We start from the raw sequence: 57,671 nt of genomic DNA, 5'->3' as shown, positions 1-57,671 counted from the left end.
CACCTGCTCCACGGTCACCCCGTCCGGTAGGCCGACCCGGACCGTGCCGTGGTCGGTCGCGTCCGCGTAGACGATCTGGGCGCGCAGCTCCGCCAGGCCGCCGGGAACGACCTCCTCGTCGACGATGACCAGTCCAGACCGTGCGTCGAGGAGTCTGCTGCCCGACGACAGGCGCAGCTCGCCAAGGTCGGTGATCCGGCCGGCGACCGCCTGCACCTGTCGCTGGAGCCGGCGTTCGCCCCCGACGTTCACCGTCAGCGTGTACGTGCCGGCGGCCGGGGCGCTCACCGACAGGTCGGAACCCGCGGCCTGGGTCGCGAAGGCTACCGGGCCGGCCAGCGAAACCTGGTACCGGCCGGTGAACGGGGTGCCGTTCGGCTCGAGAATCCGGGCGGTGAACCGGGCCTGCTCCTCCAGGGTGACGTTCAGCGGGATCTCGTCCGTGCCTGAGGTAAGGGCCTCCGCGCACCCGGTCGGCAGGCCGGATCGGATGCCGTCGGCGCAGAACCGGACCGGGGTGTTGGGCGGCGCCGACACGGTCATGTGCTCGACCGCGGGGAGGCTTCTCGTGCCCCACGTCAGCTTGGCCCGGAACAGGTCCGCGGTGTTCCAGTCGAGTTCCTGTCGGACCGGCTCCGCGTCGAGCAGCTTCACGGTCAGCGACGGAGCGAAGGCGAAGCCGTCCGGTGTCGGCACCACGATGTGTACCGGTGCCGGCGGCTCGGAACCGACCATCACCTCGGCCTCCTGGACGCTGACCCCCGCCGTCCGCACCTGGGTGGCCGTCCCGATGCCGCCGAGCACCTCCACGCTCCAGGTGCCATCGGCCCCGGACTTCGTGGCGTACGAGAGCCCGGTTCCGTGCAGCGCCTGGCTGACCTGGAGCTGCACGTACGGCACTGGCCTGCCGTCGGGCGTCTTCGTCGTGCCGGTAAGGCGCGCCTTGGGCAGTGCGGTCGCGACAAGCTGGAACTCGTTGTCCCCTGCCGTCAGGGTGAGCTCCCGCGACGGCCGCTCGCCAAGCCCTTGGGCCGCGAGGACGTCGGCCGGCAGGTCGGCGGTGGCCGTCACCCGGCTGGCCGCGTCGAGGCCGGTGAAGATCGCCCGGCCCCGACTGTCGGTGGTCCCGGCGCGCGGGCCGGACGGAGTGTCCAGCGTGATCCGGGTACCGGTCATCGGGAATCCATCGGCACGCTTCGCGAACACCGTCGCCGTCGCCGGCACGCTCGGCCCGAGCGGCAGGTCGATCACCTGCCCCGAGCCGACCTCCACGTCGCGCCGGGGCGTGCCGGCCAGACCGTCGGTGCGGGTGGTGGTGATCTGGTGGTCGGCGGCGGGCGCGACGGGGATCTCGGTGAGCCCGTTCCTGTCCAGCACCCGCAGTGTCCCGCTGTGCGTGGCGTCGCTCCACACCTGCAGCCGGACGCCCGCCGGCTCGCCGCCGGTCGCCTTGACGTCCGCTCGCAGAAGGCCGCCGACCTGGGCCGGTAGCCCGCTCGCCGGCCGGTCGAGGGTGTTGCCGACGCCGTCGCCGAGGTGCAGCACGGCGGAGGTCACCGCCAGCACGCCGGTGGCCACCGGCCAGGAACCGGTGTACGTGCCGGGCTCCTGCTCCTGCAGCTCGATGCGGATCCGTTCGGCGGGGTTGTCCGCCGTCCGGACGGTCAGGTCGGCGGAGGCGGCGAAGCCCGCCGCGCCGACGAGGGCGAAGGCCGCCGCGCGCCCCGGGGCGAGGTACGCCGTCCCGGTGACCCGCGGCCAGTTCCACGCCGCCTCGCTGACCGACATCGCCGCCGTACGTACGGTGGCGTCCTTGGTGAGGGGGAACTCCTCGGCGCCGCGCAGCAGCGCGACCGCGTAGCGGTAGGAGGTGTCGGCGGCCACGGCGTTGTCCACGTACGTGTTCGCGTCGGCCGCCAGGTCGGCGAGCTTGACGCCGTCACGCAGGACCCGGTAGCCGGTCACACCGGTCGCGTTGGACCGCTCCCACTGCAGACGGACCCGGGCGCCCGGCCCGGCGAGCGCGGAAAGCGGTGCGTCGCCCGGCGGCAGGTCGTCGCGCAGCGTCACGCTGACGGCCAGTGGGGCCGAGGCGCGTCCCGCGGCGTCCTTGGCCACGACTGCGATCTGCACGGTCGCACCCGCAGCGAGATCCGACAGGACCGCCTGGGTGGTGGGCGCGTCCACCGTGGTCGCCGCCGCGCCGTCGGCGCTGACCTCGTACGCCGTCACGGTGCCCGACGCCGCCGGCCACTTGACCGTCACGGTCGTCGTACCGGGCTCGGCAGTGAGCGTGGCCCCTTCGGGCCAGGTCGGCGCCGGCAGGTCGGCGGGCACCGAGCGGTAGAGGTGCGACGGCTGCGGCGCTTCCGTACGTGGTGCCACGAACGCTGTGCTCGCTGAGAGGAAGCCGAGCACGCTGCCGTCGCCGCTGACCGCCGGGGCGTACGCGGCGTCGGGGTAGCGCGCTTCGGCGGACAGCGGTTCGGCGATCCGGCCGTCCAGGCCGGGGCTGGCCAACCGCGCCGCCTGTCCCGCCCGGACTGGCTGGGCCCACAGCGCACCCGCGCGGACGAAGGCGACGGTGCCGCCGTCGGCGCTCAGCCGGGCGTCCGTGGGCGGATCTGCGGGGCCGAACTCGACGTCGCCGGAGACGTACGGCACCGGATTGGCCGGGGTCAGCGTGACGTCGGCCGGTGGACCGGCCGCCAGGTCGGCCACGACGACGCCGGCACCGGCTTTGCCGAACGCGGTACGCCGCCCGGTGTGGTCCAGGTTCGGCACCCAGGCCGCCTGCTGGGCGCCGGTCAGTTCCCGGTCGCCGGTCATCCGGTCCCCGGTGGCCGCCTTGAACCGCAGCATGACCGGCGTGGAGTCCCGGTAGGCGTTGACCGCCAGCACCGCCCCGTCCCCGGAGAGGGCGAACCCGCGCACCTCCGGCTCGGCGTCGGCGGGGTTTCGGCCCGGGGCCACCAGGTCTTCCGGACCGACGATCCGTACGGCCGGTGCGGTATCGGCCGCCAGAGTCGCCACCAGCACCCCCTCGGGGCTGGTGACCCCGGCGTACTTCGGCAGCGGCAACGCGACCTCGGCCGCCAGCCGCCTGCCGTCCTCGCTGAGCGCGATCCCGGTGAGCGCATGCCGGGAGGCCGGTACGCCCAGGTCCGGAACCGGCACCCAGGTCGTCGCCCTGGTCAGCCGGTCGCGGACGAAGATCGCCGAACTGATGTTCGGGTCAACGTCGACAGGGAGGTGCAGTTCGGCCGCGTCGTTGCCGGTGGCGAGGAAGGCCACCGTACGGCCGTTGCCGCTGACCGCGACCGCCGCCACCCGTGGTACCGGCTGGCCCTCCAGGTCGAGGCCGACGGTCTCCTTCGCGCCGGTCTGGAAGTTGGTCGCCACGAGGAGCGGAGAGTCGTCGCCGTGCGGGGACAGGTGCACCGCCGTGGTGCCGTCGGCCGACAGCGCCAGCAGCGCGTCGGTGAACTCGACGTCGGGCACCTCCGTGACGCTGTCGACCCGGTAGACGCGCGGCAGCGGAGCAGCGGCATCGGCGGCGAACGCTACCGGCACGCCGGCGGCCTGGGCGGCAAGGGTGACGGTCAGCGTCGCGCCGGCGACGCGGCGCAACACAGGTGGCGGGCGGAAACGAGTACGCATGGTCGCTCCTTGAGGTGCTTCGGGGTCGCGCTGACCGTGCCGAACTCGATTAGGGAATGGCTTGGCGCCGGCTTGCGGTCCACACCGGGCGGGAGGGGGACCTCGACGCGGTCCGACTGCCTGCCGGCAGCTCCGCGCTCACCCGCTGACCCGCTCACCGCGTCGGCCACGGGTCCTGACGACGAATCCCGGCCCGCTGCGTCGCTGAGCCGACCGCAGGTCCTAGTAGCGTCCAAGTCGCCGATGGCACCGTTCCGTGATGGCACAGTATGAGGTCCCCACCCCGAGCACACTGCTGCTGCGCATGGTAGGACCGGAGCGGGCTGCCGCCGCGCTGCGGATGTTGGATGAGTGCCTGCCTGCGGCAGTAGCGCCCACAGCGGGCGACTTCCGCGTTGCCACCCTCTCCGACGTCTCCAGCGACACCTCGATGGCACCGCTTGCCGCGTGCGTCGTCCATCACCAGCTGATCGAGCCGGCGGCATGGATCGCCCGGTTTGCGGTTTCGCTACCGTTCCGCCGGCGCGGACTGGGTCGGCGGCTGCTCGCCGAGCTCTCAAGGGCCCTGCAGGCAGAGGGGGCACAGCGCCTGTGGATACGGGCCAGCGACAAGCACCCGGCGGTGCACGCGCTCCTCGCTGGCACCGGGTTTGTGGTCTGTACGGCAGACCCGATCGGCGAGTTCCCAGCGGGCCTCCGCGCCAGCGAGGATGACCCCGAGGCCGCGTGGTGGGTGCGCGAGCTCTGAGAGGGGAGGCGGGATGGGCGTGCCTGAGCTTGCCGCACCCCGGGCGGCGGAGCTGGACTTCCGCGTCCTCGGCCCGCTGACGGTCACCGGCCCTGACGGTGCGGAGCTGCACCTCGGCACTCGCAAGCAACGCGCCGTGCTGGCGTTGCTGACGCTGGAGGCGGGACGGGTCGTATCGCTGGATGGCATCATCGCGGGTCTGTGGTCGGATGAGGCGCCGTCGAGCGCCACCGGCACGCTGCAGGCGTACATCTCGCAGCTGCGGCGCGTCCTCGAGCCACACCGTTCACCGCGGACCGCGCCCACCGTGCTGCTCACCCGGGAACCGGGCTATCTGCTCGCGGTGCGGCCGGACCAGGTGGACGCCGTAAGGTTCGAGACGCAGGTCGAGGCCGGCCGAGCCGCGCTTGCTGCGGACCTGCCGGCGGAGGCGGAACGGCTGCTCACCATCGCGTTGGAACAGTGGCGCGGCGAGCCGCTGCTCGAGTTCGCGGACGAGGCTTTTGCGATGCCGGTGATCACCCGGCTGACCGCGCTGCGCCGGGATGCCACCGAGGACCTCATCGAAGCCCAACTCGGCCTGGCCCGCAATGCGCAGGCAGCCGCACAGGCCCGGGTGGTGCTGCGGCAGGACCCGTTCCGAGAGCGGTCGTGGGCCCAGCTCATGTTGGCGCTGTACCGGGACGGCCGGCAGGCCGAGGCACTCGAGGCGTTCCGTGAGGCACGCGCGATCCTGGATGAGCAGCTGGGCCTGCCGCCGGGCCCACAGCTACAGGCGCTCGAGCGGGCGATCCTGCGTCAGGATGCCGAGCTGGCGCCTACCCCTCGCCCGGCCGCGCCCTCAACGGTCCCCGCCCCACCCTCCGTGCTGGACGCCCAGTCGGCTCCGGACCCCAGAGACGCCGGGGCGCAGCCGGCTGACGACCTGGGCGGTATGCGTGCGGTTGGCCCGGCGGCGACGGCGAAGATGGTGGGCCGCGGTCCGCAGCTCGAGTTGATCGGCGACCGCCTCACGGCGGCGACCCGGGGCCGCGGCGGACTGCTCTTCGTCGCCGGCGGAGCCGGAGTCGGCAAGACCTTTCTCACCGAACGCGTGGTCGAGCGAGCAACGGCGGTGGGGATGGTGGTCGCCTGGAGTCGTTGTGTGGAGGGGAGCAACACCCCCGCATTCTGGCCATGGATCCAGCTGTTGCACGCGGTGCCGCCGAGCCCCGATTCGGAGCGCCTTCTCGCCGCGCTGACCGGGGTCGCGGAGTCGCGGCAGCCGGCGGGGGATCCGGACGCGGCACGGTTTCACCTCTATGAGGCCGTGGCTGGGCTGCTGCGCACGGTAGCGCAGCGGCAGCCCGTGCTGCTGGTCGTCGACGACGTGCACAGCGCGGACGCCGCCTCGCTGCGGCTGCTGACCCATCTCGGCGGCACCCTGAGTCGGCTGCCGATTCTGGTCCTCGCCACCATGCGGGCAGAGCCGGGCGACCATGCCCAGCCGTTGCGCGAGACGCTCGGAGCCCTGGCGAACGAGCGGGGCGTGGAGCGGGTGACGCTGCAGCCGTTCTCGGCAACCGACGTGCGCGACTACCTGCGAGTGGGTGGGGCGGAGCCCGACCCCGTCGTCGTCGCCGCGCTGCACGAGCGGACCGGCGGAAACCCGTTCTATCTCAGGGAGCTGCTGCGACTGCTGGCCAGCGAGCACCCCGGTGGCTGGAGTAGCCGGGAGGCGGTCGCGGAGTCCACGGTGCCCGAGAGCGTGCGCGACGTCATCGGGCGGCGGATCGCCCGGATGCCCGAAGAAACCCAGGCCCTCCTGCGCGCTGCCGCCGTCATCGGACGCGACGTCGACACGGTGCTGCTGGAGAGCGCCGCGGCTCTGGACTACGAACGGGTGCTCAGCCTGCTCGAACCGGCCGTCGCGAGCGGCCTGCTGGTCGAGTCGCCCGACGGCTGGAACTACCGGTTCGCCCACTCCCTGGTCCGCGACGCCCTCTACGCGGAACTGAGCCGCTTGCAGCGGGCGCGCGTCCATCGGCGTATCGGCGAGGCGCTCGAGAGCCTGCACCGGGCCGGTGATCCGGTCACGACCGGGCTACTCGCCCACCACTTCGCCGCCGCCGCCCGGATCGGGGCCGCGGCGAAGGCGGTCAGCTACGCGCGGCGCGCCGCCGAGCTGGCCGAGGCTCAGCTCGCCTACGACGAGGCGGTGGAGTTCCTCACCATCGCCCTGTCCGCGCTCGACCCCACGACCGCGGACGCGGCAAAGCGTCGCTGCGAGCTGATGGTGCAGCTGGGTAAGGCCAGACGGCTCGCCGGCGATGTCGTGAGCGCACGCGCCGCGCTGGACGAGGCGGTCGCGCTCGGCGCCCGGCTCGGCGACGACTCGTTGGTGATCGACGCGGCTACCGTCTTCGGCGGCGTGACGCTCTGGAACTGGCGGCCCTACGGGCAGGTGGACGAGCGCATGGTGGCGATCCTGGAGGACCAGGTCGGCCGACTCGACCCGGCCGACCACCTACGTCGTGCCATGCTGCTCGGCACGCTCGGCGTGGAGCTGTTCTACGGCGAACGACGCAACGAGGGGGAACGGTTCGCCGAGGAGGCGGTCGAGCTCGCTAACCGGTACGGTGACGCGGAACTACGGGCGCGTACCCTCAACAACTACCTGGTAGCCGCCGCCTGGATCCCGGACCGCCACGACCAACGGCTGGCCGCGGTGAACGAGATGCTTGCCCTTGGTCCCCTGCCTTGGCGGGTGGAGATCGTGGCCCGGCTGCACCGCATGATCCTGTTGATGTCCCGGGGCGACCTCGGCGCGTACGACATCGACCTGGCGCGGTGCCAGCACCTGTTGACGGAGATCCGCGTGCCCGAGCTGGCTGCCTACGTCAGCTACGCCACCGCGGGGCGGGCCATCCTCGATGGGCGTTGGGCCGGGGCCGAGCGGTTGGTCGAGGACGCCTTCACCGAGCAGCAGCGGACGAACATCTGGGGCGGGCAATGGATGAGACTCGTGCTGCTCTACACCGGCCGCCGCTGGCAGGGCCGGCCCGGCGAGCTGCTCGATGAACTGGTCATCCGGGCCGACGAGCCGGAGCTGGAACTGCTGCGCCCCACCGCGGTCCTGGCGGCCTGCGAATCGGGCGACGAGGCGCTCGCCGGGAAGCTGCTGGACACATGGGGCTGGACGATCCGCCGCGACTGGTCATGGGACATCGTGACGTACCAATGGGCTCTGATCGCCGCTCGGCTCGGCGCACCGGACCCGGCTCGCCTCTACGAGATCCTCTCCCCGTTCGCCGACCGGTTCGTCGGCGTCGGCTCCGGCGGCGCCACGTGGGGCTCGAACCACTACGCGCTCGCCGAGCTCGCGCACCGGCTAAACCGACCCGAGCAGGCAGGTGCGCACGCGCGCGCCGCGCTCGCCGCACATCGGCGGCTGGGCGTGGCACACCTCATCGAGGCGAGCCTCGACCAAGCGGCGCGAATCGCTGCCTGATCGCGGCCGCATCGGCCAGGCCACGTCCGGATCCCGTGGGCCGCCGGGTCGCTTGGACCCCACTTGAACGCCGGTCCATGCGGGGGCCAAATCCGCCCCAAGCACCGGCTGACACCGTCAGGTCATCCGGCGCCCAGCCCATGGGCGCCCTGCCCATGAGGAGCCAACGGTGCGTACGTTAGTCGACACCGTCGCCTTGGCCGGGCGGGTCCGTGGACCCGTGCTGCGGACCGGCGACGACGGTTTCACCGCTGAGATCGCCGGGTTCGACCTGGCCATCGTCCACCGACCGGACGTCGTGGTGGGAGCCACGAACGCCGGCGACGTGGCCGCGGCGGTCAGCTGGGCCGTTGAGCAGGGCCTGGCGGTCGCCGTCCAGTCGACCGGTCACGGCCAGCTGACGGCCATTGACGGCGGTATGTTGATCACCACGCGGCGACTTGACGAGGTTCGGATCGACCCGGTCGCCCGGCGGGCCAGAGTGGGTGCCGGCGTACGGTGGCAGCGCGTGATCGACGCGGCAGCCGAGCACGGCCTGGCCCCGCTCAACGGGTCATCCTCCGGGGTGGGCGTGGTCGGTTACACCCTCGGCGGCGGTGTCCCTGTCCTGGCCCGTGGCTACGGCTTCGCCGCCGACCACGTCCGGTCGATCGAGCTGGTGACCGCGGATGGAGTCGTTCGGACGGCCGACGCGGACAACGAGCCGGACCTGTTCTGGGCACTGCGTGGAGCGGGCCGGATCGGCTTCGGCGTCGTGACCGCGATCGAGTTCGATCTGGTTCCGGTGCGCAGCCTGTACGGCGGCGGCATCTTCTACCCGGCGAGCGCCACGGCGGACGTGCTGCACGCGTTCCGGACCTGGGCCCCGGCGCTGTCCGAGCAGACGACGACGTCCATCGCCCTGCTCCGCCTGCCCGACCTTCCGCAACTGCCCGCGCCGCTACGCGGGCGGTTCGTGGTCCATCTGCGGATAGCGCACCTGGGCAGCGTCGAGGAGGGTGAGCGCATGCTGGCTCCGATGCGAGCGGCGGCACCGGCGCTGATCGACGCCGTGGCAGAGATGCCCTACACCGCCGTCGATGCCATCCACTCCGACCCCACCGATCCGATGCCAATGCACCCGGCCGGCATCGTGTTGCGGCATCTGCCCGCCGAGGCGGTGGACGCGCTGATCGCGGTGGCCGGACCGCACGTGGAGGTGCCGCTCGCGATGGTGGAGCTGCGGCTCCTCGGCGGCGCCCTGGCGCGGCCAGCGGCGGTGCCCAACGCCGTGAGCGGCCGCGGTGGGGCCTTCTCGCTGCTGGGAATCGGACCGCTGCTGCCCGGTCTCGAGCAGGTCGTGCCGGCCGTCGTGCGCAGCGTCCTCGACGCCCTCGAGCCGTTCGCCGCGCCCGATGTCGCCCTGGCCAACTTCCAGGGATCCTTGGAGGCCACCGCCGGGCCTTACGGTCTCTGGTCCGGGGCGGACGCCGAACGGCTCAGCGAGATCAAGGAGAGGTACGACCCGGCCGGGATGTTCGGAGCGGGGCAACGAAGCGGCGTGCATTCGCTGCCGTCGGGTGCGGCTGTGTGAGGCCGGCGGCGGCACCCACTCTGACCTGCGAAGATGGAGGGCCGCAGGTCGGGGTGGGTGCCGTTCGGTTCACATCGGTGGCGCTGGCGCCTCGGGTGGCTTGCCCCGCGCCCGTCGCGCGTCGGCGAGCGCAACCCCGGTCAGCACGAGTCCGGCCGCGGCCAGCGCGCCTAACGGCGGTGCCCAGAGCAGTGCGGGCACGAGCACGAGCAGCAGCCCGATGGCGACCAGGCGGGACGGGGAGACCCGGTTGAACACCTCGCGTTCGAACCGGGAGCGGCCCACCATGTAGAGCGCCGGTCCGCCGAGGATCACCGCGAGCCAGGTAACCGGAGTGTGCCCGGTGGGATGAGCGATCACCAGTTCGAAGCCGATCGCGCTGATGATCACACCGGATGTTATGAACAGGTGTGAATCGGCCGCGGACGAGCCGATGCGGGCCGGCCGACGGCTCTGCCGGACCGCCTCAGCGAGGATCTGGCCGGCCCGGTAGAAGTAGATCCGCCAAATCAGTACCGACACCACGATGGTGACCGCGAAGGCGACTGCCGACGCCCGACTCCGCTCACCGTTTGCATAGGTCAAGCCGGTGACCAGGACCGCCTCGCCCAGGGCCACGAGGAAGAACTGCTGGTAGCGCTCGGCCAGGTGCTCACCCGCGATGGACCACTTGCCGGGGACCGAACGCCCAAGGCCGGGAACCGGCCAGCCGGACCGGTAGGCCACATACTCGATACCCAGGGCCGGCAGCCAGAAGATCAACCGGGTTCCCGCCCACGCGAAGAAAACGCCAAGGATCCACAAGCTCGCCATCGCCAAGTGCGTGATCAGCATTCTCAGCTCGAGCCGCTGCCGCTCGTGGCCCCGAAGCGCGATCGCGAGCAGCAGTGGTCTGCTGAGCTGGGCGATCAGGTAACCGGCCACGAACGAATCCGCATTGGTGCTGAAAGCGCGGGGCGCCGCCACCCCCATCACCATGCTGGCCACCAGCGTCACCAGCACGATGAGCTGCACGACCGGCTGGTAGGGATCGTAGCGGCTGGTGGTCCACGCGGTCGACTGCCAGACCGCCCAGAGGACGAGCAGCAGGAACGCGGTCTTGGCGGCGCCAGCGAAGACCGCCTCGGGCTGGTGTATGGCGGCCCTGCCGGTAAGGTCCTCCACCGCCCGGTCCACCACCCGCGTCAGCGCGAAGACGAACACCAGATCGAAGAACAGTTCCAGGAACGACGCCCGTCGTGTCGCCTCGCCCTTGTGCAGCAGGCTGCTCGGATCTTCCGGCCACATGGTCCACCCGTCCGCGGTGTACGCCGCTCATGCAGTCTTAGCGCACCTGTTGGAAGGGCGCGGCCACAACCGGCAAATGCCCGGCAGCCTGCGCCGTGAACTGGCAGCCGGATCAGTGCCAGTCGCTGATCTGCACATCCCGCGGCGCCGGTGCACCCTCGCCGCTCTCCACCAGGGACTTCAGGCTCATCAGGAACGATCCCCACTTGGTGCTGCAGTGGTGCATGAACTCCACCGGCTCCTTCCAGCCCTGGTGCTTGAACAGCACGATCGTGTAGTCGCCGTCCTGGCGGAGGTCCCAGTCGATCGTGGTGCCGATCCACTCCTCGGGGCCGTCGACCACCCGCCACGCCACCCGCTCGGACCGCCGCAGCTCGACGACCTCCATGTCGAAGCCACCGGGCGGAAACCGGAACTCGAGGATGCCGCCGACCTCGCCACTGCCCTTTGTGTCGTCGGTCCACCAGCCGGCGAGGCCCTCGACGGTCGTCAGCGCGTCGTACACCTTCTCCGGCGTCGGGGTCTTGACCCCGACCCGGTGCAGGATGTCCACCATCTCGGCTCTCCTTGATCTCGTCAGTCTCGTTGTCAACCCTGTTGGGTGCGCTGAATCGCCTCGGCGATCCGCTTGATCCGTTGCAGCCGGGCATCCCACGCCGACCCGACCGAGGCCAGCTGGGCCACCGCGCGGGCCAACTGGGCATCGTCCACCCGGTACCGCTTCTCCCGGCCGGCTGGCGTCGCCCGGACCAGGCCGACCCGGTCAAGGACGCCGAGGTGCTTGGCCACCGCCTGACGGGTGACCGGCATCTGCTGACTCAGCGTGGTCGCGGTGCCGTCGCCCTCGATGAGCAACAGGTCGAGCATCCGGCGCCGGGTCGGATCCCCGATCGCCGACCAGAGGTCGTCGTCGACCTTCTCGGCCACCTCGGTGCTCATGGCCGCACCCGCAGCGTCGTGATGTACGGCGCCAGCCGCGGCAGATAGAAGTCCCAGCCGGTGAGGTGCTCCCGGTACTGCTGTTCCAGGGTGGCGACCTCCCAGCCCATCTCACGGAAGCCGGTCTCGGTCATCTTGAGCAACGTCCCACGGCCCGACGGGGTCAGCTCGAAGGTGACCAGCAGCGAATTGCCCTCCGCCGCGACCTCGCCGGCCAGGTGCGTCCACCGGAACGCGAACGTCCACGGCGGTCGCGCGTCGACGACGGTGAACGGCACCACCGCCCCGCCGGCGTCGGGGTCGCCGAAGACGATCTCCCCCGCCGACCCGGGCGTCGGGTCGTACCGGGCGTCGTCCGGCCACCACTGCTTGAGGTGCTCGGGGCTGCTCACCACCTCGAAGACGATCTCGGGCGACGCCTCGACGTAGATCTCGCGCTCGATGGTGCCGAACTCCATGACGCCTCCTGCCTCCTGCAACGTTTGGTTGCGCATGACAGTATCCGCAAAACCAGCCTCGCGCAACCATAAGTTGCGCTTCGCCGAAGGCCCGGGGGCCCGGTGGCTCGCATGGCCGATGCCGGGTCGGGTATGCCAGCGCCCTGACCACGGGTCGGGACCTGAGGCGGCGGGGGTGACCATGGGACGCTACGACGACGAGGTGACCGGGCTGGCAGCGTCGCTGGCCGACCCGGGTGACCTGGACGTCCTGCTGGATCGGATCGGAGACGCCCGGGTGGTGATGCTCGGCGAGGCGACCCACGGCACGCACGAGTTCTACACCTGGCGCGCGGCGATCAGCCGGCGGCTGATCGAGGAGAAGGGCTTCTCGTTCGTCGCCGTGGAGGGCGACTGGCCCGACTGCGACCGGGTGGACCGCAGCGTCCACTGCCAGGCCGGCGCGCCCGGCGACCCACGGAACGCGCTCGCCACCTTCGAGCGCTGGCCGACCTGGATGTGGGCCAACGAGGAGGTCATCGACTTCACCCGCTGGCTGCGTACCCGCAACGCGGGGGTGGACGAGCCGGACCGCGCCGGGTTCCACGGCCTGGACGTGTACTCGCTGTGGGAGTCGCTGCGCGAGATCATCACCTGGCTGCAGGAGCACGACCCGGAGCAGGTGCCGACGGCGCTGGCCGCGTACCGCTGCTTCCAGCCGTACGACGAGGACCCGCAGCAGTACGCGCTGGCGACCCGGTTCGTGCCGAACAACTGCGAGAACGAGGTGGTGGACCTGCTCGTCGGGCTGCGGGAGCGGGCCGTGGCCGGCGACGCGGGTCGCTTCGGGGCCTGGCAGAACGCCGAGATCGTCGCCGGGCCGAGCGCTACTACCGGACGATGGCGCGCGGTGGTCGGGAGTCGTGGAACGTCCGCGACCGGCACATGGACGACACCCTCGACCGGCTGCTGCGGCACTACGGACCGGGATCGAAGGCGGTCGTCTGGGCGCACAACACCCACGTCGGGGACGCCCGCGCCACCGACATGACCGACGCCGGAGAGGTCAACATCGGCCAGCTCGCCCGGGAGCGGTACGGCCCGGACCAGGTCGTGCTGGTCGGCTTCGGCACCCACCACGGCACGGTGGTCGCCGGTGACGCCTGGGGCGCGCCGATGGAGGTGATGCCGGTGCCACCGGGCCGCCGGCACTCCCTGGAGGAGGCCCTGCACGGCGCCGCGCCGGCGCAGACCCTGTTCGTCTTCCCGCGCGACGGCAAGCCCGACGTGCTCACCGACGAGCTCGACCACCGGGCGATCGGAGTCGTCTACCACCCCGAGCGGGAGAGCTTCGGCAACTACGTACCGACGGTGCTCGGCGACCGCTACGACGCCTTCTGCTGGATCGACGAGACCCAGGCGGTCCGGCCGCTGCGCGTGCGGCCCACCAGCCTGGCCGAAGCCGAGACGTATCCGTCCGGCGTCTGACGGCGGCGCTACGGATCATGTCGCGGTTCGTTTGCCGCCGGACGCCTCGGGCAATCGCGCGACAGACCACCATCACCCGGGGAGGAGCAGGTAATGAAGATCCACGACCCGTCCAGCCAGGCGATGCAGAAGGACTACGACGTCACCGACATCGAACGCCTGATGGGCAAGCGGGACTGGAAGGGCTACGACGACGTGATCGGCTGGCTGAAGAAGTCAGGCGACGAGGACCGACGGTTCACACCCGGCGAGGTGCAGCACATGATCGACGACTTCTCCCGGATCCGCGACAAGGGGATGGAGTTCGTGCGTGATCCCGAGAAGCTCTGCGACCAGCTCAAGAAGAGCCGGTAGGGGCGTCGGGTCCCGACCCGCTGCCGACCGCGTCCGGGTCGCGCCGGAGGACTGCCTCCGGCGCCACCCGTATGCGGCTGGCGCGAGCAGAGGTGATGGAGAGCCGAGGGGCGTGATGCAGCGCGACGTCAGGGTAGAGCCGAAGATCACCGGCGGTGAGTCGGTCGGGCTGGCCGACGTGGTGTGGGACAACGCGCGGCGGGACCCGGACGCGGTGCAGTTCCGGCGCCCGGACCCGGACGCCCGGTCGTGGCCGCACCCGTCCGGTGACCCATCCGTGGTGACCTGCCGACAGTTCCGCGACGACGTGCTGGCCGTGGCGCGCGGGCTGGTCGCGGCGGGCGTGGCGCCGGGGAGCCGGGTGGGACTGATGAGCCGCACCCGATACGAGTGGACCCTGGTCGACTACGCGGTGTGGGCGATCGGCGCGGTGACCGTTCCGGTGTACGACACGTCGAGCGCCGAGCAGCTGGCCTGGATCCTCGCCGACTCGGGCGCGGTTGCCTGTGTGGTGGAGACGGCCGACCACGCCGCGCTGCTGCCCGGCGTACGCGGAGGGCTGCCGGAGCTGCGCCAGGTGTGGCAGATCGACTCCGGCGACCTGATCCAGCTGGCTGAGCAGGGCCGGGCCGTGGACGACGAGGCCGTCGAACGCCGGCGTGCCGCGGTGTCGGGCGCGGACCCGGCCACGATCGTCTACACCAGCGGGACCACGGGTCGACCCAAGGGTTGCTTGCTGACGCACCGGAACATTCACCTCGACGCCGGCAACGCAGTCGCCGCGCTACCGGAGCTGTTCAACCAGACGGCGTCGACGGTCCTCTTCCTGCCGCTGGCGCACGCCTTCGCCAGGCTGATCCAGGTGGCGATGGTGCAGACCCGGGCGACGACCGTACACAGCCCCGGCGGGCGCGGCGCGCTGAAGCAGCTGCGCCGGTACCGGCCGACGTTCCTCCTCGCGGTGCCGCGGGTGTTCGAGAAGGCGTACAACGAGGCGCGGCACAAAGCCGCCGACCAGCACCAGGGGTGGCTGTTCGACATCGCGGACCGGGTGGCGGTGCGCTACAGCCAGGCGCTCGACACGCCGTCCGGCCCCGGGAGGGACCTCCGGCTGCTGCGACGTCTCCTCGACCCGCTGGTCTACCGCAAGCTGCGGGCCGCGTTCGGCGGCCGCTGCCGCCTCGCCGTCATCGGCGGGGCTCCCCTCGGTGAACGACTCGGGCACTTCTTCCGTGGCGCCGGCCTCACGACCCTGGAGGGGTACGGGTTGACGGAAACGTCCCCGGCGCTGGCGGTGAACCGGCCCTCGGCGATGCGGATCGGCACCGTCGGCCGGCCGCTGCCCGGCGTGGAGCTGGCGGTCGCCGACGACGGGGAGATCCTCGTCCGCAGCGACGTCGTGTTCAGGGGCTACTGGAACAACCCGGCCGCGACCAGCGAGACGTTCACCGCCGACGGCTGGTTCCGCACCGGCGACGTCGGCAGCCTCGACGACGACGGCTATCTGCGCATCACCGGACGCACAAAGGAGATCATGGTGACCGCGGAGGGAAAGAACATCGCTCCCGCCCCCATCGAAGACCAGGTCCGCGCACACCCGCTGGTCAGCCAGTCCATGCTGGCCGGCAACGGCAAGCCGTACGTCGCCGCCCTGGTCACCATCGACCGGCAGGCGTGGTCCCGGTGGCGCGACGCGCACGGCCATCCACGCGCCTCAGTATCGGAGTTGCGCGAAGATCCCGCCCTGCGCGGCGAGATCCAGACCGCGATCGACGAGGCGAACCGGCATGTCTCCCACGCGGAGGCGATCAAGACCTTCCGGATCCTGCCCGACGACTTCACCGAGGACAACGGTGAGCTCACGCCCACCTTGAAGATCAGACGCGAGGTGGTGGAGCGGCATCGTGCCGCCGACATCGACGCTCTCTACCGCGGCCATTGACCGCACGGCAACCACCTGCCCCAGCAGCATCGACCGGGCGGGCATCCCCCGCGGCACGCGCGCATCCGCCGGCGGGCAACTGATTGTCCGGGCACTACTGCTCGCAGCGTCGACGCGCGAGATGGACGATGATGTCGGCGGCAAGCTCGACCGTCTCAGGTAGGACCTGCATGATCCGGCTGTATACCTGCTCCTGCTTCGAGGTCGGCAATTCGAGATAAGCCGAGATGGTCGACAGATGGCCGACGTAGTCGCGTGCACTCATCGTCAACCGCCGCTCGATCACGGACTGCTGAACATCGGCGAACCACTCAGATCGTTGGAGCTCCGTACCCGGCCACTGCATGTCATGTCCCGGAGGCGTCCCATCTGGAGACGGAATCTCGTCACTCTCCAAGAACGGCGCCCGGGCCGCGCGCACCGCTGCCTCCACCGTCGGGTCAGCCAGCCGGACTGGTCCGCCGAACGAGGCGAACACGCCACCCGGCTCCAGCAGCGCGGCCACGCGCGACCACCGCCCCTCCGGGTTCGTCCAATGCAGCGCGGCTGCCGCAAAGACCAGCCCGTAGCTCTCGCCCGGTCGCAAGTCCTCGAACGCGGCCTGCACGGTCTTGACGTTGGCTGGCACGTGCTTACGCAGCTCCGCGAGCATGGCCCCGTCAGGCTCGGTCGCGGTGGCCGTGATCCCTTGTTGAGCGAACAGACGGGTTGCTTTGCCTGTCCCAGCGCCAATCTCGAGGGCCGTCCGAACCGGCCGGCCCGCGTACGTCATCACCATGTCGAAGAGCTCCACGGGATACCCGAGTCGGAACCGCTCATAGGCTTCCGCCACCACTCCGAAGCTCAGCGCGCGACCAGACATGCCGGGCATCCTCACACGATCCGCGCCGTCCATGCGCGGGCTTTCGCGCGGCGACGGTGATCAGCTGGCCCACACGGCCCGACGCGTGAGCTCTTCCGGGTCGATCTCGGCGATCTCATGCAGCAGGCTGCGCGCGATCTCCACCCGTTCTGCACCGAACTGTTCAAAGATGCGAGTATTGACCTGGCCGATCCTGTCCCTCAGGCTCGCGTACCTGGCGGCGCCCGCCTGGGTCAGCGATACCGCGCCGGCGCGCACCTCGACGAGCCCGGCGTCCTCCATGGCGGCGACGTGGTCCCGGGCGGCCGAGGCGTCCAACCCGTTGGTGGCGAGCAGGCCCGCGAGAACTTCCATGCGGATCGAGCCACGTAGCCCGAGTCCGTTGAGCGTGAACCACTCCTGCATACCGAGGTTTTCGTTGCTGAGAACCGCCGCAAGAGGAGCTGCCAGCGTGCGCTGGGCGAGCGCGAGTGCAGTGCCGAAGGGCAGCTTGGTTGCTTGCGCCACGACGTCCCTCCCATGCTAGACAGGTACCTGTCCAACATAGGAAAACGACAGGAGCCTGTCAATCGTGTCGGCACGAGATACTTCCGCACCGCTCGTCGGTCTGCTGCTCCGGCTGGCCGCCCAGCAATGGGGCACCGACATGGATGCGGCGTTGCAGGCGAACGGAATCGAGGGCATCACCCCGGCGCACGCCAACGTCATCCCCTTCGTCCCCCCAGAGGGGATCCAGATCGGCGAGTTGGCCCGGTCGGCCAAGGTACGCAAACAGTCGATGGCGCAGTCCGTCGAGCTGTTGGTCGCCTCCGGGTACGTGACGCGACGCCCCGACCCCAACGACGGACGCGCCAGCCTGATCTTCCTCACCGACAAGGGCCGCGCGCTCTGGCCAGCCTCGCGCAGCGCCGGTCACCGGGTCGAGGAGGACTGGGCCGCCGTCGTGGGTCGCGACGACATCGAACACCTGCGCCGGACGCTCATGCGTCTGCTCCAGTTCGAGCGTCATGACCGGTGACGACGAGCGAGCCCGAGACAGGTCAGCGGGTAAGGGGCCCAAGGGCCGGTGATCACTCGGCCCTGCATGGCGCCTTCGTCCGGACGTTACCCTTCTGCTGCCGACACCACGCGGGCACCGGGGAGGGCGCGGATGCTGGGAACGGCGAGGAAAGTCAGGACGACGATGACCATGTGGCGCCGAAGCCTATGGCGGTATCGGCTCACCACTGCTGGCGTCAGCCTGACCCTGTTCGGAGCCGCCACCGCGCTGAGGGATCTGCCGAGACCCATCAGTGTGGCCGCAGCGGTAGCGGGCTGCCTCGTGTCTGCAATGGACGTCCGGGCCAATCGGCGTCGCGCCAGGATGGTGCGGTTTCAGTCACGCGACAGCGATACATACCGCGACGTGACCAGCCAGTCGGCGGACCTCGGCCCCATAGTGGAAAGCGCACACGACATCGGCGTCCTCATGGCACGAGAGAACACTCGGCTGCGAAAAGGCCCGATCCGAGCCGAAGTTGACGGCTCCGACTACCTGCTCCCCCGCGAGCTGAAGAGCTGGTCATTCGACTTCCTCGCCCGCCGAGCCAGGACGGCAGCCATGCACAACGGCCCGGTGCTCGGCCTCGCCACGGACCTTCCGACCGAGGAGGACGAGGCGACCGTGATGCTGCGAAGGGCCCGCTATTTCGACTTCTACGGCAGCAACCTGCTGGCCCCCTTTGATGTCTGGGAGGCGGGACGCCGGATGCCAACTCTTCGCGGTCGAGACCTCATCCTCGACCGGCACGGCCGGCTGAGAACGTTCAAGCGCAGCCGGCTCGCGAACACCGTCGGTGTCTCAACGCTGGCTTTCACCACCGACGGCCAACTTCTACTTGTCGCCCAGACCAAGGACAACGTCGGCAGTCCCGGCCTCATCGCCCCGTCCGGCTCTGGCGCGCTCGAGCCACGGGACGTGCCCCGGGACCACAGCCGGCTGACGGTGGAGGAGATCATCGTCAACGGGGCTGTGCGGGAGCTGCAGGAGGAGTGCAATCTGAAGCCGGGCGAAGTCGGCGAGAGCCGTGTCGTGGGACATGGTCGGTGGATCAGTCGGGGCGCGATGCCGGAGTTCTGCGCGGTCACCCTGCTCAAGTTGACCAGCGATCAAGCGCTCGATCGGGCGATCCGACGGGTCGAACGTCCCTACGTCGACGAGGTCATGGCGGTCAACCTCGCACCCCTGGCCCAGTGGGACCCTGGACGGCCGCTGGACATCCTGCCGGACGATGCCCGGCACGCCGCATCCTGGCCACTTGCCTTCGGGCTGGCCTGTTTGGCCGAGTGCATGAACGACGAGTCGTGGCCGCTGCGGAAGGAAATCGGGGCACTACTCGACCAATAGTTCGTGCCGTAGCCCTTCGCGGCATCCCCGCGCCCGGTAGATAATGATCGACATGGCCGTGCGATACGACGAGGTGCTCGGCCCGCTGCGTGAGGCGTACGACGCGCGGGCGGCCTGGCGTGACGGGCTCATCAAGGAGCCGTGGAAGCTGACGGAACGGCAGGCGTTCCGTGACCGGCTGGCGCCCGGCGCGCGGCTGCTGGAGATCGGCGCCGGCACCGGGCAACACAGCGCCTACTTCCAACAGGAGGGCTTAGAGTTCCTAACAAAATGATCTCGGGGGCTGTCGTCCCTTGTAGAGGTTGATCTACGATGTCGGGCCGTGAGGCGTGGTGAGCAGCCGCCGTGGGTCGTGCCGGATGGGCTGTGGCAGCGCATCGAGCCGTTGCTGCCCAAACCTGAGCGCAACCCGCGGTACCCGGGGCGCAAGCGGATCCCGGACCGGCAGGTGCTGTGCGGGATCTTGTTCGTGCTGCACACGGGCATTCAGTGGGAGTTCCTGCCCCAGGAGCTGGGGTTTGGGTCCGGGATGACCTGCTGGCGGCGCCTGGAGGAATGGAACCGGGCCGGGGTGTGGCAGCGGCTGCACGAGCTGCTGCTGGCCGAACTGCAGGCAGCCGGCAAGCTGGACTGGTCCCGCGCCGTGATCGACTCCTCGCATGTGAGGGCCGCCCGACGTGGCCCAAAAGCGGCCCGAGCCCGGTCGACCGCGCCCGCCCGGGCTCGAAGCATCACGTCCTGACCGAGGGCGCCGGCATCCCACTCGCGGTGTCGCTGACCGGCGGCAACCGCCACGACGTCACCGAACTGCTCCCGCTGATCGACAAGATCCCGCCCGTACGCAATCGGCGCGGCCGGCCCCGCCAGCGCCCCGACCAGCTCTTCGCCGACCGCGCCTACGACCACGACAAGTACCGCAAGGCGGTACGCGGCAAGGGCATCCGAGCGCGTATCGCCCGCCGTGGCCAACCCCACGGCCGCGGTCTCGGTGCGTTCCGGTGGGTCATCGAGCGGACGATCGCCTGGTACCACGGCATGCGACGGCTGCGCATCCGGTGGGAACGCCGTGATGACATGCATGAAGCCTTCCTCGGCCTCGCTACCTGCATCATCACGTACCGGCACGTCGTACGACTTTGTTAGGAACTCTTAGCCATCGTCGCGGCTGACCTCTCGCCGGTGATGGTCGAGCACTGCCGGGCCAAGGGTATCGAGGCCCACGTCGACGCCCGGTCGGTGTTGCGCCGGTTCTCCGATGCGTGGTTCGCGGCGGGGTGGCCGGGGTGGATCTCGGTGTGATCCACCCGTACGCGGTGGCCGGTCGGGACGGGAACGGCCTGTTGGTGTCCGGGTGGGCCTCCGAGGCTCGATCATGCACTGACCGCCCAGCTCGGTGGCGCGTTCCCGCATCGACGTGGTCCCTACGCCGGCCCGATATCCGTCCGCACGCCGACGACGCGAGCAGCAGCATCGTGGCCGGCGCCACGATCAGTCACCGGCTGATATCCACCCGCCCGGTCACCCCTCCCCCACCGGTAGCTGCTTGTCGAGGCCGGGGCAGTGCTTCACGGTGTACTCCGACACCGGCGGCATCGCCGTCTTCACCTTCTCGATGGTCTTTCCCACGCGTGCGTAGGCCGCGGGGTCTCCGGCCATGCTCTTGCCCGAGGTGTTGATGACGGCGGCGTAGAACTCGCTGAGGTCCGCCACCTGGGTTTTGATCTCGGCCGGCGCGGCAGCCTTCAGGTCCTTCAGCCGGGCTTTCGCGCGATCCACATCGGCCTTCGCGTCGGCTGCGTCCTTTTCGAACAAGGGGTCCACGGAGTCAGCGAACGCCTTCACCGCCTCGCACCAGCGACCGCCGCCATCGGGCTTGGCCTGGCTGGTCGCACCCGCGTCGTCTGCCTGGGTCGTCGCACCTCCGGCGCCTGCCGAGCTGGCGCCGCCCGCGGCCGGCGCCGGGGCGCTGGGCCCACCACCGCAGCCGGTCAACAGGAGCCCGAGCGCCAGTGCGGTGGCGCCACCCCGAATCCGTGTCATCGATCTCTCCTCTGACGTGAGCGAGCTGACCGCCTCGCATGCGTCCGGCGTTGCGAACTCCGCAGCACGTACCGGCGGCCCTGTTGCCGGCAGCGGAGCCCTTGTCCGTCCACTTGAGCAGTCTGGTCGGCCGGTTTCGGGAGGCGTTCAGAAATTGTTCAGGCGGGCGGCCGGATCCGCTCCGGGTGCGGGAAGGCGGCGGGATCGACGTCTATCTCGCGCATCCGCGCGACGTACTCCTGGTAGCGGCGGCTGGCCTCCCCGTGCCGCCCAGCGATCGACAACGCGCTGACCAGGCCTAGGTGGGCCGGCTCGTCGTAGCTGTCCTCGACAGTCAGCCGCAGGTACCAGCCGATCGCCGCCTCCGCGCGACCCAGTTGCAGGCACCGCCTCGACAGCTGGTGGATCGCCTCGCGGTGAAGATCAGCCAGGAGGGCACGGGGTCGCTGCACCAAGTCTCCAGCGACTTCACCGTCGTCGCAGAAGTCACCGGTGTACATGGCCACCACCGCCTCCAAGCGGCGCAGAAGCCGTAGCTCACCATCGGCGGGAACGTCGCCACCGCCGGCCGCGGCCCTCCCCGGGTTCGGGCTGCCGCTCTGCTGGGCCTTCGTCGTGCTCGTGCCGTCGGCCGCGATGGCCGCACGGGCCGCCTGGTAGAAGCGCTGCGCGTCCACCGCGACGTGCGCCGGGTTGATCCGTACGGTGGCCGGGTCGGTGGCGAGGTAGCGGTCGGCCGGATGCTGCCGACTCGGATCGAGTACGCCGCGGACGGTCGAGATCAGGACCGACAGGCGGCGCAGCGCCACCTCGGTCCGGGCCTCCGGCCACAGTGCGGTGGCCAGGGCTTCGCGGGCGACCGGCCTCCCGAGCTGCCCGACCACCATCTTGAGCAGGTCGCGCGCCTTGCGGGACTGCCAGGTGCCCACCGGCACGGACACCCCGGCCAGCCGTACGGTGAACTGGCCCAGGGTTTGCACCTCGACCTCGGGGACGGGCGCCGATCCGATCGCCGCCAACGGCCCGGCGACATGCCACGCGCCTTCCTGCACGCCGAGTTGATTCAGCCGTTCGTACGCGATCTCCTCCGTCACTCGATCGCCGGAGAGGCGCGCTTGCAGGAGGGCGTTGGCGGCCAGCGCGAACTCGTTGTCGAGTTCAGCCCAGATGGTCGCTGCCTCGACCAGGCTGGCGAGGGAACGGCGACCTGCCCGCGTGGATGTCGAGTCAGGGCTGGCCCGGTGGGCGGCGAGCGCGGTGAGCTCCATGGCCTCGGCCAGGCTGGCGGCGTCACGACGGCGGCCGGCCTCCGATCGGACCTGGTCGCCGTACCGGAGAGCGGTCTGTGGATCACCGGAACAGAGGGCGACCCAGCCCGCGGCCAGTGCGGCAACGGTGGGCCCGGCGGCGCTGGGCATGGACAGGGCGCGCTCGGCGTACCGGGCTGCCGCCACCGGATTGTCGGCGTAGCTGATCCGCGCGAGACCCGCGCACGCCTCGACCAGCACCTGGGAGTTGCCATCCGGCTCGCCCATCGCCAGCGCCGCCTGGTAGGCGGCCACCGCCTGGCCGACCGCTCCGCGCACCCGGTGCACCCGGGCGGTCAGCGCCAGCCCGAAGGCCGCCAGCGGCGAGCCGGCCCGCTGCCACACGGTCAGGGCCTCGTCCGCGTCGCTACGCGCGCGGCGCAACTCGCCCAGCCCCAGCCAGGCCTCCGCCCGGTTGTGCCGCGCCAACGCGAGCAGCGTCTGGTGCCCGAGCAGCTCGCCGAGCCGGACCGCCTCATCAAGTTCTTCGACGGCCGGTCGGTAGCGTCCTTCCTCCACGAGCCGTGAGCCGACGTTGCACCGGATCCGGAGTTGCTGGCTGAAGTCACCGGCTCGTTCGGCGGCCGCCAGCGCCTGGGCGTACGCGTGCTCGTTGTCGGCCCGGTCGCCGTCGCTGAACGCGGCCAGCGCCTGCGCCACGTACGCCGCCGCCACGGCGGAGTCGTCCCCGCTCTGCTCCGCGGCGCGGACGGCCTTGTCGGCGAGTTGCCGGGTCCGCACCTGGTCGCCTTTCGCCCAGCGGGTCGCGGCCCAGCCGGCGAGCACCTGGGCCTGGTCCGCCAGCGCCGACGCCCGATGCTGGTCCGCAACGTCGAGGTCCGCGCGTTGGAAACAGGATTCGGCCGCGTCGAACCGCCCCCGCTGGTGCAGCAGTACGCCGAGGCGCCAGGACAGCGCCGCCGGCAACGGCACGTCCGCGGGCACGGCCGCGAGTTGGCGTAGCGCATCGTCGTAGCGCCCGTCCCGGACGGCCGCCTCGATCGGGATGAGAACCCCGAGCATGTCAGGACCACCCGCTCGGGCATCCTCGTCCCACTCTGGCAATTCTGGCGTACGCATGTCCGGTCTTCATTGGGCGCCTTTTCGGCTTGCGCTGGGGTTCGTGCAATCACCGTGGATTGTTCATCGTGCCAATCGCACTCCACGCCTGCGGCTGTCGGGCGATCCCCGCCATGAAGACGCCAGATCGCCCCGACCTGATGTTCCTGGTTACGCGCCGGATCGCTGCGCCTCGGGATTCTGGCCGGCGAACGCCCGGAGCAATGTCGTGATCGCGACAGCCAGGTCCGCTCGGTTTGCGGCGGCCGCGCATGCCGAGTTCGGCGAGCACGTCGATCGCGCGTCGGTCAGGATCGCGAGGCCTCCGCCCAACGCTCGTGCGGCACAGCGACGAACTCCTTGCGGAAAGAGGCTGAAGAACTTCTCGCTCCGCGGCTGCATCCGCAGGCCGATGGGAGATCCTCCTGCGCCGACGGCGCCGCCGTACGCGGCGCGCTGCCGCTTCGCGAGGAGAGTGTCCATCAACGGTGGCCGACAAAGAAAAAGGGAGGACCCTCCCTGCCACTCTCAACATATAGCGCACTGGGGGCCTTGCGGCAAGACCCGGGTCGTGCCGCAGAATCGCCGGCCGGAGCCAGAACGTGAAGAAGTGGGAGCCGCGAGTTGCGTGTGTTGTCGACGTACGGGTCGCGCGGGGACGTCGAACCGTTGGCGGGATTCGCGGTGCGCCCCAGATCGGAGCTGATGACGTGAACACCCTGCCTACCAGCGCCTTTGATCTTCCCGACCACCTCTCTCCCAAGGCCGACCCGGCGCTGATCGCCCGCGACGAGCAGCATTTCGCGGCCATCGCGGAGAGCCTCGAGCAGTCGATCGCTGACCTGTCCGACCGCCTCGATGCCGAGCGCAAGGCTCCCGGCGGCAAGGGTCGGCAGGCGTTGGACCGGGACCAGGCTGTCCGCCGGCTCACCGCTCGCCTGCGTGCCCTGCGCCGCTTCAGCCTGGACCTGTGCCTGGGCCGCATGGTCAGCGCGGACGACCCCGAGCCCGTGTACATCGGGCGACTTGGCCTCACCGACGGCGCGGGTCGTCGGCTGCTGGTCGACTGGCGCTCTCCCGCGGCCGAGCCGTTCTTCGGCGCGACCCATGCCAACCCGATGGGTCTGGCGAGCCGCCGCAGGTACCGCTGGACCCGCAGCCGGGTCACCGACTACTGGGACGAGGTGTACACCCCGGACGGGATTGTCGGGCACGCCGCGCTCGACGACCAGTCCGCCTTCATCGCCAGCCTGGGCGGCAACCGGTCGGCCCGGATGCGGGACGTGCTCGGCACCATCCAGGCCGACCAGGACGCCATCATCCGTGCGGGATCCGGTGGCGCTCTCGTCGTCGACGGCGGTCCGGGCACGGGCAAGACCGTCGTCGCTCTGCACCGCACCGCGTACCTCCTCTACTCCGACCCTCGCCTCGGTCACCGCCGAGGCGGCGTGCTGTTCGTCGGTCCGCACCAGCCCTACCTGGCCTACGTCGCCGACGTCCTCCCCAGCCTCGGCGAGGAGGACGTGCAGACCTGCACGCTGCGGGACCTCGTCCCCGAGGGCGCCGCAGCCAAGATCGAGCCCGACCCTGAGGTGGCCGCGCTGAAGTCGTCCGCCGACATGGTCAAGGCGATCGAGGCGGCCGTACGGTTCTACGAGGAGCCGCCCGCGAAGGGGATGACGGTCGCGACCGAGTGGTCCGAGATCCGCCTGAGCGCCGACGACTGGGCGGAGGCGTTCGAGGCGCCAGATCCGGGCACGCCGCACAACGAGGCGCGCGAGCAGATCTGGGACGCGCTGCTCACGATCCTGCTCGAGAAGTACGACGGCGACGAGCCGGAGGCCCAGTTCCGCGCGTCGATGGAGCGGAACCAGGAGCTACGCACGGTCTTCCACCGCGCGTGGCCGCTGCTCGACGCGGCCGACCTCGTCGGAGACCTCTGGTCGGTCCCCGCCTACCTGCGCAGGTGTGCCCCCTGGCTCAGCACCGACGACATCCGCCGGCTCCAGCGCGCGGACGCCCAGGCGTGGACGGTATCTGACCTGCCGCTGCTGGACGCCGCGCGGCAGCGGCTCGGCGATGCGGAGGCCGCTGAGCGCCGGCGCCGGCATCACGCCGCCGCCTCCGCCGGGCGCGCGCAGATGGCCCTGGTGGTCGACGACCTGATCGCCTCCGCCGCGTACGACGACGGCGAGGGCCTGATGACCATGCTGCACCAAGGGGACCTGCAGGACGCCTTGACCGACGGCGTCGCGCCGCCGCCCGCCCACGACCCGGACGTGCTCGCCGGCCCGTTCGCGCACATCGTCGTGGACGAGGCTCAGGAACTGACCGACGCGGAGTGGCAGATGTTGCTGCTCCGCTGCCCGTCCCGGAGCTTCACCATCGTCGGGGACCGCGCCCAGGCCCGGCACGGGTTCACGGAGTCGTGGCAGGAACGGCTCGAGCGGATCGGGCTCGACCGGATCAACCTGGCCTCCCTGAGCATCAACTACCGGGCGCCGAAAGAAGTCATGGCGGAAGCAGAGCCGATCATCCGGGCCGCGCTCCCGGATGCCAACGTGCCGACCTCCATCCGCAGCAGCGATGTCCCCGTCGTACACGGATCTGCTTCGGATCTGGGCTCGATCCTCGACGCCTGGCTCGCCGCGCACGACGACGGGATCGCCTGCGTCATCGGCGATCCGGCATTCCCGGCGACGTCCCGCGTCCGGTCGCTGACCCCGGAGCTGTCGAAGGGGCTCGAGTTCGACCTGGTCGTCCTCATCGACCCCGAGGCATTCGGCGAAGGCATCGAAGGAGCGGTCGACCGCTATGTCGCGATGACCCGAGCGACCCAGCAACTCGTCATCCTCACGAGCTCCTGACCGATGCTCTCCGTCTCCGGCGGTCCACCCGCGGAACCCGGCTCACCCGGCGACCAACTCCTCGACCCGCGGCGTCGGCTCCAGGTCGGCCAGCTGAGGTGTGGCACGCCGGCCGGACCAGAGCACCCGGGCGACGATCCCCGGCGCGAAGAGCCCCGGCGGCGGGGTCATCAGGTTGGCGACGCTCAGGAAGCGCCGTCCGACGACGGGGTGCCGCACGGCGGCGGCGTGCAGCCGGGTGACGTACCCGTTGAGGAAGCGGGTCCGGCGGCTGCGTGGCCCGACGACCACCGGGTAGCGCAGGTCGGCGCCGACGGCCATGTCCCACGGCACGTCCACCACCTTCGCCGCACCGGCGAAGAAGCGGCCGGGCAACTCCCGCCGGCCCTGCCGGAGGCAGTCGCGCAGCACCATCGCCTCCGCCGCGGCCACCGTCATGCCCTGCCCGTACGCCGGGTTGAAGCTGCAAATCGCGTCGGCGACCGCGACAAAGCCCTCCGGCAGGCCGGCGAGATGCTCGTAGCGGCGGCGCACGCTGGTGGGCAGCCGCATCCGCCTCGGCGGGCCGAGCGGCTCCGCCCGGCTCAGCAGCGCGTGCAGCTCCGGGGCGGGCAGCCGCCCGGCAAAAGCGAGATAGCCCTCGGGGTCGATCGGCGGGGCCTGGCCTGGGCCGACGCCGAGCAGCGTCACCATCCACCGGTCGCCCTCCGCTGAGATGGCCACCCCGCCGTACGGGGCGGCCGGCGACGGGCTGCTGACGAAGGCGGCGAAGTTGGCGTCGCCCGGGGTGCGGCGGTAGTCGCGGGAGACGTAGACCGTGTGGGGGTCGACCCGGTCCTCGACCGGCGGCTGGTAGCCGAGCTCAGCGAGCCAGGTGGGGCCCCGGTTGCCGCGCCCCGTCGCGTCCACGACCAGGTCGGCGCCGTGGCGCTCCTCCGGACCGCCCTGGGGCAGGATCCGCGCGCCGGTGACCGTGCCGCCGTCGGCGTCGGCCAACAGCCCCAGCGCCTCGCACCTGTCGCGGACCTCCACGTTGGGCAGGGCGCGGACCCGGTCCCGAACGTACGTCTCCAAGGCGCGCCGGCTGACGCAGAGCCCCTCCAGTCCGGAGGCGACGCGGGGGATCAGGTGGCCGTCGTTGACCCAGAGGCAGTCCCGTTGGATGTCGACGGCGACGGCGCCCTGGGCGGTCAGGTCAGCGGTCAGGCCGGGGAAGAGCACCTCGAGGATCTGGCGGCCCCGGGCAAGCAGCCCGTGCGTGTGCCCGCTCTGCGGCACGCCCTTGCGATCGGCGGGCGCCGCCGGCAGCTCGTCCCGGTCGAAGACGGTGACCTTCGCATAGGACTCGCTCAACACCCGCGCGGCGAGCAGGCCGCCGATGCTGCCGCCGAGGACGATCGCCTGCCCGGTCTCATTGGTGGTGGACACGGTTGACTCCGTTTCATCAAATGGATGTCGTCAAGTCAGCGGCACGGCAAAGCGGCAGGGAAAGGGAATTGGCGGACGGCTAGCCGACAGTGAATTACCCCTCAGCGGATCCGCCCATTTTCGATCTGTCGGTCGGCCTGTTTCCGACGGGCATAACCCCTGTTCAAGGCGCATCTGCAAACCCGTCGATCAACACCGTGACCGATATCTCAGTCGCCTACCAGTCAACTTCCGCCGGCTATCGGCTCACCGAAAGGATGACGGATCGACCTAGCCGATCGGGTACTGCGGAAAGGCGCGAACCACTGCGGCGAGCGACGAGCGGCCACGACCCGTCAGTGCCGTACACCTCGACCGTCGGCTGTCGGGCCGGGGTACTACCGTGAGCCCGGATTCCACAGCGTGTGGAGCTGGTCGAGGACGATCATGGCGCCGGCGCTGGGTGTCCGGTCGGGGTGCGTGGCGAGGTGGACGGCCGGCGTGGGTGGGAGTGGCCCGGCGACGGCGACGAGCGTGCCGGCCTGCAGCTCAGCCGCGGCGGTGACGGTAGGTAGCACAGCCCATCCGAGCCCGGCCGCGACACACCGCTTGATGGCTTCAATGCTGGCGAATCGGACACGGTGGAACTCCGGTTGGCCGACGGCGAACAAGCTGCGAGCAACATGGTCGCTGTAGCAGCAGCCGTCCTCGAGCAGGAGTACGTCGTGCTCGGCCAGCTGCGCCCAGGTGACTGCGCCGGTCGGCAGGTCGAGGTCTGGCCCGGCGACCATGGTGAGTTCCTCGGTGCCGAGGGGCTCCAGACGTACGTCCGCGACGGCCATTTCCGGTTCGAGCAGCAGGGCCGCTTCAGCGGTCCCCGCACGTACGGATTGGAGCGCCTGCGCGGTGCCCCCTGGCGCGAGGGACAGCCGGAGCTGGGGTGCGAGGAGCCGCAGCTCACCGAGCACAGCGGGGAGTCGGTAGGCACACAGCGACTCAGGAGCGATGAGCCGCACCCGCCCAGCGGGTCGGCCGTCTCGGGCGGGCACCTCGGACGCAAGGCGGCCCTCCAGATCGAGCAGCTGGGTGGCGTACGACAGGAGCCGGGCGCCGGCGTCGGTCAGCACGGCCCCGGACGAAAGCCGGTCGAACAGCCGGACGCCCAGGTGCCGCTCGAGGGTTGCAAGCTGCTGCCGCCGCAATGAGCTTTAGTGCTCAAAGGCTCGCTCTATGGTGGTGCGATGAACTTGAAGGAGTGGGCGGCGGCAACCGGCGTGTCGTACGCGACCGCCCGGCGGCGCTACGAGTCCGGGACGCTGCCCGTTCCGACGTACCGGCTCGGCCGGCTCATCATGGTGGGTGAACCGCTGACCGGCGCCGCCCCGGACGCTGGGCAGGTCGTGGTGTATGCCGGCGTCTCGTCGGCCGATCAGAAGGCGGACCTGGACCGGCAGGTGGCCCGGGTCGCTGTGTGGGCGACGGGGCAGCGCCTTGCCGTGGATCGGGTGGTGACTGAGATCGGGTCGGCAGTCAACGGGCATCGTAAGGAGTTGCTCGCCCTGCTGCGGGATCCGGCCGTGACGACGATCGTGGTGGAACACCGGGGTAGGTTCGCCCGCTTCGGCGCCGAGTATGTGCAGGCGGCGCTGGCCGCGCAGGGTCGCCGCCTACTGGTGGTCGACCCGGCCGAGGTGGACGACGACCTCGTACGGGACGTCACGCAGATTCTGACGTCGTTGTGTGCCCGCCTGTACGGCCGCCGCGCGGCGGCAGACCGGGCCCGACGCGCGGTGGAGGCGGCCACCGGGGGCGGTGCGGCGTGAAGACCATCCAGGCGTACCGGTTCGCGCTCGACCTCACCCCGGGCCAGGAGCGGGCCGTGCTCGCGCACGCCGGCGCAGCCCGGGTGGCGCACAACTGGGCGCTGGCGCGGGTCAAGGCGGTCATGGACCAGCGCGCCGCCGAACGCACCTACGGCATCCCGGACAACCAGCTCACCGAGTCGATTTCCTGGACGCTCGCCGGGCTGCGTAAGGCGTGGAACGTCGCCAAGCAGGAGGTTGCCCCTTGGTGGGCCGAGTGCTCGAAGGAGGCGTTCAACACCGGCCTGGACGCGCTGGCCCGAGCATTGAAAAACTGGGCTGACTCCCGGTCGGGTAAGCGGGCCGGGCGGCCGGTGGGTTTCCCCCGCTTCAAGTCCCGCCGCCGCACCACACCATCAGTGCGGTTCACCACCGGCACCATCCGCATCGAGCCCGACCGTCAGCATGTGGTGCTGCTCCGGCTGGGCCGGCTGAAGCTGCACGAGTCGGCCCGGAAGCTGGCCCGCCGTCTCGACAACGGCACCGCGCGGATCATGTCCGCCACCGTTCGTCGTGACGGCGGACGGTGGCAGGTTGCGTTCACGGTCGAGGTTGAACGAGCCGAACGCCACCCGGTCCGTCCCGGCTCGGTGGTCGGTGTGGACGTCGGCATCAAGCACCTCGCCGTACTGTCCACCGGCGAGTTGGTGGACAACCCGCGCCACCTTGTCGCCGCCGGGCAACGGATGCGCCACCTCGGCCGAGCGCTGGCCCGCAAGACCGGCCCGGACCAGCGCACGGGCCGCCGTCCGTCGAACCGGTGGCAGCGTGCACAAGCCCGCCTCGCACGCGCGCACACCCGGGTGGCGAACCTGCGCCGCGATGGTCTGCACAAGCTGACGACCCGACTGGCTCGTGAGCATGGCGCGATCGTGGTGGAAGACCTGAACGTGGCCGGAATGCTCCACAATCGGCGGCTGGCTCGGCAAATCGCCGACGCCGGGTTCGCCGAGATCCGCCGACAGTTGGCGTATAAGACCGAATGGAACGGTGGCCGGCTAATCGTGGCCGACCGCTGGTATCCGTCCTCAAAAAGCTGCTCGGGTTGTGGTGCGGTGAAAGCCAAGCTGGCCCTGTCCGAGCGTGAGTATCACTGCGAGGCGTGCGGCCTGGCCATCGACCGAGACCTCAACGCCTCGCTGAACCTGGCCGCCATCGCGACCGAGACCGAACCCGCCGGGAGTGGCCCGGTGGCAGGGCGTGGAGCCGACCGTAAGACCCCGTTCGCGGGGCTGGTGGCTGCGAAGCGCCAACCCGGCACGGCACCCGGCCGGTCAGACCGGGACCGTCCCACCGCAAGGCAGGACTACCAGCCGTGCGCTCACTAAAGCACACTGGAAGGTAACGGTTTGCACATGCCCGGTCACGGTGGACTGCACGTAACCGAGCTCCCGTGCTGTCGCCGTGAAACTGCCGGTGCGGGCCACGGCGGTGAAGGTCCGCAGCAACGCCGTCTCCACTGGCATTCCCCTCCTCGATTGGCTTCATCATGACTCATCGTTGGACTCGATGAGGTTGCGCGTCGAGACTGTTCCTCGGAGGTGCTCGATGACTGACATCGGTGACACGACAATCGCGCGACCCGAGGCCGCTCACGTCGAGGTGCTGCGCTACGCCGCATTCCCGGACGGGGCCGTCGGCGGAAACGCCGCGGGTGTCGTACTGGATGCGACCGGCCTCGACGACGCCACCCGCCTGGCCGTCGCAGCCTCCGTCGGCTATTCCGAAACGGCGTTCCTCGAGCCCGGCGGGCGGACCGGGGAGTTCCTGGTCCGATACTTCAGCCCACTGGCCGAGGTGGCGTTCTGCGGACACGCGACGATCGCCGCCGCCGTCGCCCTGGCCGAGCGCCGCGGCAGCGGGCCGCTGTTGTTCCAGACTCTCGCCGGCGCGGTCGAGGTGAACACCGATGACAGCGATGCCGGCCGGACCGCCACGCTCACCAGCGTCCCCACCCGTACCCGGCCCGCCTCCGACGAGGAACTCGCCGCCGCTCTCGCAGCCCTGCGCTGGCGCTCCACCGACCTGGACCCCCGGTACCCCGTGCACGTCGCCTACGCTGGCAACGATCACCTCGTCGTCGCCGTGTCGGACCGCACCCGGCTGGCGGACCTGCACTACGACTACGACGCGCTGGCGGCCGTGATGGCCGAGCGCGGCTGGACCACGCTCCAACTCGTGCACGCCCACACGCCGCTGCTGTTCTCCGCCCGTAACCCCTTCCCGCCCGGCGGTGTCGTGGAGGACCCGGCCACCGGCGCCGCCGCGGCCGCCCTCGGCGGCTACCTCCGGGCACTCCACCTCGTGGACCTTCCGGCGCGGATCACGCTCCTGCAGGGCGCGGACATGGGCAGCCCCAGCCGCCTGCTCGTCGACGTGACCGGCGACGACGATCGCGTTCAGGTGACGGGCAGCGCGAGATCCATCCGCTGAGCAGCTCCTGGGACGACGGCCAACCACAGGATCGACCTGCCTGATGCCCGTGCGAGACGGGGCCTGACAGCGACCCGTCCCGGGGGCTCCGGTTCATCCGCCGGCCGCCGCGCGGACTACGTCAATGCGCTCGCGTCCTGGACGAGGTTGACCAGAGCCACGACGAAGATCGCGATCAAGCCAAGCCTCGCGACCCACGGCAGGGACGGGTGAGCCAGCACGGCAGCGCCGGCTGGCAACCGCCGGACCGCCTGACGCGCCAGCCAGAGCAGCCCCAGCGCAGGGAGGACCGGAGCCAGGGGAAGCCAGAGCGCCAGCGGCAGCAGGGCGTGTGCCAACGGGGCCCGCGCAAACCATCCGTCGGGGCCGATCCACCGCTCGGCGAGGACGGTGAGCAGCGCGGCATACAGCCCAGGTATCGCCATGAACAGCGCGATGCCGAGCCACGGCGAGCCGAGCAGGGTGAAGTCGAGACCATCGGGGTGGACGATCCCCGCTCCGACCACGATGGCCGGTCCGCCGCCGATGGTGAGGACCTGGAACCAACGCGGGCCGATCATCAGCGCCCGCAGGAGGGCGTAGAAGGCGACGCCAAGCAGGCCGAACTGCAGCCCGGTGAGGAGCAGTTGCAGTGTGTTGACCACGGTGAACTGCCCCATGGTGAAGCCGTCGTCGCTGGTCAGGCCGGTCAGGTGCGGGTTGAGTCTCGCCAGCAGCATCATCGCGAGTCGGCCACCCACCCCGCCGACAAGCACGCCGAGCAGCGCGCCGGCGGCCGTGATGCCGGCCAGCCGGCGCGCGGCCTCCTCGGCCGACGCTTGCCAGCCGCCTCGGGTCGTCTCTGCGAGAGCTGTCGCCACGGCAATCCTCACCTGGTCGGGGTCGGGCAGCTGACCATAGCTTTGGACAGAACGCGGCTCGAGGTACTGGCAGAAGGCCGACAGGTGGGGCCCGCGACTGCGAGGCGTCACGGCTGTGGCCGCGGTGTCGGCGCACCGCGGCCACTTCGTTCGGGTCAGGGACGCGGGGAGAACAACATCCGGGCGATCATGAGCGCCATGGCCACGAACCCGGCGACCACTGCGAGCCAGGACCAGGCCCAGCCGACCGTCAGCGTCAGCAACACGAACGCGGCGAGGACCAGCAGCCAGGTCGTCACGACATACAGGCCGAAGCGCGCCGCGGCGGCCGGGTCCTTGGTGAACCGGTCCCCCGCTTGGGCGTGGGACGCCTGCATCCGCACCACCCACTCCTTGTGTCGGTTGGTCTGAGTGGCGCCGAGATAGGTGAACAGCGCGACCGACGCGACGACCGTGAGCGCGCCACCGACGAGCCACGGCAGGTCACGCTGGCTCAGGTAGAGCCAGCCGGCGCCGAGGCCAGCCAAGGCCAGAACCGTGCCGAGGCCGTACCCGAGGGCCCGGCCGGTCGGCATCGGATGGTTGCCGGTCGTCTCCTGGCGCAGCGCGTCGGCGGTGACCGCACCGGCCGCCAGCGTGACGGCGACGACGGCGGCGACCTGGCCGCCGAGCGGGACATCCAGCAGCGTGGCGGCCAGGACGAGCACGACCAGTCCGGCCGCGGCCAGCGCCGACAGCAGGACCGCGCGGACGAGGAACACCGGATCCGGTCGTACCCGGCGGGCCGTCCAGTCGGGGGCGGCCCCGTCGGGCTCCCGCCCGGTGCCGTCGAGGATGTCGCGTACGTCCCCCAGTTCCTCGATCGCCTGCCGGGCGGCCGCCTGCGGGCCGACCCCGGTGGCCTCCAGCTCGGCGACGCGGGCGACCAGGTTGGCCCGCATCTCCTCCTTGAGGTCCTGCCGGTCCTGGGTCATCTCGATGCCGGCGAACGCCTCGTCGAGCAGGCGGTGCACGTGGGTGCCGTAGCCGCCCACGGTGTCGTTTTGGATTGTCACGATGACCGCCTTCCGGATGCCGGCTCGTGGGAGCCGTGACGTTCGTCCAAGTCGAGCAGCGAGTCGATGATGTCGCGGGTGGCGATCCACGCCGCGACGTTGCGGCGGTAGACGGCGCGGCCGGCATCGGTGATGCGGTAGTACTTGCGCCGCCCGCCCTGACTCTCGTCGCCCCAGTACGCCTCGATGAGGCCGTCCTTCATCAGCCGCCGGTACGTCGCGTAGAGGGTCGCTTCCTTGATCTCGTGCCGGCCGCCGGTGGCGTCCCGGATCCGCTTGAAGATCTCGAAGCCGTAGCTGTCGTCGAGGCGCAGCACCGCGAGCACGATCGTGTCCGTGTTTCCGCGCAGCAGATCGGCGGCGAGTACGTCGGCGCTCGACGAGGCGACGCCCCGCCCGTTGTCAACCATGGCTAGTACTGTAACAGATACAGTAGTTGGCGTCATTGGGCAGAAGGCATGTACTTCTCGGAGCGCCGGGTCATCTGGCCTGGACGGGCAGCGCCTCCAGCTCGAACCGGGAGGTCAGGTCCGGCAGGATGCGGCGCAAGGCCTCCACCGTGCCCTGCCTGTTCCCCCCTCCGTCGTGCAGCAACACCACCGAGCCCGCTGCGGCCCGGCTGGTCACCGCCGCGGCGATCCGTGGGGCACCCGGCGCCTGCCAGTCCGACGGGTCCACGCTCCAGTGCAGCGACGTCATGCCCAACTCGCGCGCCACCGACACCACTGAGTAGGTCCACATGCCCCCGGGCTGGCGGTACCAGACGATCGGCGCGTCGGGGACCGCGGCTCGGATCGCCGCGTTGGTCCGCAGCAGGTCGGCCCGTATGTCGGCGGGCGACCGTTTGCCGAGGGAGAGGTTGTGATTCCAGGAGTGGTTGCAGAGGGTGTGCCCGTCGGCCACGATCGCCCGGACCAGGTCGGGGTTCTTCTGCGCGTTCTCCCCGATCAGGCAGAAGCTCGCTCGGACCCTGAATTGCCGCAACAGGCTGAGGACCTGCGGGGTGTACCGGGGGTCAGGCCCGTCGTCGAAGGTGAGCGCGACCTGGCGGGTGCCGGTGGTGGCGTGGGCGCCGAAGAGCCCATCCCCGCCGGTGTTCCGCCCCGAGCCGTCCTGCCCGGCCTCGAGTGGTCGCGCGCTGTGCTCGCCCGTCGCCGTAGCAGCCGATCCAGGTCGCGGCTGGTCGGCATGCTGCCCGCCGTTCACGTCGCCGGCGGCCCCAGTGGTGTCGTGCCGCGGCTGGTCCCGGGCCCAGGTCCACCCCATCGCGTTCGTCGACATGAGCAGGGCAGCCACTACCAGGGCCACGACCGCCGCGGCCCGTCTGGACGAACGTGTCCACGTCTTGGGGATCGCCCGCCACATCCCCCGAACGAGTCCGCGGCCCGGCTTGTATCCAGGCCGCACTCGTTCTCCCTCCCACAGCCCAGACCCGCAGCCTACGGCGAGAGATAGGGCACATTGCCCTTGATCCCGCAAACTTCCTCCGCCCGCACCTGGCTGCTCGTGATCCTCCGACAAGTCGTCGCGCCCACCAGCAGCTGGGGCCGGCGCTCCAGTTGATCCGCCGAAGGCACCCTTCATCACGATGGAGAGGCTCAACGATTCCTTCTCCTTTAACCTGGGGCATGCTCGAAGCCGGCAGCCGCACGCGCGGCCAACCACCCCCACCGGGCATCGTCTTCGAGGCACTCACCGAGCCCGACCGCGATCCGGCGCGTCCCTGGCTACGGCTGCTCGACGACGAACAATCGCCGCAGATCCTGCGGGCCGAGCATCCGCGCCTGGTTGTCTGGTCGTCGCTGTGGCCCAGGCGACCGGATGCTCAGGTGCGTTTCGATCTGGTGTCCGACGGCGGAGAAGGCACGCAGCTGCGTTGGACGCTGCTGGTCGCCGAGCCCTTGCCGGACCCGTCGCTGCTGGGACACCTGCGTAAGCGGCTCAATGAACTGATCAACGCGAACCTGCGCTACACCTTCGGCCAGTGAACAGACCAAGGTGGGGGGTTGCGGCCGGTCGTGTCCAGGCAGGAACCCAGCGCGAGGCAGACACGTCATAGGACCTATGACGGATGGCAGCGTCCACGTAGCCCATCGGGCGGCCGGCACCGGCGTCCTTCGAAGCACGACTGGGGCCCGAGTCCTGCGACTGATCATGGTCGTCAGCGTCTCCCTGGTCGCCGGCTGCACGGCGGAACCGGCCGTCGCGCCACCACGTGACCGGTCAGTGCCAGCCGGAGGGTTCCGGCTCGTGGCGTTCGACTCCTGCGCGGCCGCGCTGCAGCAACTCAAGGCGGCTGCCAAGGCGTACGTCGGGCCCTGGGGTTTCGGGCCGAACGGGGACTTCCGCTGGTTCGGTGCGGAACAGGCCGGGGGGTCCGCGGTAGCGGCGCGGGCAAACGCGGCCGACGGGGCAGCCGCTCCTGGCTACTCGGGCACCAACACCCACGAGGCCGGGGTCGACGAACCGGACCTGGTCAAGACCGACGGCAAGCGGATCGTCACCGTCAACCAGGGCAACCTGTACGTGATCGATCCGGCTACCCGCCGGCTGACCGGGGAACTGGAACTGGAGCCCGGCGCCGACGGGTTCGGCGGGGCCGAGGGCAGCCTGCTGCTTCAGGGCGACCGGGCGCTGGTGCTGCTCCGCCAGGGGTGGGCCCGAACGGCGAAACCGGCGGGCGGCGACTCCGTGCCGGCAGACGGTCGCCCCGCCCCGACGTCGGAGGACATCGTCGGTCCCCGGCTGATCATGGTTGACCTCTCCGGCACACCGAAAATCATCGGCGAGTACCGGATCGACGGCGATCTCGTGGACGCCCGCCAGGTCGGCACCACGGCCCGGGTGGTGATTCGCTCCGCGCCTCGGCTGACCTTTCCGCATCGGGAGCAGGCCACCGACGAGCAGCGCACCGCCGCCAACCGCAAGATCATCGAGAAGGCCACCGTCGACGACTGGCTGCCCCGCTACGAGGCCACCTCGGGCGGGCGGACCAGCACCGGACGGGTCGGCTGTGACCGAGTGAGCCGGCCGGCCATCTACTCCGGTACGTCCCTGGTGAGCGTGCTCAGCTTCGACCTGGTTGGCGCCACGCTCGGCAACGGCGACCCGGTCACCGTGATCGCCGACGGCGACACCGTCTACAGCACCGCAACCCGGCTGTACGTCGCCAATGATCAGCGCTGGCGAGTCCTGCCGGCGCTGACCAGGCGGAACGCCGCACCCGATCCCAAAGACGGAACCACCGAGATCTACCAGTTCGACACCTCCGGCGCGGGCGCCCCGCGGTACATCGCCGCCGCGTCCGTGCCTGGCTGGCTCATCAACCAGTACGCCATGTCGGAGTGGGACGAGCACCTGCGGGTGGCCACCACCAGCGGACGTACCTGGGGCAACAAGCCCGACTCGACCTCCAGCGTGTACGTGCTGCGCGCCGACGGCACGAGCCTGACCCAGGTCGGCAAGGTCAGCGGGCTGGGCAAAGGTGAGCGGATCCACGCCGTACGATTCGTCGGCGGCACCGGATACGTCGTCACCTTCCGGCAGACCGACCCGCTCTACACCGTCGACCTGCGTGATCCGACGACGCCGAAGGTCACCGGCGAACTGAAGATCAACGGGTACTCGGCGTACCTGCACCCGGCCGGTGAAGGGCGGCTGCTCGGAGTCGGACAGGAGGCATCGGACCAGGGCCGTGTTCAGGGCACCCAGCTCTCGCTCTTCGACGTATCCGATCCAGCCAAGCCGACCCGGATTGCTCAGTACCACGTCAAACAGGGGCACTCCGAGGCGGAGTTCGACCCGCACGCGTTCCTCTACTGGCCCGCCGAACGCCTGGTCGTGGTCCCACTGACCGTCTACGCCCCGGAGACTGTGAGCGGACCTGGTGTGCCGGGCAAGCCGGGTGGGCCGAGCAACGTGGCACTGGCTCTGCGGGTCGACGACGGCGCGTTCACCGAGGTGGGCATGGTCGACCAGCCGCTGGGCACGGAGCGCCCCGGGGGTCTGGCGCCGATCCGCCGGTCACTGGTGGTCGACGGAGTGCTCTGGACCGTCTCCGACGCCGGCCTCAAGGCGACCGACGTCTCCACCATGAAGACCCTCGGTTGGCTGCGTACCGTGTGACCAGCATGACGACGCCGCCGAGGCGGTCGGGACGGCAGCCCCGAGTCAGGAGGCACCTTCTCGCGCCGTCGCCGGCGCCCTGGCGGTCGGCACCTCTGTCTGGGTCACCACCCGTGGCGGCAACAGCAACGCCGCCGTCCCTGCGCTGATCGCGAGAACAACGATGACCAGCCAGACCGTCAGCGTGAGGGACAGGTGCTGTCCGGCCACGCTGCCGATCGCGCCACCGGCCACTGTCGCGGCCATCTCCACCGCCGAGAACGCCGAACTCGCCCGGCCGAGCTGCTGGTCGGGCGTCTGCCGCTGGACTTGGACCTGGACCAGCATCAGCAGAGAACCACCGGGCAAACCGGCCAGCCCGATGAAGACCAACGCGGCGGTGAAGTGATGGATGAGGAACAGCCCGGCAAAGCACACAGCGATCGCCAGTAGGCAACCCGTGAAGGGCAGCCGTAGCCGTCCACTGCGGGAGAGCACGTTCCCGACGTACGCACTGGCCAGGAACCCGCCGCCAAGCGCCGCCATCAGCACGCCTACGTCGCTGGCGTCGCCGCCGAGCACGCCGATCACATAGGGTACGAGTAGGACGTTCAGGGCAGCGTTGGCCAGAAGGAAGAGGCCGGAAACGACGAGCGTGGCGCGTAGCACCGGATGGCCGATGAGGAAGGCCAGGCCCTCCCGGACCTGTGGCCAGAATCCGGCGAGCCAGGATGACGACATGTGTTCGGGAGGCGCTTCGACCGACACGCGGCCCATCCCGAAGATCAGCACCGCCGAGACCAGATAGGTCACGGAGTCCATCACCACCAGCCCGTCGAAGCCGACCAGCGCATACAGTGCGCCGCCGACGGGCGCGCCAACCAGGCGGACAACTCCGCTCGCGATGGTGTTCCAGGAGTTCGCCGCCTCCAGATCGGCTCCCCTGCCGACAATGGCCGGGACGACCGCCCGGGCAGCGGGCTGGAAGAAGTGCCCGATGGCGCTTTCGCCGAACATCGCCGCGTACAGCAGCCAGAGCATGCTCGGGTCGTTGACGAGAATCAGCGCCAGAACGATGACCATCCGCAGCGCATCAGCGCTGATCATGATGAGGCGACGGTCCCACCGGTCGGCCAGCACCCCTGCCAGCGGAGCGAAGGCAATCGCCGGAAGAGTCTGGGCGACGAAGGCGAAGCCGCTGCTCATCGTCGAGCCGGTCATCGCGTAGACATGGACCGGCACTGCGACGATCATCAGCCAGTTGCCCAGGTTGGACAGCAGTTGGCTGCCCCACAGCAGGCCGAACCGCCGATTCTTGAGAACGATCACCCGGCCTTCCCTTCCCCAGCACGCAGCTCGCACATCGCACCCGGCCGTACGGTAAGGGTCGACTTGGCGGCGAACAGCCCGCCGCCGCGTAGCAGGGCACGGTAACGCAGCAGAGGTTGGTTTAGCGCCTCCCCCGTGCAGGGCGACCCTGGAGGGCCGAGAATCCTCCATCGCTCACGCAGCACGCGTAACCCAGGCAAATGTCCGCGGCCGGGCGCTCGTCCGGGATCGGCGCCGGCTCGATGCTGGCGGCAGCGCGGCTGGACCATCCCGGGCGCGCGATGCCAGCGGGGTTGATCGCGAACACGGTGGCGGCGATGCTGTGGGCGTGGAGTACGTGTCCAGAGTGCCGCGACCGCCGCTGGACGGGTTGATCGACGACCTTTACTGCCTGGAGGGTGCGTCGCCGTACGCCCGGCTGACGCTGCCGCCGATGCCGTCGGCGCTGCTCATCGTCAACCTCGGGGCGCCGTTCCGCATCCGCGCCCGCACCGACATCGAGACGGCCGAGTACGCCGACGGCTGCGTGGTCACCATGCCCACCCGCGCCTTCGAGTTCGGCTATCCGCCGGAGACCCGGTCCGTCGGCGTGCACTTCAAGCCGTGGGGGCTGGCGCCGTTCCTGCCGATGCCCGCGGCCGAGCTGTGTGACCGGCCGGTGACGGTAGAGCAGGTTTGGGGCCGGCCCGCCGTTGCTGAGCTGCGAGACCGGCTGGCCACGGCGGACGGACCGCACGAGATGCTGACGCTGCTCGAGGAGGAGCTAATGCGACGGCTGTGCGAGACCGCCGGCCTGGGACTGGTCCGCCATACGAGCAGTGTCATCGCGGCTACCAGCGGGGCGGTGGCGATCGGCGACCTGAGGGTGGCAGCCGGTGTCAGCAGCACTCATCTGGCACAGCGGTTCAAGGAGCTCATCGGCGTCACGCCGAAGCGGCTGGCCCGCACCTACCGCTTCGCCGCCACCGTGTTCGCGATCAACCCCGCCGGACCGATCGACTGGGGCGACCTCGCCGGTGGTGCAGGCTACTTCGACCAGGCCCACTTCGGCCACGAGTTCCAGGCGTTCACCGGGCTCACGCCGACCCGGTACGTCGAGGTCCGGCGGCGGTTCCTGCGCGAACATCCCGGCCACGTGCTGGACGGCTGGCCGCTGCCGGCCGATTGATTTCTTACAAGAGCGACAGCTCACGACACGCTAATTTGGGGGCACCCCAAAGCAGAGGAGAGCCCCGTGGGCAAGGTGGTCATGTACAGCTCGGTGTCGGTGGACGGCTTCGTCGCGGACGAGAATGACCAGCCCGGACCGCTGTTCGACTGGTTGTCCAGCGGTGACGTCCCGTTGGACGAGAGCGGCGAGGTGAAGGTGTCGCAGACGTCCTACGACTACACCCGGCCGTACTGGGACCAGATCGGGGTGACAATCGTCGGCCGCCACGTCTTCGACCTGACGGACGGCTGGGACGGAAAGCCTCCGAGCGGGATCGACCACGTGGTCGTCGTGACGCACCGGCCGGAGCCCGAGGGCTGGGACCCCGAGGCGCCGTTTCACTTCGTCGACGGCGTCGAGGCAGCCGTGGCCAAGGCGCAGGAGCTTGCGGGTGACCGCATGGTCGAGGTCGCCGCTGGCGAGGTCGGTGGCCAGGTGCTTGCCGCGGGCCTGCTCGACGAGGTGCGCATGGACGTCGTACCCGTCGTGTTCGGGTCCGGCAAGCGCTACTTCGGGCCGGTCGACGCGCAGCACCTGTTGGAGGATCCTGACGTGGTGATTCAGGGCAACCGGGTGCTTCACCTGCGCTATCGGGTGCGCCGTTGACCGATCTGAGCGGGTACGCGAGTGCACCGGTACCGGCGAGGTCTTCCAGATGGGCGGCGTCGGAACCTCCATCCTCGGAAGACCTCGACACCTACCCCGGTACCGACGCGCCAGCCACCATCCAACCAGCGACTACACCCTCAACTGTGAAGAGCCCAGAGCCCTCGTCGCAGCAACAGCCATCTGCTCGGTCAGATGAACCCGACGAACGCCAGGAGTTCCGTGAGGTGCTGGAGCGCGTTGCGGCAGTCCCTCAGTGGCGACTCGCCTCGAGCTCCAGCAGGCCTTGAGCCTGTACGACGGAGACCGACAGGGTCTTGTAGCCGACGTCGTCGAAGAGCACGGTCATCCGGTCTTTCTCGTACCCGAGAACCATGCCTGATCCCCATTTGGCGTGCCGCACGGTGCTGTGCAGCGGGTACGGGCCCTCGTCTGGGATCACCTCTGACGTGCCGCCGTCGCAGTTGTCGCAGTGCCCGCAGGGCAGGCTCAACTGCTCGCCGAAATAGCCCAGCAGCGACTGCATCCGGCAGCCCGGGCTCTCCGCGAAGCGGCGCATCATGTCTGTGCGGGAACGCTGCCCGGCCTGATAGCGGGCGTACTCAGCTAACGCCTCCCTGGCCGCCTGGGCCGGTAGGGGCGCATACCGCGCGACGCTGAGCTCGCCTCTTGTCCCGGTCACCACCGCACCGACCTGCTCGAGCAGGCTGATGTGGCTGGCGACCTTACGCGGACCCAGGCTGGTGGCCTTCGCCAGCGCGGTACGCGTCATCGGGCCACCGTGCAGGGCGGCGGCGACCGCTTGCAGCTCTGCCAGCTCAGGAGCGCCGCCGGTGAAGAAGCGTTGCAGGGCAATGTCCTCGGGCCGCCAGAGCAGCAACGCCCGGGCTGGTTGTCCGTCGCGCCCGGCCCGGCCGATCTCTTGCAGGTAGCTGTCGGGTGAGTCGGGCAGCGCCACATGTGCCACCCAGCGAATGTTCTGCTTGTCGATGCCCATGCCGAACGCCGACGTCGCGACCATGATCGGAATCCGGTCGGCGAGGAAGTCTTCGTGGCGGCGGTGCCGCATCCCCGCCGCCATGCCGCCGTGGTAGGCCTGCGCGGGGAAACCCGCATCGGACAGCCGTTCGGCAAGCTCCTCGGCGGCGCGCCGGGTCGGCGCGTACACGATGCCGGGTTGGTCGGCCTCCTTGAGCAGGATGAGAAGCTTCCGCCAACGGTATTCCTCGCTGGGACAGTGTGTGGCGGCCACGAAGAGGTTCGGCCGATCCAACCCGCCCAGAATCAGACGGGGCTTGCGCATGCCGAGCCGCGTGGTGATGTCGTCGCGCACCGGGGGCGACGCAGTGGCCGTCAACGCCACCACCGGCGGTCGTCCCAGGTCACGGATGAGGTGCCCGATGGTGAGGTAATCAGGGCGGAAGTCGTGCCCCCACGACGAGATGCAGTGCGCCTCGTCAACCGCCACCAGCGCCGGACGTAGCGCGCGGACCTCGGCCAGCCGTTCCGGCGAACTGAGCTGCTCCGGCGTGATGAACAGGAACGTCGCGGCACCCGAGCGCAGCTCGGCCAGGGCGGCGGCCTGCTTGCTCGGGCTCTCCGCAGAGCTGATCCGAACCGCGTGGAGGGTCGGATCGCCCCGCTCGTTGAGGTTGCCGATCTGGTCCTGCTGTAACGCCAGCAACGGTGAGATCACCACCGTGGGACCGCGCAGCAGCGTGGCCGGAACCTGGTAGACAGCGGACTTCCCGCCCCCGGTCGGCAGCACCACGAGCGCGTCCCGGCCCGCCAGAAGCGCCCGCATCGCGCGTACCTGGGCCGGCCGCAGCTTCTGCCAGCCGAAGTGTCTGCGGGCGGCGCGGCGCAGCCGGAGGGAGCGAAACATGAACATCATCGCGGGGATGCTAGCGAACGACGCATTCAGACGCCGGTTCGCGTTCGGAGGCGTCGTCACTGTGACCGGTCCGGGTCCTGGGCGCCGTACCGGCACCCGACGGTCAGATTGGATGGATCGGCGCGCTGGCGAAGACGCGGGCGGGGCCGTGGTCGAGGTGGCCGAGGATCACTCCGATCCGCCCGTGGCCGAGCGCGGTGAGGCCCGCGCGCTACCGTGGCGCGGGTGGTGATCGACTAATGGATGCTGGAACCGGGCGACAGCGGGCTGACCATGGCGTGACCGCGCGGTCCTGGCTGGCTGCGCGCCTCACACCCGGTGGCGCATTCGGCCTGCCGATGACCGTCAGTTTCCTGATGATCGCCGCCGCCGGGTGGGGACTGGGCGAGGTCGCCGAGGGTGTACGGGAGAACGACGATCTGGCTGCAGGCGATGCTGCGGCAACCGCCTGGGTGGTCGCTCACCGGACCGGGTGGCTCACCGCCGCTCTGCGGTTGGTCACCGACCTGGGCGGGATCTGGATGGCGTTGCTGTTGGTCGCCGTCGCGGCATTCTGCATGCCGTTGCCCGGCCCTCGCTGGCGCACGGCGGGTCTGATGGTGCTGGTCACCGGTGGAACCAGTGCGCTGGTCAACGCCGTGAAGCTGTTGATCGCCCGGCCCCGCCCGACGCTGCCGGACATGATCGCCGCAGCGAGTGGCTTCTCCTTCCCGTCCGGGCACAGCGCCCAGGCGGTCGCGGCGTACGCGTCGCTGGCGTACCTGGCCTGCCGGCGCTGGCCGGTGCCGGCGGTGCGGGTCTCGGCCTGGCTGGGTGCTGGCCTGGTGGTCCTGCTGGTCGGCTTCTCCCGGCTGTATCTGGGAGTGCACTGGCTCACCGATGTCCTGGGCGGGTACCTGCTGGCAGCGGCATGGACGACCACAGTCTGGGCGGTCGTCCGCTTCGCCACCGCACAACGGCACCGTCGCGTTGGGCGTGGGCGAGTTCGCGGAGGGCTTGAGCAGTGATGCCATCGACCCGTCCCGGCCTCCCGTCGATTCACCGGGGCACCTACTTTCCCCTGGCAACCACGGCGAGAAATGAGGATCGATGAGAGGAACCAAGCAGGTCGGCCTGGGGTTGGCGATGGCCGTACTGACCATGGCCCTGCCCGGTGCGCGGGACTTCCTCAAGCGGGTGGGCTGAATCAGAAGCACGGCGGCGACGCCACCGGCCGCCGGGGAGTGTCAGTGGCTACGGCTGCGCGGGGACGCAGTTGTTGCTCGTATGTGCAGGTGTGGTGCGCTGGAGTTCCCGGTACTGCCGGGCCTCACCGTGGTTGAAGGACGTTGAACGCGTCGTCGACCAGGGTTTTGAGGTCGAGTTTCCCGTCGCTGGACGTCCACGTGTCGACCGCGACGTTGAGGCAGTCGATGGCGGCGGCCGCCAGGACGGCATGGCGCAGGCCTTCGGAGCGACTCGATCGGCCGCCGTGCCGTGCCGCGAGCGCGGCGGCGAGCAGGGGCCGCCACACGCTCTGCTTCCTGAGCTGGCGGGCGCACAGTGCGGGGGTGCCGTGTACCAGGCGAGCCATCGCGAGGGTGCCGTGCGGGTCCTGGTGATAGTGCTGGGTGAGCAGGTCCAGCGCTCGGCGTAGGGCCGTCCAGTCGTCCTCGTCGGCGGGCCGGGCCCGCAGGGCGTCCGCGACCTGTTCACCCTGTGCGTCGAAGGCGCCGAGGACCGCCTCTTCCTTGCTGCTGAAGTAGCGCAGGAACGTGCTGCGCGAGACCCCGGCAGCGGCGGCGATGTCGTTGACGGTGACCTGGTCGAAGCCCTCCTGGCGGAACAGGTCGAAGGCGACATGGGCCAGTTCGGCCCGTACGGCCGCGCGGGCGATGTCTCTCGTACTCATCGGCCCTGCTCCCTTCATGTCGTCATGGTACGTGTCCTCGAACCGGTCTCGGGCCTCGTGATCGATACCAGCTCGCGCCTGCGAGCTATAGTAGCTCTGGTGAAACCGAGTCTCACTTATGAGTGAGCGTTACATCACCTGTATCACCCCTCTTGAACGGATTTGTCGTGTGACAACAACGCTGGGAATCCTCCGCAGCGGCACCTCGACGCCATGAACCACAGCCGCGCCACGGGTCCCCGCCGAGGAGATCCGGGCACCGCCGGCCATCACCCGGGAAGCAGGCCTCCATCGCGCGGCGGCCCGCGTCCAGGTGCCGTTGGTACCGCTGTTCGTGATCATGCGCTCGAGGATTAGGAGGGGCCCCGCGCGGGGCACACAAGATCAAGAAGGGCCTGACCGTTGACATGACGATCAAACCCCTTCGGTTGCCCCGTTCTTGACGAGTGGATCGGGACCGGACGGTACCGAGCCGCTGGTAGGCAGAAGGAAGGACCTGGTGCGCCCCGAAAGTCTGTTGTTGTTCGTCCTTGCGGCCGTCGCGGTCATCGTCTTCGCGCGGTGGTTGGCCTCGCGCTCGGGTCTGCCCGCGGCAGCGCTGCTCACGCTGATCGGCATCCTGTACGCCCTCCTGCCGGGACCGAACATCACCCTGGACCCGCACATCGTGCTGGCGATCGTCTTGCCGCCCTTGCTGTACAGCGCCGCGCTCGATTCGTCACTGCTGGCCATCCGCAGGAACATGCGCATCGTCGTCAGCCTGTCCGTGGTTCTGGTGCTCGTGACCGCCGTGGCCATCGGGGTGGGGTTCCACCTGTTCGTCGCCGGCGCGACACTGGCCGCGGGCGTCGCGGTCGGCGCGGCCGTCGCGCCACCCGACCCCGTGGCGGCGCTCGCGGTGGGCAGGCGGGTGAACCTTCCGCCGAAACTGGTCACCATCATCCAGGGCGAGGGGCTGCTCAACGACGCCACCGCGTTGACGGTCCTCAGCGTGGCGGTGACCGCAGCCGTCACCGACAGGTTCTCCTTCCCCTCGGCCGCCGGCCAGTTCGTTCTCGTGGCAGCCGGTGGGATCGCGGTGGGCGCACTGGTCGCGTGGGTGGTACGCCTGGCGCGACCGCTGACCAGGGATCCGCTGCTGGCCAACGCCATCTCGCTCGCCACCCCGTTCGTGGCCTACCTCCTGGGCGAGTACGTGCATGTCTCGGGGGTCCTCGCCGTGGTGGTCGCCGGTCTGATCGTCGGGCACTACACGCCCCGGCTCGCCTCCGGCGCGAGTCGACTCCAGACGAGCGCAGTGTGGCGGCTGGTCGACTTCCTCCTCGAGGGGTTCGTCTTCCTCCTGATCGGCCAGCAACTACCCAAGGTCGTGCGGGGACTGCAGCAGTACGACACCTCCACGATCATCATCGCGGCGGCGGTTTCCGTCGGCGTGGTGCTGCTCCTGCGCCCGCTGTGGCTGCTGGCGACCCAGTCGCTGCCCCGCTGGGCGCACACCCGCCTCGGCGGTGCCTCCGAGTACGACGACGACACCCCCGACGCCGCACGCCGCGAGGCCTGGGAGGCACGCAACGCTCGCCGGCTGACCGGTCGCGAAGTCGTCGCGCTCAGCTGGTCCGGTACCCGCGGCGTCATCAGTCTCGCCGCGATCTTCACCCTGCCGCTGGCAACGGACAGTGGCGCCCCCTTCCCGGACCGGGATCTGCTGCTGTTCTGCACCTTCGTCGTCGTGCTCGTGACACTGGTCGGCCAGGGGCTCACGTTCGCGCCGCTGGTGCGCGCGCTCGGCTTGCGTGCCGACGAGGCGGACCAGGCGCGCGTGCGCAACGAGGCCCGTTCGGCATCCGTCGAGGCCGCCCTGGCCCGGCTCACCGAAATCGCCGCCGAGGAACCGGAGAACATCGGCGCCATCGAGTCGATGCGCACCCAACTGAAGGCGCGCTTGGCCCGCTACCACGGCCGCCTCGACCTCCTGCAGGCGGCCGAGTCGTCACAGGTGCCGGCTTCACCGGAGTACGAAGCGGCGCTTCGCATCCGCCGAACCGTCATCGACGCCGAACGGGAAGAGTTGTTGCGATGGCGAGACGCCGGCCAACTGCCTGATGAAGGGCTGCGAGTCCTCGAACGTGAGCTGGATTATGAGGAGCTGCGCCTGCCCGCCCGGACACGGTAGGGGTTCAACCTTGCCCGCTGGTCTTCACGCACCCGGCCGCCGACAAACCTAGGCTGACGGCATGACGTACGGAGCTCGGGCGGTTGCCGTCGGACTGGTGCTTCACCCGACAAAGCCGGTCGACCCGTCGGTCGACACGATCGTCGCGTCGACCCGCGGCCACGCCGTGCGGATCCTGGCACGCGAGATCGACCGGCAGCGGGTCCCGGTCGAGGTCGAGGTCGTGCCCGACGCCCAATTCGTGGCCGAGGTGGACGGCCTGGTCGCGCTGGGTGGTGACGGCACCATGCTCGGCGCGATGCGACTGGTGGTCGACCGTCCCGTTCCCGTGCTCGGGGTCAACCACGGAAACCTCGGCTTCCTCGTCGAGGTGGCGCCCGCCCAGCTTCCGTCGGCGCTGGAGCAGCTCACCACTGGCGACTTCAGTATCGAGCAGCACGAGTGCCTTGAGGTGGGCGCCGACGGGGTCGAGCTCATGACGAGGTTCGGCTTCAACGACGTGGTGCTGAGCCGATCGGGCCGTACGGGCGCGGTCTCCATCGATCTCACCGTCAACGACGTGCATTTCGGCTACTACCGCGGGGATGCCGTCGTCGTCTCGACTCCCACCGGTTCCACCGCCTACAACTACGCAGCCGGTGGCCCGATCCTCTCCCCGTCCTCCGCGGCCATTGTGATCACCCCGGTTGCGCCGATATCCGGCATCAGCCGGCCCGTCGTGCTGGGCGTGGAGGACCGGATCTCCCTCGCCCCGGCAGCGGACAGCGCCCCGATCGCGATCGACGTCGACGGGACCCTGGCCGGCGAACTGCGGCACGGCGAACGGTTGACGGCCAGGGTGCGCCCCGAGGCAGCGCAGGTCGTACGGATCTCGGCGACGGAACACGCCCGCCGCAGCCGGGTCAAGCTCAGCCTGCTCGACCTACCACTGCGCCCGGACCAGCTGCTCGAGCTGATACCGCTGGAGTTGCGCCACAAAGCTGAGGCCGCGATCAGCCAGTCGAGGGCACCGATCACAGACTCACCCTGACGACCTCGCGCACTGCGTCGGGTCAGTCCCGGCCGACGGCGCGGCCGATCGCCTCCTCCACCCCGCCGATCCGATCAGCGAGCAGACCGAGCGCACCCACCGCGCGGTCCACCGGGTCGTCCGAGGCGCCACCGAGCGCTCGGGCCCGCTGGAACCCCGCCTTCACCTCGACCCAGCGCCGCGCCTGCGCCGGCGTCAGCCGGCCCCGCAGCTCGGCGAGCTTGAGCAGGTTGGCCTCCGCACCGGCGGCAAGGGTCTGCGCCTCGGCCAGGTAGTGGTCGTCGATGACCGCCTCCAGCTCCTCGTCGGTGAGCACCGGCACGATCCGCTCGGCGAGCTTGTTCATGTTCCGGTACGAGCCTTGGAGCTGGAACGGCGGCTCGGTACGGGAGTCGTCCGACTGGGCCGCCGAGGCGATGTACGCCTGGTTGTTGGCCAGCACCACCTGCTGCACCCGCAGCAGGTGGCGTAGGACCGCGACGATCTGCTCCAGCTCCACCGGCGAGTACGGGTGGGCGAGCTGATCCGCCCGGACCGTGTCGTCGCCCCGCGCCATCCGGACCAGCAGCTCGACATCGCCCCGGTCCCGCCCGGCCAGCGGCGCCAGCACGGGGTTGGAGGTGAGCGCGTTCTCGATGTAGCTGAGCGCGAACACCACCTCCCGGCCGGAGAGCACGTCGCCGAGGTTCCACACATCGGCCCGGTTGGCGAGCATGTCGGGCACCCGGAACCGCTGCCCCGACTCGGTGTACGGGTTGCCGGCCATGCAGACCGCGAACCGCTTGCCGCGCAGGTCGTACGTGCGGGTCCGGCCCTCCCAGACCCCCTCCATCCGGCGCTGGCCGTCGCAGAGCGGGATGAACTTCTGCAGCAGCTCCGGGGAGGTGTGCTGGATGTCGTCGAGATAGAGCAGGACGTTGTTGCCCAGCTCCAGCGCGAAGGAGATCTTCTCCACCTCCTGCCGGGCGGTCGCGTCGGGCGCCTGCGCCGGGTCGAGCGAGGTGACCGCCGAGCCCAGGGCCGGCCCGTCGACCTTGACGAAGACCAGGCCGAGCCGGCTGGCGACGTACTCCATCAGCGTGGTCTTGCCGTAGCCGGGCGGGGAGATCAACAGGAGCAGGCCGGACTGGTCCACCCGCTTGGCGTCACCCGTCGCGCCGAGCTGCCGGGCCAGGTTGTCGCCGATCAGCGGCAGGTACACCTCGTCGAGCAGGCGGTTGCGCACGAAGGCGCTCATCACCTTGGGCCGGTAATCCGCCAGCCGCAGCCGGTCCCGCTCGGCGGCCACCAGCGCGTTGCGCCGGCGCTGGTAGTCCCGGTACGCCGGCACGAGCTCGGTACGGTACCGGCGGGTGCGGGCCAGCGTCTCGTCCAGCCGCAGCGTGATCGCCGACCGGTCGATCCGTGGGTGCGCGCCGAGCAGTCCGCCGACCGTCTCCGACATGGTTGCTCTCGCCTCGTGCCGCGCCAGCTTCGCGCCGCACAGTTCGACGGCGACCGCCTCCGGCAGGTCGTACCCGGACAGGGAGCCGTCGTCGGTGGCGAGGAATGCGGTCAGCCACGCCTCGACGACCTGGTGCCGGCTGGCCAGGTCGCCGTCGAGCGCCCGCAGGTCGTCGTCGAATTCCCGTGTCGAGGGCGACTGCGGGCCGCCGAGGGCGCGCCGGAACCGGTCGAGCAGGGCACGCGCTCCGGCCCCGGTGGCGAAGCGGACGGGCCGCAGGGACAGCTCCTCGAAGAGGTACTCCCCCGCCAGGTCGGCCTCCCCGGCCGGCCCGGTCAGCCCGGCGTCGCGCAGGAACCGGCCGATTTCGGCGGCCAGCTCGGAGTGCAGCCGGTCGATCGCGTCACCGGCCGGCTGCGGCCCCACCCCGGCGACCTCGCCGGCCGCTGGGGAATCGGTGGCGGGCGGCGACAGCGGGCGGGCCGGTCGGCCGAACCGCTTCCGCGACCGGGCCAGCGAGGCGGCCCGGGCCGTCCAGGAGAGGCGGGCCGGCTCGTCGGTGCCGAACCGCCAGAAGAGCTGCGCCGCGGCCCGGGCGCCTGGCGGGTAGCGCAGCAGCCCGGCACCGGCGTGCAGGCGCAGCAGCGCCCGCAGGATCTCGGTGGCGTCGTGATCGTGTACGCCACCCTCGTAGCCCTCGTCGTAGCGGGCCTCGGCGTACCGGCGGACCAGCTTCCGCAGGTCGTCCGGCTCGTCCGCTGCCGCGTGCAGCCCGTCCAGGGTGAGCCCGTCCCGGCCCGCTTCGGCGTCGCCCAGGATCGAGGTGGCCAGGTACTCCGCGCGGTAGACCTGCGGCGACTCCGAGACCAGCAGCTGGTCCCAGAACCGGCGGGTGCGCTGGAACTCCTCGTCCCGGATCGGGGCGCGGTAGTCGGTGCCGGTCACCGCGACCGCCAACCGCCCGTCGTACGGGACCACGGTCACGTCGATCGGCTGGGTGTTGACCGCGAACCGGTGCCGGCCCAGCCGGATCGTCTCGCCGCCGTCGGCGTACAGGTCGAGTCGGTCGCGCAGCCCGCGGGCGGCCTCCTGCCGGGCGGCGCGGATCCGCCCGTCCAGCTCCTCGGCCCGGACCTGGTCGCCGAGCGTACGCAGCTCGTCGACGACCGCGCGCAGCTTGCCCACCATCGGGTCGGCCGCGAAGTACGTGTTGATCTCGTCGAGCGCGCCCAGGGTGGCGACCCGGCGCCGGACGCTGGCCAGGATGCGATCCGCCGACGAGACCAGCCGGTCGGCGCGGCGTGCCCGCTTCTCGAGCAGCGCCTGCTTGCGGGACGAGAACGCCTCGTAGATCTCGGTCCGGCGGGTCGCCAGCTCGGCGAGGAAGTCGTCGAACTCGCCGAACCGGGATTCCAGGTCCTCCACGCGCAGCAGCAGCCGGCCGAGCTGCTCGTCGCAGCGCTCGGCGGTGTCCGCCGCCGCCAGCGCCCCGGCCACGGCCTGACCGAGCAGCGCGAACTCGGCGGCGAAACCCGCCCTGCCCTCGACCTCCAGCAGCTCCCGACGGCGGTTGTCGAGCACGGCCCGGGCCCGGTTCACCCCGCCGAGCACCTCGCCGACGCGGGCCAGGATGCCGGTACGGACGGTCGCGTCGGCGATTTCCAGGCCGCCCACCACGTCGATGACGGTCTGCAGGCCCTCGGCGCGTTCGGTCAACCCGTCCCGGACCGGCGCGGCCTCGGCCACCGTGCCGATCGCGGCGGCCTGCGCGGCGAGCCGGTCCACTTCGTGCTGGTACCCGGCGAACGCGTCGTCCCGGTGCAGGAACTCCACCGCCCGGCGGCCCGCGGCGGCCAACTCGTCGTCGAGCCGCGCGGCGAGCTCGTCGACCCGCTCGTGGTCGACGTACCGCAGCTCCCGCAGGGTCTCGAGGTGGCCGCGCGCCTGGCGCAGCCCGCCCAGCTGCGTCACCCAGTCGTTTGCGGAGAGCGGCGCCTCGCCCCGGGCGCGGCGGGCCAGCGAGGCGATCCGGGCAGCGCTGTCGTCCACCGCGCTGCGCGCCTGTTCGGTCAGCGCCCGGACCTTCTCGTACTCGTCGAGGACCGCGCCCGCGGTGCGGCGCAGCTCGGCCAGCGGGGCCAGCAGGTCCCCGAGCTCGGTGTCGCCGAGCCAGTGGTAGTGGTCCACGGCCCGGGCGCAGGCGGCGATCAGCGCCTCGTAGACCCCGGACGCCGGGGCGGTGGCATCGACCATCCGGGCCACCGAGAGGCAGTCGGAGATGCCCCGGACGAGATCCGCGTTGCCGACCCGTTCCAACGGCCCGGTCCCGGCCGGCTGCGCGGCGGCGTACGCGTCCGAGACGTACGGCGTCTGCCAGACCTGCATCGGGTGGACCCGGGTCGGCTCCGCCGAGCTGGCCCGGAACACCACCAGCGTGCCGTCGTCGAAGAGCGAGAAGCCGTGGCACGGGATCGGTGCCGCGACCTCCTTACGGATGGCGTTGTACGGCAGCAGCAGCGAGCGTCCCTCGGCCCGGGCGTGGAAGACGTAGAGGACGTCCTCCCCGTTGGGTGAGCGGATGACCCGTTCGAACTCCAGGCTGGACACGTCGGTGTCGAAGGTACGGGTGACCCCGGTGGCCAGGTGGTAGCCGCCCGGGAAGATGATCCCGTGGTCCTCGGGCAGCCGCTGGCAGGCCGGCCCGATCCCGTCGAGCCGGACCACCTGCCGGGTCAGCGTGTTGAAGACCAGGTGCCGCCACTCGGTCTCCTTGTAGGGCCGCATCCGGAGCAGGATCAGCGGGCCGACCCGCGCCCAACTGACGTCGGCGTCGGCCAGGCTCTGCAACGGCTCGTCCACCGGCTCGCTGTAGATGCCCTCGCCGGTCTCGGTGTTGTTCTCCACCTTGACCGTCAGGGTGCCGCCCACCGTCTCGACGAAGACCTCGTTCTGGATGGAGATGTGCGGGTACCGGCCCAGGACGTGGTCCTCCCGGGTGGTCTCGATCCACTCGAAATCGTGCGACGGGGGGAACACATGCTCCCGCTCGCCCTGGTTGTCGAGGTACTCGACGCTGCCGTCGGTGCCGATCCGCCAACGCAGCACCCGGATGTCGTCGGTCCGCGGGCCGGTCTGGAACACGGCCAGCAGCCGCCCCTCGAACCGGCGTAGCTGCAGCAGCCGGGTCTGCCGGTAGTAGCGGTACAGCTCGCCGAAGTCGCGCAGGAACTGCGGGTCGCGCAGCAGCCCGGGCAGCTGGTCCGGGCCGGCCGCGTCGAACCGGAACACGTCCCCGTCGGCGCCGGTCTCCCGAGTGAAGCAGTGCAGCGAGAAGACGTCGTCGACCGTCGTCTCCCGCTTGAGACCGATGAAGACGTTGTAGCCGAAGAGCATCAACCCGCCGACCGAGACGATGTCCCGCGGCACGCAGTTGTGCGCGGTGCGGATCCGGACGGTGCTGAGCAGCCCCAGCTCCGCGCTGCCGAAGACCTCCAGCCGCCGGACGTTCAGCGCCTCCGCCCGCCGGGTCAGCTCGGCGGCCTGCCCGACCAGCCGGCTCCGCAGCACCTCGTAGCTGCCGGCGTCCAAGCCCACGCCGACCACCCCGCCGTCCGCCGCCGGGTCGCCGGTCGCCGCCGGGCTCGTCGGGGCATCGGCCCCGCCGGGCGTAGGCGCGGACGTACCGGCCCCGGCGCGGACGGCGTCGGGGCCGGTCACCGGCTCACTCACCGGCGCGCTGCCGCGGGCCGGCCAGGGCGGCCACCTGGGTGTCCGCCACGCCGAGGCGCTGCGCGGCCTTCAACAACTCCTGGAGCTTGCCCTGGTCGGCGGTGCCGGCGCGCATCTGCTGCAGGAGGAACGCGGACAGGGTGAGGTTCTGCATGTCCCCGGTGTTCAGCGAGCTGAGCATCCGGGTCAGGTCTTCGGTGAAGCTGGCGCTGCCGTCCCGCCACGGACGGGTGAGGTCCTGGGCCACGTCGGAGTGGGTGACGAAGCCGTCCACGCTCTTGCCGAACGAGATCGAGTTGAGTAGACGGTCGAAGAAGACGCTGTCCCCACCGACGATGTCGATGTTCGCCTTCTCCAGACCGGTCGAGACCAACTTCGCCTGCGCCTCGGCGACCTGCCGCTGGGCGTCCAGCCCGGCGAGGCGTACCTCCTTCTCCAGTTCGAGCCGGAGCCGGTACTCCTCGTGCCCGCGGGTGGCGTCGTCCAGCGCGGCCATCGCGGCGGCCTTGTCGGTGAGGCCCTCGGCCTCGCCCTTCAGCTTCTCGCGTACCGCCTCGGCGGCGGTCAGCGCCTTCTCGCGATCGACGGCGGCCTCCGCGCGGCCGACCTTCTCGATCGCCTCGGCGCTGCGCTCGCGGACCTGCACCTCGGCCAGGCCGGCGGCCGCGGCCTCGGCCTGGATCCCCTCGGCCAGCCGGATCTTCGCCCGGGCGTCCAACTCGGCGGCCTGCTGCCGCGCCTCGGCCAGCACCAACTCCTCGCGGGCCCTGAACTTGGCCGCCGCCTCGCCGGCCTCCGCCGCCTTGATGTCCTTGACCAGATTCTCCTGCGCCTCGGCCTCGGCCTGAATCACCACCGCCTGGCGGGTGCGCTCGGCCTCCTCGACCACCCGCAGGCGCTTGATGTGCTCCTCCTGCTCGGCGACGGTCTTCTCCACCGCGATCCGCTCGCGAATCACCTCGGCCATCGTCCGCTTCTCCGCCTCGACCTCCTTGTCCTTGGCGATCGTGCTCAGCTCGGTCTCCCGGTCCCGGCCGATCACCTCCAGCAGGCGGTCCTTCTCGATCCGCTCGGTCTCGATCGCGATGACCCGCTCCCGGTTCTTCTCCGCGACCGCGATCTCCCGCGCCCGGTTCTCCTGCTGGACGCCCAGCTGCTCATCGGTACGGATGTTCGCCGTCTCGGCCCGCAGCCGCTCCTCTGCCCGAACCCGGGTGATCTCCGCTTCCTCGCGGGCCCGCACCGTCTCGATCTCCCGGCGCTGCTTGGCCTCGGCGTCCGCCTGGCGCCGTTCCAGCTCCAGGATCGCCTCCCGGGCCTCGACGTTCTGGCGGGTGATCTCCTTCTCCTCGTTGCGCTGGAACTCGTTGGTCCGCACGTGCTCGATCGCGGTCAGCTCAGTGATCTTGCGGATGCCCTGGGCGTCGAGGATGTTCGCCGTGTTCAGCTGCGCCATCGGCGTCTGCTCCAGGAAGTCGATCGCCGCGTCCTCCAGGCTGTAGCCGTTGAGGTCGGTGCCGATCACCCGGATGATCTGGTCCCGGAACTCGTCGCGCTTGGTGTAGAGGTCGACGAAGTCGAGCTGCTTGCCGACCGTCTTCAGCCCCTCGGAGAACTTGGCGTTGAACAACTCCTGCAGCGTCTCCCGGTCGCTGGCCCGAGCGGTGCCGATCGCCTGGGCAACCTTGACCACGTCCTCGGCCGTCTTGTTGACCCGCACGAAGAAGGTGATCCGGATGTCGGCCCGGATGTTGTCCCGGCAGATCAGACCCTCGTTGCCGGCCCGTTCGATCTCGATGGTCTTGACCGAGATGTCCATGACCTCGGCCTTGTGCAGCACGGGCAGGACGACCGCGCCGGTGAACGTGACGTCGACGCGGCGGACCTTCGACACGATCAGCGCCTTGCCCTGTTCGACCTTGCGGAACAGACGGCTGATCAGGAAAAGCACGCCCAGGGCGACGAGGAGGATGACGGCGAGCAGTACGCCGATCCCGGTGGCGATGACATCCATGGTTGAGCGCGCGGGGCCGATCCGACGGTACGGCGGACGGACTGTCGCGCATCCTCCTTTCAATTGGGGCCGGGCTGTGTGGAACCGAGCCGGGCGGGAGGTGCCCGTCCGGTCTTGGATCGGAAGGTGACCCGTCGTCGCGGCGGACGGTCACCGACGACGGTTACGTCGGCGCATGGCGGGAAGGGTCGGAATCGACGGCGAAGTCGGCGGGCATCACCCAGAAGAACTCGCCCTCGACGTCGTAGTCGTAGATGAGCGCGGAACTGCCGGCGTGCAGCGGCTCGGCACCCGCCTGACGCACCTGCACGATCGCGGTGGATCCGTCGGCCGCGGCCACCTCCGCCTGACCGAAGTCGGCGGTCACCCGGCCGGTGCGGATGGTGCACAGGCTGCCGACGAAGGCCTGCCGGCTGGACTCCGTACCGGCCGGGAACAGGCGACCCAGCGGAACAGCGACCAGGCGGGTCACCAGCCCGGCGGCCAGCACGGCCACCAGCAGCACCCCGAACGACACCGCGATCCGGGCCGCCGCCCCGAGGCCGAGCCCGTCGAGCAGCACGGTGCCCGCCAGGCTGACGAACCAGGCCACCGCGACGAGCAGCGAGAACACGACGGCGCTGGGAACGCTGCCGAACCCGAGGCCGGCGAGGATGCCGCCGGGCACCCCGTCAACGTCGAGATCGTCCCCGAGATCCAGCACGCCGGTCAGCACCAGGAGCCAGTAGCCGACCACGACCAGCAGCAGGAAGCTGAAGAGCACGGTGGGGAAGCCGAGTGCCGCACCAAGGAAGCCAGTCACCGCGTCCCCTCTCCGTACCCGACGGCCCGTACGGCCACCGGCAAGATGATCGTGACACGGGGTGTCAACGGCCGGCGACCGGAGTGGTGGGCGGTGAGCTTCAGACCGAGGCTCTGACGAGGAGGGACGTGTGCCGGCTCCACAGCCACCGCAGGTACTGCTGCAGCTCCTCGGGCGTGGCGACCCATCCCTCGTCCAGGTACGCGAGGATGCGCTTCACCTCCCCCGGTACGAGGTCGTAGGCGGTGGCTCCGGTTTCCGGGACGGGCGTGTCCGGGGGTACGGCCACGGGAACCGGGATGATGGGAAGGCGAAGGCCACTCCCGAGAAGCGCCTTGAGGACCGTGAGGTAGGCGCGCGGAAGATGGTAGGGGGACACGACGAGTGCGAGACTCGTGATGCCGCGGCCCTTGACCTGGTTCACGATCCACGCGGCCTGCAGGCCCGTGTTGGGGGCCGGGTCGGCCTGCAGGCGGACCCCGTCGACGCGACGCAGGCCGAGGCTGCGCAGGTAGTCGAGCGTGATCTCGACATAAGACTCCTCAGCCGGGTTCCCGTTCGCCACCAGGAGGTAGCGGAGGCCGGGGTTCGCCTCCCAGTGGCGAATCGCATGGGTGAAACGCCACTCCTCGCCTTGACCGCTGAGAATGACGAGTGCGTCGACGTGGTCGGCGGCCGACTGGGGCAGAGCCAGGATCACCGTGAAGGCTCTCACCACGTCCAGGAACTGGCCGGCGCTGAAGCCGACGAGGTCCACATCCCTCACGATCCGAGGGGTCGCGCTGTGGGGATTCACCGGATACTCCGCCCTCACCCTCCATCGGGCCCCAGCCTCGGGCACGCCCGCCCAGTCGATGCCCCGGGGCCAGGGCCGGCTGCGGGTACGCGGCTGCGGCCGCGTACCCGCAGCTCATGGCTCCTCAGCCGCAGTTCCCCCAGGTGTACCTACCGTTGCCCTGCCACATCGTGCCGTTCAGGACCTCACCCTCGTACATGACGCAGGAGTCCCGCGCGGAGCGTTGCTTCGCGGCGTAGTACTTGTAGTTGCCCGAATCGGTGACCCAGGAACTCCCCTCGACCCGCAGGCTTGCGGCGACCCCGGTTGTCGATCCGACGGCCACCGCCTTGAGGGTGGCGACGCAGTTGTAGCCGGTCGCGCTGTTGTACATCAGGTAGACGTCGCCCACCTTGGTGCTGCCGGCGTAGATCGACCGGTGGCCGTCGGATACCTGGGCCCACGAGCCGCCGAAGTCGTTGTTGCAGGCTTGTGCCGCGGTGAACGGGTTCGTCGCGGCGTGGGCCGGCGACCCGAACGTCGCCACCGCAACAGCCACCGAGAGAATCGAGATCGACAGTCGTCGCACTATTACGCGCACACAGTCCTCCAAA

42 protein-coding genes and 4 pseudogenes (1 of these 46 cut by a window edge) are annotated in these 57,671 nt (G+C 70.4%); 22 read left to right on the top strand and 24 right to left on the bottom strand.

The annotated features are described in order from the left end of the window. Positions 1 to 3,660, bottom strand: the 5' portion of a protein-coding gene (locus ACNAVT_RS13095) for a PxKF domain-containing protein (RefSeq protein ID WP_416295972.1). It extends 2,790 nt beyond the left edge of the window; the window shows 3,660 of its 6,450 coding nt (coding positions 1–3,660); it begins with the start codon at positions 3,658 to 3,660; the stop codon falls past the left edge of the window. 259 nt (positions 3,661 to 3,919) lie between these two features. Between ACNAVT_RS13095 and ACNAVT_RS13090 the strand changes: the two genes are divergently transcribed. From ACNAVT_RS13090 to ACNAVT_RS13080, 3 genes are all read left to right on the top strand, one after another. Next, positions 3,920 to 4,408 carry a GNAT family N-acetyltransferase gene (locus ACNAVT_RS13090; RefSeq protein WP_416295970.1) on the top strand — a complete coding sequence of 163 codons (489 nt, stop codon included), beginning with the start codon at positions 3,920 to 3,922 and terminating at the stop codon, positions 4,406 to 4,408. A 13-nt stretch (positions 4,409 to 4,421) separates the two neighbouring features. Further along, the gene (locus ACNAVT_RS13085) at positions 4,422 to 7,898 is read left to right on the top strand and encodes a BTAD domain-containing putative transcriptional regulator (RefSeq protein ID WP_416295969.1); all 3,477 of its coding nucleotides are present in this window, start codon (positions 4,422 to 4,424) and stop codon (positions 7,896 to 7,898) included. A gap of 169 nt (positions 7,899 to 8,067) precedes the next feature. After that, the gene (locus ACNAVT_RS13080; RefSeq protein ID WP_416295967.1) at positions 8,068 to 9,471 is read left to right on the top strand and encodes an FAD-binding oxidoreductase; all 1,404 of its coding nucleotides are present in this window, start codon (positions 8,068 to 8,070) and stop codon (positions 9,469 to 9,471) included. A 69-nt stretch (positions 9,472 to 9,540) separates the two neighbouring features. Here ACNAVT_RS13080 and ACNAVT_RS13075 read toward each other — a convergent pair whose 3' ends face one another. The 4 genes from ACNAVT_RS13075 to ACNAVT_RS13060 form a co-directional block, all read right to left on the bottom strand. Continuing rightward, positions 9,541 to 10,758 carry a low temperature requirement protein A gene (locus ACNAVT_RS13075; RefSeq protein WP_416295965.1) on the bottom strand — a complete coding sequence of 406 codons (1,218 nt, stop codon included), beginning with the start codon at positions 10,756 to 10,758 and terminating at the stop codon, positions 9,541 to 9,543. A 112-nt stretch (positions 10,759 to 10,870) separates the two neighbouring features. After that, the gene (locus ACNAVT_RS13070; protein WP_416295963.1) at positions 10,871 to 11,314 is read right to left on the bottom strand and encodes an SRPBCC family protein; all 444 of its coding nucleotides are present in this window, start codon (positions 11,312 to 11,314) and stop codon (positions 10,871 to 10,873) included. A gap of 32 nt (positions 11,315 to 11,346) precedes the next feature. Beyond that, the gene (locus tag ACNAVT_RS13065; RefSeq protein ID WP_416295961.1) at positions 11,347 to 11,697 is read right to left on the bottom strand and encodes an ArsR/SmtB family transcription factor; all 351 of its coding nucleotides are present in this window, start codon (positions 11,695 to 11,697) and stop codon (positions 11,347 to 11,349) included. Continuing rightward, positions 11,694 to 12,155, bottom strand: coding sequence for an SRPBCC family protein (locus ACNAVT_RS13060; protein ID WP_416295959.1), 462 nt, complete (start codon positions 12,153 to 12,155; stop codon positions 11,694 to 11,696). The genes ACNAVT_RS13065 and ACNAVT_RS13060 overlap by 4 nt, the downstream gene beginning before the upstream one ends. Before the next feature lie 181 nt (positions 12,156 to 12,336). On the opposite strand from ACNAVT_RS13060, the pseudogene ACNAVT_RS13055 reads away from it, so the two are divergent. The 3 genes and pseudogenes from ACNAVT_RS13055 (at position 12,337) to ACNAVT_RS13045 (ending at position 15,918) form a co-directional block, all read left to right on the top strand. Next, positions 12,337 to 13,622: pseudogene (locus tag ACNAVT_RS13055) on the top strand (erythromycin esterase family protein). Between the two features lie 93 nt (positions 13,623 to 13,715). Next, a complete protein-coding gene (locus tag ACNAVT_RS13050; protein WP_416295957.1) occupies positions 13,716 to 13,976 on the top strand; it encodes a hypothetical protein in 261 nt (86 codons plus the stop codon). Positions 13,977 to 14,091: 115 nt separating this feature from the next. Continuing rightward, a complete protein-coding gene (locus ACNAVT_RS13045) occupies positions 14,092 to 15,918 on the top strand; it encodes an AMP-dependent synthetase/ligase (protein ID WP_416296037.1) in 1,827 nt (608 codons plus the stop codon). 94 nt (positions 15,919 to 16,012) lie between these two features. Here the strand turns inward: ACNAVT_RS13045 and ACNAVT_RS13040 are convergent, their stop codons facing one another. Next, on the bottom strand, positions 16,013 to 16,780 hold the full coding sequence (locus ACNAVT_RS13040; protein ID WP_416295955.1) for a class I SAM-dependent methyltransferase: 768 nt from the start codon (positions 16,778 to 16,780) through the stop codon (positions 16,013 to 16,015). 60 nt (positions 16,781 to 16,840) lie between these two features. Then, entirely contained in the window at positions 16,841 to 17,287 is a 447-nt protein-coding gene (locus ACNAVT_RS13035) for a MarR family winged helix-turn-helix transcriptional regulator (RefSeq protein ID WP_416295953.1), read from the bottom strand. A gap of 64 nt (positions 17,288 to 17,351) precedes the next feature. On the opposite strand from ACNAVT_RS13035, the gene ACNAVT_RS13030 reads away from it, so the two are divergent. The 5 genes and pseudogenes from ACNAVT_RS13030 to ACNAVT_RS13010 all read left to right on the top strand — a co-directional run. Further along, positions 17,352 to 17,798, top strand: a complete 447-nt coding sequence (locus ACNAVT_RS13030; protein ID WP_416295951.1) for a MarR family winged helix-turn-helix transcriptional regulator — start codon at positions 17,352 to 17,354, stop codon at positions 17,796 to 17,798. A 132-nt stretch (positions 17,799 to 17,930) separates the two neighbouring features. Further along, on the top strand, positions 17,931 to 19,166 hold the full coding sequence (locus ACNAVT_RS13025; RefSeq protein WP_416295949.1) for a hypothetical protein: 1,236 nt from the start codon (positions 17,931 to 17,933) through the stop codon (positions 19,164 to 19,166). A gap of 43 nt (positions 19,167 to 19,209) precedes the next feature. Further along, positions 19,210 to 19,422, top strand: a pseudogene (locus ACNAVT_RS13020) (SAM-dependent methyltransferase); the annotation flags it as partial. 66 nt (positions 19,423 to 19,488) lie between these two features. Beyond that, positions 19,489 to 20,309, top strand: a pseudogene (locus tag ACNAVT_RS13015) (IS5 family transposase). Continuing rightward, a pseudogene (locus tag ACNAVT_RS13010) lies at positions 20,310 to 20,390 on the top strand (SAM-dependent methyltransferase); the annotation flags it as partial. 294 nt (positions 20,391 to 20,684) lie between these two features. Here ACNAVT_RS13010 and ACNAVT_RS13005 read toward each other — a convergent pair. Together ACNAVT_RS13005 and ACNAVT_RS13000 are read right to left on the bottom strand one after the other, a co-directional pair. Then, positions 20,685 to 21,206: a hypothetical protein gene (locus ACNAVT_RS13005; protein ID WP_416295947.1), complete on the bottom strand. Its 522-nt coding sequence runs from the start codon at positions 21,204 to 21,206 to the stop codon at positions 20,685 to 20,687. Between the two features lie 158 nt (positions 21,207 to 21,364). After that, entirely contained in the window at positions 21,365 to 23,536 is a 2,172-nt protein-coding gene (locus ACNAVT_RS13000; RefSeq protein WP_416295945.1) for a BTAD domain-containing putative transcriptional regulator, read from the bottom strand. 755 nt (positions 23,537 to 24,291) lie between these two features. Here ACNAVT_RS13000 and helR point away from each other — a divergent pair. After that, positions 24,292 to 26,439: an RNA polymerase recycling motor ATPase HelR gene (gene helR, locus ACNAVT_RS12995; protein WP_416296035.1), complete on the top strand. Its 2,148-nt coding sequence runs from the start codon at positions 24,292 to 24,294 to the stop codon at positions 26,437 to 26,439. A gap of 42 nt (positions 26,440 to 26,481) precedes the next feature. Here the strand turns inward: helR and ACNAVT_RS12990 are convergent, their stop codons facing one another. Both ACNAVT_RS12990 and ACNAVT_RS12985 read right to left on the bottom strand, forming a co-directional pair. Then, positions 26,482 to 27,867: an FAD-dependent oxidoreductase gene (locus ACNAVT_RS12990; protein ID WP_416295943.1), complete on the bottom strand. Its 1,386-nt coding sequence runs from the start codon at positions 27,865 to 27,867 to the stop codon at positions 26,482 to 26,484. A gap of 377 nt (positions 27,868 to 28,244) precedes the next feature. Continuing rightward, positions 28,245 to 29,048, bottom strand: coding sequence for a LysR family transcriptional regulator (locus tag ACNAVT_RS12985; RefSeq protein ID WP_416295941.1), 804 nt, complete (start codon positions 29,046 to 29,048; stop codon positions 28,245 to 28,247). A gap of 39 nt (positions 29,049 to 29,087) precedes the next feature. Here ACNAVT_RS12985 and ACNAVT_RS12980 point away from each other — a divergent pair, with 39 nt between their 5' ends. Both ACNAVT_RS12980 and tnpB read left to right on the top strand, forming a co-directional pair. Beyond that, positions 29,088 to 29,669, top strand: a complete 582-nt coding sequence (locus ACNAVT_RS12980) for an IS607 family transposase (protein ID WP_416295939.1) — start codon at positions 29,088 to 29,090, stop codon at positions 29,667 to 29,669. Next, on the top strand, positions 29,666 to 31,036 hold the full coding sequence (gene tnpB / locus ACNAVT_RS12975; protein WP_416295937.1) for an IS607 family element RNA-guided endonuclease TnpB: 1,371 nt from the start codon (positions 29,666 to 29,668) through the stop codon (positions 31,034 to 31,036). Before ACNAVT_RS12980 ends, tnpB begins: the two co-directional genes overlap by 4 nt. Here the strand turns inward: tnpB and ACNAVT_RS12970 are convergent. Continuing rightward, entirely contained in the window at positions 30,983 to 31,174 is a 192-nt protein-coding gene (locus tag ACNAVT_RS12970) for a helix-turn-helix domain-containing protein (protein WP_416295935.1), read from the bottom strand. The genes tnpB and ACNAVT_RS12970 overlap by 54 nt on opposite strands. A gap of 82 nt (positions 31,175 to 31,256) precedes the next feature. Between ACNAVT_RS12970 and ACNAVT_RS12965 the strand changes: the two genes are divergently transcribed. Continuing rightward, positions 31,257 to 32,141: a PhzF family phenazine biosynthesis isomerase gene (locus ACNAVT_RS12965; RefSeq protein WP_416295933.1), complete on the top strand. Its 885-nt coding sequence runs from the start codon at positions 31,257 to 31,259 to the stop codon at positions 32,139 to 32,141. 116 nt (positions 32,142 to 32,257) lie between these two features. Here ACNAVT_RS12965 and ACNAVT_RS12960 read toward each other — a convergent pair whose 3' ends face one another. The 4 genes from ACNAVT_RS12960 to ACNAVT_RS12945 form a co-directional block, all read right to left on the bottom strand. Further along, positions 32,258 to 33,001 (bottom strand): hypothetical protein, encoded by a 744-nt coding sequence (locus ACNAVT_RS12960; protein ID WP_416295931.1) that lies wholly within the window; start codon positions 32,999 to 33,001, stop codon positions 32,258 to 32,260. Between the two features lie 155 nt (positions 33,002 to 33,156). Next, the gene (locus ACNAVT_RS12955) at positions 33,157 to 34,056 is read right to left on the bottom strand and encodes a permease prefix domain 1-containing protein (protein ID WP_416295929.1); all 900 of its coding nucleotides are present in this window, start codon (positions 34,054 to 34,056) and stop codon (positions 33,157 to 33,159) included. Further along, entirely contained in the window at positions 34,053 to 34,466 is a 414-nt protein-coding gene (locus tag ACNAVT_RS12950) for a PadR family transcriptional regulator (RefSeq protein WP_416295927.1), read from the bottom strand. Before ACNAVT_RS12950 ends, ACNAVT_RS12955 begins: the two co-directional genes overlap by 4 nt. A gap of 70 nt (positions 34,467 to 34,536) precedes the next feature. Then, on the bottom strand, positions 34,537 to 35,337 hold the full coding sequence (locus tag ACNAVT_RS12945) for a polysaccharide deacetylase family protein (RefSeq protein WP_416295925.1): 801 nt from the start codon (positions 35,335 to 35,337) through the stop codon (positions 34,537 to 34,539). Positions 35,338 to 35,684: 347 nt separating this feature from the next. Here ACNAVT_RS12945 and ACNAVT_RS12940 point away from each other — a divergent pair, with 347 nt between their 5' ends. Together ACNAVT_RS12940 and ACNAVT_RS12935 are read left to right on the top strand one after the other, a co-directional pair. Further along, complete coding sequence (locus ACNAVT_RS12940; RefSeq protein ID WP_416295923.1) at positions 35,685 to 36,044, top strand: hypothetical protein; 360 nt, start codon at positions 35,685 to 35,687, stop codon at positions 36,042 to 36,044. A 262-nt stretch (positions 36,045 to 36,306) separates the two neighbouring features. Beyond that, a complete protein-coding gene (locus ACNAVT_RS12935) occupies positions 36,307 to 38,181 on the top strand; it encodes a beta-propeller domain-containing protein (protein ID WP_416295921.1) in 1,875 nt (624 codons plus the stop codon). Positions 38,182 to 38,226: 45 nt separating this feature from the next. On the opposite strand, the gene ACNAVT_RS12930 is transcribed toward ACNAVT_RS12935, so the two are convergent. Then, on the bottom strand, positions 38,227 to 39,489 hold the full coding sequence (locus ACNAVT_RS12930; RefSeq protein WP_416295919.1) for an MFS transporter: 1,263 nt from the start codon (positions 39,487 to 39,489) through the stop codon (positions 38,227 to 38,229). A 328-nt stretch (positions 39,490 to 39,817) separates the two neighbouring features. Between ACNAVT_RS12930 and ACNAVT_RS12925 the strand changes: the two genes are divergently transcribed. Further along, positions 39,818 to 40,657 (top strand): helix-turn-helix domain-containing protein, encoded by an 840-nt coding sequence (locus ACNAVT_RS12925; RefSeq protein WP_416295917.1) that lies wholly within the window; start codon positions 39,818 to 39,820, stop codon positions 40,655 to 40,657. A 66-nt stretch (positions 40,658 to 40,723) separates the two neighbouring features. Continuing rightward, positions 40,724 to 41,305 (top strand): dihydrofolate reductase family protein, encoded by a 582-nt coding sequence (locus ACNAVT_RS12920; RefSeq protein ID WP_416295915.1) that lies wholly within the window; start codon positions 40,724 to 40,726, stop codon positions 41,303 to 41,305. Positions 41,306 to 41,558: 253 nt separating this feature from the next. On the opposite strand, the gene ACNAVT_RS12915 is transcribed toward ACNAVT_RS12920, so the two are convergent. Beyond that, a complete protein-coding gene (locus ACNAVT_RS12915; RefSeq protein WP_416295913.1) occupies positions 41,559 to 43,199 on the bottom strand; it encodes a RecQ family ATP-dependent DNA helicase in 1,641 nt (546 codons plus the stop codon). A 338-nt stretch (positions 43,200 to 43,537) separates the two neighbouring features. Here ACNAVT_RS12915 and ACNAVT_RS12910 point away from each other — a divergent pair, with 338 nt between their 5' ends. Next, positions 43,538 to 44,206: a phosphatase PAP2 family protein gene (locus tag ACNAVT_RS12910; protein WP_416295911.1), complete on the top strand. Its 669-nt coding sequence runs from the start codon at positions 43,538 to 43,540 to the stop codon at positions 44,204 to 44,206. Positions 44,207 to 44,508: 302 nt separating this feature from the next. Here ACNAVT_RS12910 and ACNAVT_RS12905 read toward each other — a convergent pair whose 3' ends face one another. Continuing rightward, entirely contained in the window at positions 44,509 to 45,090 is a 582-nt protein-coding gene (locus tag ACNAVT_RS12905; RefSeq protein ID WP_416295909.1) for a TetR family transcriptional regulator, read from the bottom strand. A gap of 499 nt (positions 45,091 to 45,589) precedes the next feature. On the opposite strand from ACNAVT_RS12905, the gene ACNAVT_RS12900 reads away from it, so the two are divergent. Next, positions 45,590 to 47,263, top strand: coding sequence for a Na+/H+ antiporter (locus ACNAVT_RS12900; RefSeq protein ID WP_416295907.1), 1,674 nt, complete (start codon positions 45,590 to 45,592; stop codon positions 47,261 to 47,263). Positions 47,264 to 47,324: 61 nt separating this feature from the next. Beyond that, positions 47,325 to 48,293 (top strand): NAD(+)/NADH kinase, encoded by a 969-nt coding sequence (locus ACNAVT_RS12895; protein ID WP_416295905.1) that lies wholly within the window; start codon positions 47,325 to 47,327, stop codon positions 48,291 to 48,293. Between the two features lie 22 nt (positions 48,294 to 48,315). Here ACNAVT_RS12895 and ACNAVT_RS12890 read toward each other — a convergent pair whose 3' ends face one another. From ACNAVT_RS12890 to ACNAVT_RS12870, 5 genes are all read right to left on the bottom strand, one after another. Further along, positions 48,316 to 53,466 (bottom strand): DNA repair ATPase, encoded by a 5,151-nt coding sequence (locus ACNAVT_RS12890; RefSeq protein ID WP_416295903.1) that lies wholly within the window; start codon positions 53,464 to 53,466, stop codon positions 48,316 to 48,318. Continuing rightward, positions 53,459 to 55,480: a flotillin family protein gene (locus ACNAVT_RS12885; RefSeq protein ID WP_416295901.1), complete on the bottom strand. Its 2,022-nt coding sequence runs from the start codon at positions 55,478 to 55,480 to the stop codon at positions 53,459 to 53,461. The genes ACNAVT_RS12890 and ACNAVT_RS12885 overlap by 8 nt, the downstream gene beginning before the upstream one ends. Before the next feature lie 163 nt (positions 55,481 to 55,643). Then, positions 55,644 to 56,282 (bottom strand): hypothetical protein, encoded by a 639-nt coding sequence (locus tag ACNAVT_RS12880; RefSeq protein ID WP_416295900.1) that lies wholly within the window; start codon positions 56,280 to 56,282, stop codon positions 55,644 to 55,646. Positions 56,283 to 56,382: 100 nt separating this feature from the next. Further along, positions 56,383 to 57,048 (bottom strand): ElyC/SanA/YdcF family protein, encoded by a 666-nt coding sequence (locus ACNAVT_RS12875; protein ID WP_416295898.1) that lies wholly within the window; start codon positions 57,046 to 57,048, stop codon positions 56,383 to 56,385. Positions 57,049 to 57,202: 154 nt separating this feature from the next. After that, positions 57,203 to 57,616: a hypothetical protein gene (locus ACNAVT_RS12870; protein ID WP_416295896.1), complete on the bottom strand. Its 414-nt coding sequence runs from the start codon at positions 57,614 to 57,616 to the stop codon at positions 57,203 to 57,205. Positions 57,617 to 57,671: the final 55 nt, after the last annotated feature.

This window comes from Micromonospora sp. SL4-19, from assembly GCF_047921475.1.
Lineage (GTDB): Bacteria > Actinomycetota > Actinomycetes > Mycobacteriales > Micromonosporaceae > Micromonospora.
This window is presented reverse-complemented; position numbering and strand designations above follow the sequence as displayed.

Coding starts and splice junctions, on each gene's coding strand:
- ACNAVT_RS13090 (WP_416295970.1), top strand. CDS start 3,920: ATGGCACAGTATGAGGTCCCCACCCCGAGCACACTGCTGCTGCGCATG.
- ACNAVT_RS13085 (WP_416295969.1), top strand. CDS start 4,422: ATGGGCGTGCCTGAGCTTGCCGCACCCCGGGCGGCGGAGCTGGACTTC.
- ACNAVT_RS13075 (WP_416295965.1), bottom strand. CDS start 10,758: ATGTGGCCGGAAGATCCGAGCAGCCTGCTGCACAAGGGCGAGGCGACA.
- ACNAVT_RS13070 (WP_416295963.1), bottom strand. CDS start 11,314: ATGGTGGACATCCTGCACCGGGTCGGGGTCAAGACCCCGACGCCGGAG.
- ACNAVT_RS13065 (WP_416295961.1), bottom strand. CDS start 11,697: ATGAGCACCGAGGTGGCCGAGAAGGTCGACGACGACCTCTGGTCGGCG.
- ACNAVT_RS13060 (WP_416295959.1), bottom strand. CDS start 12,155: ATGGAGTTCGGCACCATCGAGCGCGAGATCTACGTCGAGGCGTCGCCC.
- ACNAVT_RS13050 (WP_416295957.1), top strand. CDS start 13,716: ATGAAGATCCACGACCCGTCCAGCCAGGCGATGCAGAAGGACTACGAC.
- ACNAVT_RS13045 (WP_416296037.1), top strand. CDS start 14,092: ATGCAGCGCGACGTCAGGGTAGAGCCGAAGATCACCGGCGGTGAGTCG.
- ACNAVT_RS13040 (WP_416295955.1), bottom strand. CDS start 16,780: ATGTCTGGTCGCGCGCTGAGCTTCGGAGTGGTGGCGGAAGCCTATGAG.
- ACNAVT_RS13025 (WP_416295949.1), top strand. CDS start 17,931: ATGCTGGGAACGGCGAGGAAAGTCAGGACGACGATGACCATGTGGCGC.
- ACNAVT_RS13005 (WP_416295947.1), bottom strand. CDS start 21,206: ATGACACGGATTCGGGGTGGCGCCACCGCACTGGCGCTCGGGCTCCTG.
- ACNAVT_RS13000 (WP_416295945.1), bottom strand. CDS start 23,536: ATGCTCGGGGTTCTCATCCCGATCGAGGCGGCCGTCCGGGACGGGCGC.
- ACNAVT_RS12980 (WP_416295939.1), top strand. CDS start 29,088: ATGAACTTGAAGGAGTGGGCGGCGGCAACCGGCGTGTCGTACGCGACC.
- ACNAVT_RS12970 (WP_416295935.1), bottom strand. CDS start 31,174: ATGCCAGTGGAGACGGCGTTGCTGCGGACCTTCACCGCCGTGGCCCGC.
- ACNAVT_RS12965 (WP_416295933.1), top strand. CDS start 31,257: ATGACTGACATCGGTGACACGACAATCGCGCGACCCGAGGCCGCTCAC.
- ACNAVT_RS12950 (WP_416295927.1), bottom strand. CDS start 34,466: ATGGTTGACAACGGGCGGGGCGTCGCCTCGTCGAGCGCCGACGTACTC.
- ACNAVT_RS12945 (WP_416295925.1), bottom strand. CDS start 35,337: ATGTCGACGAACGCGATGGGGTGGACCTGGGCCCGGGACCAGCCGCGG.
- ACNAVT_RS12940 (WP_416295923.1), top strand. CDS start 35,685: ATGCTCGAAGCCGGCAGCCGCACGCGCGGCCAACCACCCCCACCGGGC.
- ACNAVT_RS12915 (WP_416295913.1), bottom strand. CDS start 43,199: ATGATGTTCATGTTTCGCTCCCTCCGGCTGCGCCGCGCCGCCCGCAGA.
- ACNAVT_RS12910 (WP_416295911.1), top strand. CDS start 43,538: ATGACCGTCAGTTTCCTGATGATCGCCGCCGCCGGGTGGGGACTGGGC.
- ACNAVT_RS12905 (WP_416295909.1), bottom strand. CDS start 45,090: ATGAGTACGAGAGACATCGCCCGCGCGGCCGTACGGGCCGAACTGGCC.
- ACNAVT_RS12895 (WP_416295905.1), top strand. CDS start 47,325: ATGACGTACGGAGCTCGGGCGGTTGCCGTCGGACTGGTGCTTCACCCG.
- ACNAVT_RS12885 (WP_416295901.1), bottom strand. CDS start 55,480: ATGGATGTCATCGCCACCGGGATCGGCGTACTGCTCGCCGTCATCCTC.